Genomic DNA, 49,530 nt, shown 5'->3' with positions numbered 1-49,530 from the left:
GTACACTTATCTATGGAAAAATAAAAAAAATTAATCCTTTGATTTTAGGAGATTATGCAGCAGCTCCTTTCATATTAGGACAGGCTATAGGAAGATTTGGAAATTTAATGAATGGAGAGATACATGGGGTTCCAACTTTCACACCTTTTTCTGTTATTTTTAGTATAAAACCTAAATTTTTTGAATGGTATTCATACTATGAATCTTTGGATATATTTGAAAAAGGGAAATTTTCAGATTTAGTTCCCTGGGGTATAGTTTTTCCTCTGTCATCACCTGCTGGTCAAGAATTTCCTAATCTGGCATTGCACCCAGCTATGCTCTATGAATTGTTTTTAAATTTTATAGGTTTTTGCATAATTTGGTTTATACTTAGAAAAAAGGAAAGTTTAGCAACTGGAGCGCTTTGGTGGTCTTATATAATTTTATACTCCATCAATAGAATTATTGTAAGCTTTTTTAGAGCAGAAGATTTAATGATATGGGGACTTAGAGCTCCTCATTTAGTAAGTTTTATTATGATAATAGTTGCTTTATTATTTTTAAAATTAGGAGAAAAAAATAAAATTTAATCAAAAAATTTTTAAATTAAAAATAATTATTACTTTATCTGCACTTTTTTAAGTGCAGTTTTTTATTAACTATGGTATAATATTTTTTGTATGAAAATTTATAAAGAAATTTTTTCTTATTTATAATTAATGAAAAATTAAGAATAAATATAAAATAGGAGGAATAAAATGATAGCAACAGCTAATCTTGGAATGAGATTTTCAGGTAGAAAATTATTTGAAGATGTTAGTATAAAATTTACTCCAGGAAATTGTTATGGAGTTATAGGAGCAAATGGGGCAGGAAAATCTACATTTGTTAAAATTCTGTCAGGCGATCTAGAACCAACAGAAGGAGAAGTAATTTTTGATAAGAATAAGAGAATGTCTGTATTAAAACAAGAGCATTTTCAATATGAAGAAGAAGAAGTATTAAATGTGGTTTTGATGGGGAATAAAAAACTTTGGGATATAATGGTAGAAAAAAATGCTATCTATGCTAAGTCAGAATTTACTGATGAAGATGGTTTAAGAGCTGCTGAACTAGAAGGTGAATTTGCAGAACTGAATGGATGGGAGGCTGAGACAGAAGCAGAAACTTTGCTTATGGGATTAAAAATTGGTGTAGATCTACATCATAAACTTATGAAAGAACTAACTGAACCAGAGAAGGTAAAAGTTTTACTAGCACAGGCTCTATTTGGAGAACCAGATGTATTACTTCTAGATGAGCCTACAAATGGACTTGATGTAAAAGCAATTTCTTGGCTTGAAGAATTTATTATGAACTTAGAAAATTCAACAGTAATTGTAGTATCGCATGATAGACATTTTTTAAATAAAGTATGTACACATATAACAGATATAGATTATGGAAAAATAAAAATGTATGTTGGAAATTATGATTTCTGGTATGAATCAAATCAGTTGATGATACAATTGATCTCCAATAAAAATAAAAAATTAGAACAAAAAAGACAGGAATTACAAGAGTTTATAGCCAGATTTAGTGCTAATGCTTCAAAGTCAAAGCAGGCGACTTCAAGAAAAAAACAACTAGAAAAATTGCAACTTGAAGATATGCAAGTATCTAATAGAAAATATCCATTTATTGAATTTAAACCAGATAGAGAAGCTGGAAATAATATGTTAAAAGTAGAAAACTTGACAAAGAGTATTGACGGAGTAAAGGTTTTAGATAATGTTTCTTTCACTATTGAAACTGGAGATAAGGTTGTTTTTCTTGCTAAAAATGATTTAGTAAAAACTACTTTACTTAATATATTATCTGGAGAAATGGAAGCTGATTCAGGGACTTATACTTGGGGGGTTACAACCTCTCAAGCTTATATGCCAAGAGATAATTCTTCGTATTTTCAAGACCCTAATGTAAATTTAATTGAATGGTTAAGACCTTACTCACCAGATGATCATGAAGCTTTTATTAGAGGCTTTTTAGGCAGAATGTTATTCAGTGGAGAGGAATCTCTTAAAAAAGCTGTTGTTTTATCAGGAGGAGAAAAGGTAAGATGTATGTTATCTAAACTTATGCTTTCAGGTGCAAATGTTTTAATGTTTGATAATCCTAGTGACCATTTAGATTTGGAATCTATTACTTCTCTTAATAAAGCTCTTATTAAATTTAATGGAACAGTTTTGTTTGGAGCACATGATCATGAGTTTATACAAACTGTTGCAAATAGAATAATTGAAATTACACCTAAGGGTATTATTGATAAGGTTATTACTTATGATGAATATTTAGAAAATGAAGAAATTCAAAATAGATTGGATGAAATGTATAGTTAAATAAGATAAAAAAAGATCATTGCAAAAATTTTTTAAGTTTTAAAATGTAATGGTCTTTTTTAAATTATTTAAAATAAAATTTTAATAAAAATGCTATAATAAATATTAAGAAAGGCTTTATTCTTAGAAAACAAGGTGAAAAAATGTTTAATTTAGATTATATGAAAGATAAAGAAGTTATAAAAGAAGTTTTACGAATTTCTATTCCAGCTGTATTGGATGTTTTAGCTCAAACTCTTTTAGGAGCTTTTGATATGATGATGGTAGGAAGTTTGGGTTCTGCAGCAATAAGCTCTGTTGGAATAGGAAGCGCACCCTTTAATGCTATTTTACCTGCTATTATGTCTGTCGGAATTGGTGCAGCAGCTCTTATAAGTAGAGCTTTTGGTGCACAAAATAAAGAAGAAGCTAAAAGAGCAACTATTCAAAGTTTAATTATATCTGTTCCTTTGGGAATTTTTATAACTCTTATTTTTACTATTTTTTCAAGAGAGGTAATTTCTCTAGTAGCAAGAGATGAGAGTTTTGATTTAAGAAATGCGATAATATATCATAATATAAATGCACTTGGGTTTATTTTTATAGCTTTTAATGCAGTATTTTTTAGTGCTTTTAGAGCAATAAGTAGAACGAAAATTCCTATGATAGGAAATATTATATGTTTATTTATAAATGTAATTTTAAATTACTTTTTTATTTTTGTTTTAAAAATGGGGGTTGCAGGAGCAGCAATAGCAACAACGCTTGCAAGATCTTCTTTGACAATAATATCTTTTTATTTAGTATTTTATAAAAAATCTGAATGGATAAAATTGGGAAAAGTAGATCTTTTTATAGATTTACAAGTTATAAAAAGGGTAGTGAAAGTTGCTATACCAGCAGCAATTGAGCAACTTTCACTGAGAATAGGAATGCTTATATTTGAAATTATGGTAATTTCATTGGGGAGTTTAAGCTATTCGTCCCATAAAATAGCAAGTACAGCAGAAGCTTTTTCTTTTAGTTTGGGATTTGCTTTTTCATTTGCAGCAACGGCTCTTGTGGGACAAGAATTAGGAAGAGAGAACCCACAGAAAGCAATGAGAAATGGCTATATTTGTATGACTATGGGTTTAATTGTTATGTCTGCTATGGGATTAATATTCTTTATAGCACCTAAGCTTATAATAAGTCTATTTACAAAAGAAGTGGATGTTAGAATAGTTGCAAGCTCAGTGCTTAAAATAGTTTCTATATGTCAACCATTTTTAGCTGTGACCATGGTTTTAAGTGGAGCTTTAAGAGGAGCAGGAGCAACAAAATCTGTTTTATTAGTTACATTTTTAGGAATATTTTTGGTTAGAATACCTACAACTTATTTTTTTCTAAACATATTAAAAACAGGACTTATTGGTGCTTGGATAGTAATGACAATAGATTTAGCATTTAGAAGTATAATTATATTTTATATATTTAAAAAAGGAAGTTGGCAATATATAAAAGTTTAAAAATAGAGGTAAATGAAATGAAGATAAATTTTAGATATATAGATTATAACGATGAAAATAACAGACTTATTGCTACTGTTTATGACTATATTAAAGAAAATAATTTAATCATAACAGAAGATGGAATGTCTAAAAATTTTTTGTTTTCCTATGTTAATTCAAAAAAAATTAGAGTTTTTGATAATTTTTTATCTCTAGATGAATTTTTAGAAAAAATTTTTTTAAGTAATAAATATATACTGAAGGATATAAAAAGATTTTTAATTTTTTATGCTTCTTTGACTAAGGAAGTTAAAAATAATTTAAATATAAGAACATATTATGACTGTATTGAAATTGCTGATGATTTTTTTGACTTTTTTACTTATATAAAAGATAGAAAGATATTTAAAAAACTTAATTTATCAAAATGGCAAAAAGAAAAAATAGATATTTTTTATCAAATAAAAGAGGATTTCGATAAAAATTTGAATGAAAATAATTTTTTACCATTAGATTGGCTTTATACTAAGGAAAATCTCAATTTATTTTACTTAAAAAAATTCAAAAAAATAATTTTTTACGATGTTTTAGATTTCCCTCATAATTTTTTTGAAATACTTTTAGAAATTTCAAAATACTTAGAAATAGAAATTGTCTTACAAGTCAAAAAAGAAGATTATGATGAAAAAAAATTGAAATTGAAAGATCTGAATCTTCCAATTAGGAATATAAAATTAGGTTTGGTTGAATATAAGGACGATTTTGACTTATATAATCTTATCGAAAAAAATTTAAAAGAAAATAGTAAAGATGAAATACAAATCTATTCAGCAAATCTAAACACTACAGATAATTATTCTATTTTTTCTGAATCCAATAGGCATATTTTTAATGATACGAAATTATATAAGATCTTAGAAACATATATAAAAATATTAGAAACCATGGATCTGCAAAATAAAATGATTGATACTTTTAAGTTGAAAGATAGTTTATTTAATACAGCTTTTATGGAATTTTATGGTTTAGATATTGAGGATTATAAAAATTTTGAAAAGATTTTAGAAGATGATTACAGATATATTTCATATAACTTATTAGAAAAAGGTTATTTTGATTATTATTTTAAAGAAAATAAGAATCTTTTCAGTAAATTAAAATTAATTTTAAAAAATGCAGAAGAAATAGACAATATAAGCAATATAATAGAATTGAGTGAATATTTCAAAGAAAAGTTCTTTTCAAATGAAGCAGATATAAACTATTTTTTTGAAGGCAAGTATACAAGTATTTATGATAAATTTTATGAAATACTTGGTATTTTAAATTCAAATAAAAACATAGAATACTTTAAAAATTTTTCTAACTTTTTTGAAAAAAATATTGGAAAAAATATCTTTATTCTATTTTTTAATTATCTCAATAAGATAACTTTATATACAAATATAGATTCTATGGAAGAAGAAAGTAAGTTAAATTTAAAAGATCTATATTCAGCTAAATTTTTTTTACAGCAGCAAAGTAAAAAAAATCTCATTATCCATACAGATAATCAAAATTTAGCTAAATCAAAAAAGATAAATGCAATATTCACAGAACAGCAGAAAAATAAACTTGGTATAAAAAATTATGAAGATTTAATTTTAATTGAAAAGTATAGGACATTTCAAAATTTACTAAATTTTTCAGATGTAGAGATTTATTCTATAGTGGATTTAGATAACAATATTGATTTCTCATCTTTTATCTATGAATATGCAAATAGATATAATGCTTTTAAAAAGAGTTATAATGTAGATTTTATACAAAATCTTTTTGAAGAAAAAAATGACCTTTGTAAAAAGGATAAACCTTATTTTAGGGCATATAAAAAAGATGTGAATGACTTTAAAAATGGTATTTTAAAAATAGGAGCTTATGATTATACAGCACTTCTAGATGGAGAAACTTTTTTCTTTTTAGAGAAATTATGTAAACTTGGCTCACAACTTGAAGTTGAAGAGGTGAATGGCATTTCAGCTAAACTTTTGGGTATAATTCTACATAAAACAATGGAAGACTTGTTTAAAAAGAATTGGAAAGATGTGTTGTTATCGCCTGAAAATATTTTAATAAAAAAGGAAAATATATCTGAAACTTTAAGAAAAAATTTAAAAAAAGAAGAATTAAAAATAGAAAGTTTTATGAAAAATTATCTGGAAGAAATTTTAATTTTAAGATTGGAAAAAAATATTGAAAACTTTTTAAATTTTTTATATGAAGAGCTAAAAGATACTAAAATTTTAAGAATAGAGGTTGAAAAAACTGACAAAAAAGAATTAGCTTTTTGTGAAATAAATGGGATTCAAGTATTTTTTTCTGGAAGAGCAGATTTACTTATAGAAACAAGTAAGGCTAACTATATAATAGATTTTAAAACAGGACTAGCCGATAAAAGACAACTTGAATTTTATGCTGTAATGTTTTATGGAGATAGAAATATTTCTGTTCCTATTTATAGTTTTTCATATAATTTTTGGAAAGAAGATGAGCAAGACAATATAGAACTTGAAAAAAATAAAATAGCAGATTTAAATGGATTAAAAAATCAAATAAAAGAAAATATTGAAAAATTTTTAGGCTCTTCTATTTATGAGTTACCTAAAAAAAGTAAATTGAAAGAAAATAAATTTGATTTTAAAAAGTCCTATAATTACAAATATTTATGTCCTCTTGATAAAATACAGGGTGATGAAAATGAGTAAATTAGTTTTAAAAGCAAGTGCTGGGACTGGAAAAACTTATAGATTATCTTTAGAATATTTAGTGGCTCTTTTTAAAGGCATAGAGTATAGAAATATATTAGTTATGACTTTTACTAAAAAAGCTACAGCTGAAATAAAAAAAGAAGTTTTAGAAAAAATATCAAGTTTTATTGAAGTTTATAAGTTAATTCAAGATAAAGATTTTAGTTTAGAAAAAGTTATAGAAAATTCAGCGTGGGAAGATAAGAAAAAAGAAGATTTCTTAATTTTATTGAAAAATGTAGAAAAGATATTAAAAGAAAAAATTACTAAAGATAAACTTTCTAAACTTTATCTTGTTTATGAAGATATTATAAAAAATAAAGAAAATATAAAAATATATACTATAGATTCATTTTTAAATATTATCTTCAAAAATATAGTTATAAATTTCTTAAAGATAAAATCATATACTATGATAGAAGATGAAGAAAATGACTATTACTATAAAAAAATATTGGAAAATATATTTAAAGATAAGAATTTATTTTATGAATTTAAAGAATTTTTTAATGAAAATTCAGAAAAAAATATAGATACTTATATAAACATAATTAGAAGTCTAATTGATGGAAGATGGAAATACCTACTTTCTTTATCTGAATTTCAAAATTTTTATTCTAAAGAAAGATTAAAAATTGATAAAACAAGTTTTGAATTTTTAAAAGATATATTTGACTATATTCAAAATGAATGTCAGAAGGATTTAGAAGAAGTTTTGAAAAAAGACTATAAAAAATATATTGAAAAATCTGATGAGGATTTGAAAAGATTATTTTTTATAAATTTCAAAAAGCTTTTGGATAATGAAACTTTAATTGATGGAAGGAAAATAAAAGGTGAAGCTAAAGAAAATATAGCAGAAATTTATTTAAATTTAAAGGAAAGTTTAGCGAAAGAAATATATAATGAGATTTTAATTCCTTATGAAAAAAAACTTATGGATTTAAGTAAAGAAATTTATAAAATGTATGATGAATTGAAAGTAAGAGATAGGAAGTTCACCTTTAATGATATTTCTATCTATACCTATGTAACAGTTTTCAAAGCCGACAATCTTTTAATTGATGGGCAAGGGCTAACAAGGTTTTTTTTTGAAAATCTTGATATGCAGATAGATACAGTTTTTGTTGATGAGTTTCAAGATACAAGTGTTTTACAATGGAAGATACTATTTGAAATAATTAAACAAGCTAAGGATGTTATCTGTGTTGGAGATGAAAAACAAAGCATATATGGTTGGAGAGGTGGAGAGAAAAAACTTTTTGAAAATCTTGAGAATATAATAGATGCTGAGTGCGAAAATATGAATATTTCATATAGAAGTGATATAAATATTGTGAGTTATACTAACAATATTTTTAAGAAAATTAGTGAAAATAATCCTGATTGGAAGTTCAAAAATAGTACTGCTAACTCTAGGAAAAATGGTTTTGTGAAATGTATATATTTTGAAAAAACAAAGGATGAAGAAATTTCACTTGCACAAAAGTTAGTTGATGAATTAAAAAATACTTCTTTAAAAAATTATTCGGATATAGCTATAATTGCAAGAACTAATAATGAATTAATTGAAATTGCAAGTATATTAGAGGATGAAAAAATTCCATATATTTTAAGTACTAAAAAAGAAATTAAAGATTTGAGTGGAATATTTGAGTACTTAGAATTTTTAAAATATTTGATATATGATAAAGAACTATCATTATTTAATTTTTTAGCATCTGATCTGAGCTCTTTTGGTACTGAAGAAATTGAGTTTTTATTAAAATCAAAGGTTAAAACCTTAAACTACTTAAATGATATTGAGGAATCTGCTTTTGAAAAAACATTATCGAAAAAAATTTTAATAGTATTAAATAAGATAAAAAATTTAAAAAAGACATATAAAACTCTAAATTCCCAAGAGTTGACATATAAAATTTTTGAAGAATTTAATTTTTTAAGAGTTTTTAATAAGGATTTTGAATTAAAAAATTTAGCAGAAGCTTATTTATTAGCAAAAAAATATGAAAATATTTTAGAGCTTCTAAAAGCTTATGACAATAAGGAAATAAATTTTTCTGAAAATATTTTAGAAAATGAAGCGATTCAGCTTATGACTATACATAAATCTAAAGGACTACAGTTTAAAACAGTCTTTATTCTAAATAAACTCGAAAATAGAAAATCTAATGACTTCGACTTTATATTTTCTATGAATACAACATACGATAAAGTCCTTTTTAGTCTTTTTGTAAAAAATGGCTATGGAAAAGTTGTAGAGAATTGTTTCAAAGAAGAGATTGAAGATTTTAAAAGGGCTCAGGAAGAAGAAAAAATAAATAATCTTTATGTTGCTATAACAAGGGCAAAGAATAATCTAATAATAATTACTGAAAATCCTAAATATTTAGATAATTTCGAAAAAGGAAATTTACAGCTTTTTGAAACTGAGGATTCTAAAATTCAAGAAAACACAAAAAATTATAGTTTAAAATATGAGAGACTTTTATTTTTAGAAAAAGAAAAGATGGAAGTTAATGAAACCAAATTTCAGCTTAAAACTGAAGAAAAAAGAATGCTGGGCATACTTATACACTATTTTCTTGAAAACATAAAAAATGGCACCGAGGAAGAAATAGAATATTCAATTCAACTTTGTTATAAAAATTATCTATCATATTTTGGGGAAGAAAAATTAAGAAAAATCTTTTCAAAAGAAAATATAGAACGAATTTTAAATATAGCTGGAGATATTTTTTCTGATAAATGGAATTACATTTATTCTGAATATGAAATATATGACTCCGAGAATAAAAAATCATATAGAATAGATAGGCTTATGATAAAAGATGACGAAGCACATTTAGGAAATGGAGAGATATATATAGTTGACTATAAAACAGGAGCTAAAAACGAAGAGCAGTTAGAAAATTATAAAAGACTTCTTCAAGAAAATTTTGGTGATGAGATAAAAAATTATAAAATTAGAACTAAATTCCTAGAGTTTAGTATTGAATATTAAAATAGGTGATGAAAAGATGTTTAAGATACATTCAAACTATTTACCAATGGGAGATCAACCAACAGCAATTGATGAAATAGTTGAAAATATTAAAAAAGGAGTCAAGGATCAAGTTTTATTGGGAGTAACAGGTTCAGGAAAAACTTTTACTATTGCTAATGTAATAGAGAGATTGCAAAGACCAGCACTCATAATAGCTCCTAATAAAACTCTAGCTGCACAATTGTATTCTGAATATAAAAAATTTTTTCCAGAAAATGCAGTGGAGTACTTTGTATCCTACTATGACTATTATCAACCAGAGGCATATATAAAAACAACAGATACTTATATAGAAAAAGATTCTTCTGTAAATGATGAAATTGATAAGTTGCGTAATGCAGCAACTGCCGCATTAATACATAGAAGAGATGTAATAATTGTTGCTTCTGTTTCATCAATTTATGGTTTAGGTTCTCCTGTAACATATAAAAAGATGACTATTCCTATAGATAGAAAAACAGGAATTAAAAGAAATGAATTGATAAAAAAATTAATTTCTTTGAGATACGAGAGAAATGATATAGCTTTTGAAAGAGGTAAGTTTAGAATAAAGGGCGATGTAATTGATGTTTATCCTTCATATATGAATAATGGTTATAGATTGGAGTTTTGGGGAGATGATTTAGAAGAGATTTCAGAAATAAATACTCTTACAGGGCAAAAATTAAAGAAGTCTTTAGAAAGGATAGTTATTTATCCTGCAACACAATATTTAACAGAAGATGGTGACAATGAGAGAATAGTTAGAGAAATAAAAGAAGATTTAAAAAATGAAGTAAAAGCTTTTGAAAGTGAGAATAAACTTCTGGAAGCACAGAGATTAAAACAAAGAACGGAATATGATATAGAAATGATAACTGAAATAGGTTATTGTAAGGGTATAGAAAATTATTCGAGATACTTATCAAGTAAGAAAGCAGGAGAAACCCCTGACACTCTCTTTGAATACTTTCCAAGAGATTTTTTGCTTTTTATTGATGAGTCACATATTACTATACCACAGATCAGAGGAATGTATAATGGAGATAGATCAAGAAAGGAAGCGCTTGTTGAAAATGGTTTTAGATTAAAAGCTGCCCTTGATAACAGACCTTTAAGATTTGAAGAATTTAGGGAAAAGTCCAATCAAACTGTTTTTATTTCAGCGACTCCTGGAGATTTTGAAATTGATATGTCTAATGGTTTTGTATCAGAGCAACTTATAAGGCCTACAGGAATTATAGATCCAGAGATAGAGATAAGACCAATATCAAATCAAGTTGACGATCTTTTAGAAGAAATTAGAAATAGAGTAATTAAGAAAGAAAGAGTCCTAGTGACAACTCTTACAAAAAAACTAGCTGAAGAGTTGACAGAATATTATATAGAACTTGGAGTAAAAGTTAGATATATGCATTCTGATATAGACACTCTTGAAAGAATAGAAATAATTAGAGCTTTAAGAAAAGGAGAAATAGATGTTCTAATAGGTATAAATTTATTAAGAGAAGGTTTAGATATTCCAGAAGTTTCTTTAGTAGCTATACTTGAAGCAGATAAAGAAGGTTTTTTAAGAAGTAGAAGATCTCTTGTTCAAACTATAGGAAGAGCTGCAAGAAATGTAGAAGGCAGAGTTATTTTATACGCTGATATAATTACAGACTCTATGAAAGAAGCTATGACTGAAACACAGAGAAGAAGAAAAAAACAAATGGAATACAATCAATACAATAATATAAACCCTAAGTCTATTGTAAAAGAAATTTCAGAAGATTTAATAAATCTTGACTATGGAATTGAGCAGAAAAAATTAAATGAAACTAAAAAAATATTTAAAAATAGAAACGATATAGAAAAAGAGATAGCAAAAATTGAAAAGAAAATAAAAAAATTAGTTGAAGAATTAGACTTTGAAACAGCAATAACTCTAAGAGATGAAATGTTAAAATTAAGAGAACTACTTTTGGAATTTTAAAAATATTTTTTGAAAAGAAGCCCCAATTTTTATTTTATTCAGTATAATTAAAAACTGTTATAAAATTCAAGGGCTCTTTTTTTATTACCTTAATAATGTATTGAAAAAAATTATAAAAAGAGTATAATTAGTATACAAAAATATTTGTTTATCGTTATTTTTATATTTTAAAGGAGGTGCATAAAATGAATAGGGATTTTGAAAAATCTAATATTTTGTTTATTTTAAAATATTCTGGTCATCATAAATATAAAATTTTATTTTCAGCTATTTTTAGTATTGTTTCTTCAATTTTAAGACTGTCATTATATATTTTACTCTATTATATTTTAGTGGAATTGACTTCTTTTAAGCCTAATAAAATACTATTAGAAAAAGTTATTAAGTACACTATGTTGGCAGTTGTTCTCTCTGTTTTATTTCAAATATTATGTTTAGCTATGTCCCATATGGCTGCTTTTTCAATATTATATGAAATTAGAAAAAAAGTTGTAAATCATTTAGGAAAAATAAATTTAGGTTTCTTTAGAAAAAATTCCATAGGGCAGATAAAGAAAGCTGTTGATGAGGATATAGAAAAATTGGAACTCTTCATAGCTCACCAAATTCCAGATTTGATGGAAGCTATAGTAGTTCCTATTGCGATTATTATTTATTTGTTTACTATAAATTGGATCTTGGCTTTAGCACTATTTATTCCATTTTTCATTTCATTGTATATACAAGCTTCTATGTTTAAAGGTTATGGTCAACGAATAGAACTTTATAATAAAATGCTAAAAAAATTACATGCAACCATAGTTCAATATATAAATGCTATGAACATATTGAAGACCTTTAACCTAACAGCCAAAAATTTTAAAATATATAAAAATACCGTTAATGAGTATTTAAAAATATGGAAGGAAATGTGTGATTTAACAATTGGAAAATATAGCTTTGGAAGTGCAATTATAGACGCTGGAGGTCTTCTTATCTGCATATCTATAGGAGGTTTGCTTTACTTAAAAGGGCTTTTAGCTTTTCCAGGTTTAGTTATGTTTTTATTGTTAGGTACAGTTTTTTTAATTTCATTTATAAAAATAATGAACCTAGGGACAAATTTAGCTGTACTTTTAGTTGGTGCAGAGAATGTGAGAAAAATATTAGAATATCCTATACAAAAAGATAGTGATGTAGAATTAAAAGAAATAGAAAGTGGAGAAATAGAGTTTAAAAATGTAACTTTTTGCTATGATAAGGTTGAAGTCTTAAAAGACTTTAATTTAAAATTTAAGGCTAAGAAAATGACAGCTTTAGTAGGACATTCAGGTAGTGGAAAAACAACTATAGGAATGTTAATTGGAAGATTTTGGGATGTTGAAGAGGGAGAAATTTTAATAGATGGTATAAATATAAAAGATAAGTCTCTTGAAAATATTATGAAAAATATAGCTTTTGTTTTTCAAGATACTTTTATGCTTAATGATACAGTTTATAAAAATATTTCAATGGGAATGAATGTAACAAAAGAAGAAGTTATAGAAGCATGTAAAAAAGCACAGATACATGATTTTATAATGCAGATGGAAATGGGATATGAAACTCTTCTAGGTGAGGATTCTGGAATAAAACTTTCAGGTGGAGAAAAACAAAGAATTTCAATAGCCAGAGCCATTTTAAAAAATGCAAAGATAATAGTCTTGGATGAAATAACTTCATATTCAGATGTTGAAAATGAAAAACTTATACAGTCATCTATAGATAATTTATTAAAAGGCAAGACATCGATAATTATTGCCCATAGATTGTATACTATAAAAAATGCTGACAATATTGTCGTACTTGACAATGGAAAAGTAATAGAGGAAGGAAGTCATAAAAGGTTACTTGAAAAAGAAGGATTATATAAAAAACTTTGGTCTATGAACTTGGAAGGTGAGCAGTATGTTTAAAAATATTAAAAAGCTAATCGGAGAGAAAGACTATGGTACTTTTATGAAGGCAGTAAAGATTCTAATGTTGGATGCTATATGTCATGCTTTTGTATATAGTACACTTTTTCTTATGCTAACAGATCTAATAAATCAAGCTGTCAGTTTCAAGAAAATAAGTATATATTCTTTACTAATAATAATTATGATATATGTAAGATACAAAATTTTAAGAAAGGGAAATTTTATCGCTTTTGCAGAAGGAGCAGAAATTATAGCAAATCTTAGAATTAAAATGGGAGATCATATAAAAAAATTAAATATGGGATATTTTAGCAAAAATAATGTAGGAGAACTTACTAATATTTTATCAAATGATTTAAACGATTTTGAAATGTTAATTACACACCATATGCCAGAGTTGGTTAAGCATTTTATACTTATGTTATATCTATCTGTTTATCTAATATTTTTCGACACTTATCTTGGAGGGATTCAATCAGGAACTCTTTTTATAATTTTGCCTATAAGTTATTTTTGTTCAAAAAAAATAAAGGAAGTTGGTAAGAGAGCAAAAAAAGTTAGAGCAAAAATGTTGGCTAGAATAATGGAATATTCAGCAGGAATAGAAGTTTTTAAAACTTATAATATGACAGGAGAGCGTTTTAATAAATTGGAAAAAGCTTTAAATGATGTGAAACAAGAATCAATAAATGTTGAGTTAAGTGGTGTTCCATATATTTTACCTATGCATATATTCAGTCTACTTATGTATCCAGTTGTTTTATATATTGCTTCTCAAAGATATTTCAGTGATAATATGAGTATACAAAATTTAATAATGTTTGTAATTATATCCTTAGCTTTTACAAATGTAGAACTTAATTTTTCAACTGTATTTGTTATATCAAGATATTTTATGCTTTCAGTAGATAAATTACTTTCAGTTTTAGATACAGAAGAAATTTCTTATAGAGTTGATGATTATAAGTTTTCTAATTATAATATAGAATTTAAAGATGTTAATTTTTCATATATAAAAGGTAAAGAAGTTCTTAAAAATATAAATTTTATAGCAAAAGAAGGAGAAATGACAGCTTTAATTGGAAAAAGTGGTTTTGGGAAAACTACTATTCTAAATTTAATTACAAGATTTTTTGATATTGATTCTGGTGAAATAAAAATTGGGGATTATAATATAAAAAATATTTATCCAGATAGCTTGTTAAAAAATATAAGTATGGTTTTCCAAGATGTTTATTTGATACAGGATAGCATTTATGAAAATATAAAAATTGGAAAAATTGACGCAACAGAAGAAGAAATTATTCAAGCTGCAAAAATGGCTAATTGTCATGAATTTATTGAAAAACTGGAAGGAGGTTATAATACTTATGTTCATGAAGGAGGAGCTACACTTTCAGGAGGAGAAAAACAAAGAATTTCAATAGCCAGAGCTTTTCTAAAAAATGCCCCTATTATTTTATTGGATGAAGCTACTGCTTCACTTGATGTGGATAATGAGTATATAGTTCAAAAATCTATTAGAAACCTAATAAAAGGAAAAACTGTAATAGTTATTGCACATAGATTAAATACAATAAAAGATGCTGATCAAATTATTGTTTTTGATAAGGGAAGTATAATTGAAAAAGGTAAACATGAAGAATTAGTTTTATTAAATGGTGAGTATAAAAAAATGTATACTACAATGTTGGAAGTTAAGGAAATAGAATTTTTAAAAGATAAGAAAAATTTATAAAGAACATATTAGTTGAATATAAGAAGTTGTCGTAAATTAAATTTTTAAAATATGACAGCTTCTTTTTTATTAAAAATAATTTATTAAATAAAGATATTTTTTAAAAAATCTATATTTTATTGACAGAATATACTATTAAATTAATAAAAAAGCTTATTAGAAATTAATATAAACAATAAAAGTCAATTAAATTCAATAGTAATTTTTATAAATTTAAGGTATCTTAAACTTAAATTAATTTAATAGTTTAATTATAGCTCATTTATAAATACTATACTATAAAATATTTTAAATATATATACTAATATATTCATAAACTATAAAAAGGAGGGAGTTAGATATGATACCAGAATTTGTAACAAAAGAAGAAGCAATTAGTATAATTAAAGATTTGGACACAGTAGTAACAAGTGGATTTGTAGAATGCTCGAATCCTGAAGGGCTAGAGGTAGCTTTAGAAGAGAGATATTTAAAGACTGGTTCACCCAAAAATTTAACACTTTTTTATGTAGCAGGTCAAGGGGCAGGTGATGAAAGATGTGTTAGTAGGTTTGGGTATGAAGGACTTCTAAAAAAAATTGTAGCAGGACATTTTAATAAGGCACCTAAGTTGGGAGAATTAATTGTGAATAATAAGGTTGAGGCATATAATATGCCACAGGGTGTATTATGTCAAATGTTAAGAAATGTTGCTGCCAATAAACCAGGAGTTATTAGTAAAGTAGGTTTAAAAACGTTTGTGGATCCTCGTATAGAAGGTGGAAAATTAAATGAAATAACTAAAGAAGATATAGTTCGTTTAATGGAGATTGATGGAGAAGAATACTTATATTTTAAAGGAATGAAATTTGATATTGCTTTAATTAAAGGAAGTTATGCAGATGAAAGAGGGAACATCTCTATGGAAAATGAATATATATCAACAGAAGTTCTATCTATTGCACAAGCAGTTCATAATTGTGGAGGAAAAGTTATTGTACAAGTGGATAAAATTGTGAAAAGTGGTTCATTAGATCCCAAATTAGTAAAAATCCCTGGAATTTGTGTAGATTATGTTGTAGAAATTCAGGAACCAGAATATAAAGCCCAAGTCTATGATCTACCATATGAAGCTGCTCTAGCAGGAAATGCTAACCTTTCAGAAAAAAGTTCCTTTGTTCCAATGATTTTGGATGAAAAGAAAATTATTGCAAGGAGAGGAACAATGGAAATAACTCAGGGAAGTATTGGAAATTTAGGTATTGGTACTCCAGAATATGTTTCTAGTATTACAACTGAAGAAGGAATAAACGATTATATGGTTTTGACAGTTGAATCAGGACCAGTTGGTGGAATCCCTCAATCTGGAAAACGCTTTGGTTCAGCTATTAATGCAGATGCTATTATAGATCAGCCATATCAGTTTGATTTTTATGATGGAGGAGGTTTAGATATTTGTTTTTTAGGTTTAGCTCAAGTAGATCAATTTGGAAATTTAAATGTTAGTAAATTTGGGACAAGAATTTCTGGATGTGGCGGATTTGTAGATATAAGCCAAAACTCAAAAAAAGTTATATTTTGTGGAACTTTTACAGCAAAAGGATTAAAAGTAAAAGTAGAAAATGGAAAGTTAAATATTTTAGAGGAAGGAAAAACAAAAAAATTTGTTTCTCATGTACAGCAAATAACTTTTTCAGGAGATTTAGCTCGAGAAAATAATAAACCTGTTTTTTATATAACTGAAAGAGCTGTTTTTGAATTAAGAAAAGAAGGACTAACCTTAATAGAAATTGCTCCAGGAGTTGATTTACAGAGAGATATTTTAGAACAAATGGATTTTCAACCTTTAATTTCTAGTAATTTAAAAGAAATGGATTTTAGAATTTTTTTAGATCAACCGATGGGATTGAGGAAAAACTAAGTAATAGTAATTTTAATAAAATATAGAAAGTAGTTACAAATTTAAAATAGTCAAAAAGCAAAAAATACTGATTTGAAATTTAAGTGGATTTTTCATTTCAGTATTTTTACTTTTTTTATTATTATAATTCCGTTAAACGGAGGAACATACTTTCATGTCTTTCAGTTTTTAATTTATCAATAGTATATTCTGTACAATATTCAGAATTTTTCATAGTTTCAAAAAGAAAATTTACTTGGTTAATTATTTTTTTATTGTTTACTATAGTAAAATAAGGCTCTTTTTTCTTTTCTAAACTATAATAATTCTTAAAAAACATTTTTTTGTAGTTTCCAAAAATTCCTATATTATAAGTTAAATTATTTTGAGAAATAAATTCATCATCAATGATATAGAAATGTATTTTTGGGTTTTTTTCTAATAATTTTATAGCATAGTCGAAATGTGATTTCCTTTCTTCTATACTCATCTGATAAGGAATATTCATATATGTTAATTCCCCTTTTTCTAAATATTGAAAAATAGAACTTCTTAACAGAAAAAAGTTTATAGATGCATTCTCAAAAAATTCTTCCCAAATTATTTTTACTCTAAGGATATTTATCAGATCTTGTTCAGAATAATTTTTTTTGGCATATTCGGCAATATTATTAATAATAGCTGGAGGCAATAGAAATTCAAAACCTTGAACTAAGAAAAAATTATAATAATCACTAGTATAAAAGGCAGTTCTATATCCCTCTTTTCTCATTTTTTTTGTGCTAGCTAAACGAAGTAAACAATTTTTTTCTTTAAAATAATTTAAAACAAAGTATGTAATCTTATCGAGATTCATTTTTTCTTGAACTGATGTAAGAGCCACAAGTTTACCACTTGTATCTATAGAATACTGTAAAGCAATATGGTTTTTGACTAAAATAAAATTCATATTATTAAAGTCAGAGATATCATATAATTCGATATTAAGGTTACTATAACAATTTAATAGATGAAATAATTGGGATAATTTTTTTATAGAATTTTCTTCTAATAATTTTAAATTAGTTCCCATATTTACACGAATATTAATTTCCTCTCTTTTTAATTTGGATAATAAAGATAGAATAGGGTGAACATTTGTTATTGTAAAGTCAAGTGTAAAATAAAAGTTTATCTCAGATGATGAAGTTTGTAAAAAAATTGGTTTTAATTTCTCTTCTAGAAAATATAAAGTATCGTCTTTACCAAATATAAAATTAATCTCTTCTCTTTCAGAAAAATCGGAAGTAGGATTTTCAGAATAATAAGTTTTATTCAATAAAGAAAAAATTGTTTCTTTTAAAAAGTCAATATCTTGAGTATTCTCTATTTCTTTTGGAAATTCTAAATTAAATTTTGCTAAAAAAATTTTTCCTTTTTGTCTTAAGTTGATTTCCTGAGCAAAAAGAGCACTCATTTTTTTATGGATTGTATTAATACTTTTTGAAGAAGGCGTTTTAGAACCACTACACCATTTGCTTATGTAGGAAATATCATATCCAAGAGTATTTGCTAAAACAATAAACTTGGTTTCCGAAAAATGTAATAATTTTTTTAGTAACTGAGAATAATTTGACATATCGTTCCACCTCATATCTTTTAATCCCTAATAAACATATAATCAAATGATACTATATTTTTAATAGATTTACAATTGAATTTTTTTGACTTTTAGTCAAAAAAAAAAGAAAAAAATCAATTGATAGCAAGTGAAACAATTTTTTTTTTTTGTAAAAAAATATTAAAATTAAAACATAAATATTGATAAAAATGTCATAAGATAAGTAAAGAGTAATATTATAAATTATTTTGTTTAGTTTAAGTTAAATTATTGCAATACTATAAAAGATATAAATATTAACAAAGAAGGAGGCTATATTTTATGGAAATGGAAAATGTTTTAAGACCTATGCGGATGCATCATGTAGGAATCATAAGTCCAACTATGGAAAAGGCAGAAGAATTTTTAAAGCGTTGGGGATTGGAAATTGATTACAGGGGCTATGTAAAAGCTTATAAAGCAGATTTAATTTTTACAAAGTGTGGTAAAAATAGTAGCCCTATTGAACTTATTATTCCAGATGAGGGTAGTGTTTTAAAGGAATTTAATAATGGAAATGGAGGAATTGCACATATAGCATTTGAAGTAGATGATGTAGAGGCTTGGAGGGTTCATTTTGAGAATAAAGGAATGAAAATGTTAGAGAAGGAAGCTGTCGAAGGTACAGAAGATATTATTGTAAACTTTTTAAGACCTAAATATAATGATGGAATTTTAGTAGAATTAGTACAAACAGTAAGGCCAATTAATCGGGAATTTAAAAAATAAAATAGTTAGTTTTGAAACTCTTTAAAACAATGAGAGGAAATTAGGAGAGATGTATACAGTTGGGATAGATATAGGTTCTTCCTCTTCAAAAGTAGTGATTTTAAAAAATGGAACAAAAATAATAAGTCAATCAGTAGTTCAATCAGGAGTTGGAAGTAATAAGGCAAAAATTCTTTTAGAAGAAAATTTAAAGAAATCCAATTTAACAAGAAAGGATATTGAGTTTATAGTAACAACTGGTTATGGACGCCTAACTTTTGAGGGAGCAGACAAACAAATTAGTGAGATTAGTTGCCATGCTAAAGGAATTCACTTTTTGATGCCTGATGTAAGAACGATTATTGATATAGGTGGTCAAGATGCTAAGGCTATTAGTTTAGATACCAAAGGTCATGTAAAGCAATTTTTTATGAATGACAAATGTGCTGCAGGAACAGGGCGCTTTTTAACAGTTATAGCACGAGCTTTAGAAATTTCTTTGGAAGAAATGGGAGCGTATGATATGTTCTCCAAAAATCCTTGTAAAATTAGTAGTACCTGTGCCGTTTTTGCTGAATCTGAGGTTATATCACAGTTAGCAAAAGGAAATAGCAGAGAAGATGTGATTGCAGGAGTACATAATTCTATAGCGCATAAAATTTCTGGTTTAGTCTATCGTACTTCATTGGAAGAAAAAATTGTCATTTGTGGAGGAGGAGCTAAAAATACGGGAGTTCTACGAGCCTTAGAAGAAACTTTAGAAAAAAAAATTTTAGTTGCTACTGAGCCACAATTAACAGGTGCTCTGGGTGCAGCAATTTTTGCTTATGAGGAATTAATAAAATTAAGGAAAGGTGAAATATGATGTCAGAAACAGTTAATTTAGCTGAAATGTCAGCAAAACAATTATTGGGTTATTATCAAGAAAAATTGGATGAAGAAGCAAGGCAAGCTAAGAAAGAAGGAAAATTAGTCTGTTGGTCTGCTTCAGTTGCTCCGCCAGAATTTTGTGTAGCAATGGATATCGCTATGATTTATCCAGAAACACATGCTGCTGGTATTGGAGCAAGAAAAGGCTCATTGGATTTGCTTGAAGTCGCAGATGAAAAGGGATATTCTCTGGATATTTGTTCATATGCAAGAGTTAACTTAGGATATATGGAACTATTAAAACAACAAGCTTTAACAGGAGAAACTCCTGAAAAACTTCTAAATTCTCCTGCTGCAAAAGTTCCTTTACCTGACTTAGTTATAACATGTAATAACATTTGTAATACTTTATTGAAATGGTATGAAAATTTAGCAAAAGAATTAAATATACCATGTATTGTAATAGATGTTCCTTTTAATCATACTATGCCTATTACGAAGCATTCTAAAGAATATATTACAGAACAATTTAAATATGCAATTCATCAATTAGAAGAAATTACAGGAAAAAAATTTGATTACGATAAATTTTTAGAAGTACAAAAGCAGACTCAAAGATCTGTTGAACAATGGAATCGTTTAGCGGCTTTTACACATTATAAACCATCTCCTTTAAATGGTTTTGACTTATTCAATTTTATGGCCTTGATTGTTTGTGCTAGAAGTAGGGATTATGCAGAGATTACTTTTAAGAAATTTGCTGATGAAATAGAAGAAAATTTAAAAAACGAAATTTATGCTTTTAAAGGAGAAGAAAAAAGAAGAATAACTTGGGAAGGTATTGCAGTTTGGCCTTATCTTGGTCATACATTCAAATCTTTAAAAGCTTTAGGAAGCATAATGACTGGCTCAGCTTATCCTGGGCTTTGGAATTTAACATATACCCCAGGAGATTGGGAATCTATGGCTGAGGCATATACAAGAATTTATATTAATACTTGTCTACAGAACAAAGCAGATGTTCTTTCAAAGATTGTGACAGATGGAAAATGTGATGGAGTTTTATATCATTTAAATAGGAGCTGTAAACTAATGAGTTTTTTAAATGTAGAAACTGCTGAAATAGTAGAAAAAGTTACAGGTACACCTTATGTAAGTTTTGATGGTGACCAAACGGACCCAAGAAATTTTGCACCTGCACAATTTGATACTAGAATACAAGCTTTAAGCGAAATAATGGAATCTAATGAAGAATAAAGTAAGGAGAGGGTTAGAATGAGAGCTAGATTAGAGGAATTGATACAAGCATTTCAAGAGATAGCAAGCAATCCAAAAAAAATGGTAAATGAATATAAAAGTGAAGTAGGAAAAGAAGTTATTGGTGTGATGCCTGTATATGCCCCAGAAGAAATTATTCATGCTGCGGGATGTTTACCCATAGGTTTATGGGGAGGAAAAAAAGAAATTTCAAAAACAAGAGCGTATCTACCAGCATTTGCCTGTTCTATAATGCAAACAGTTATGGAATTACAAATAGAAGGTGCATATGATGTTTTGGATGCTGTAGTATTTTCTGTTCCTTGTGATACTTTGAAATGTTTAAGCCAAAAATGGAAAGGGAGATCTCCAGTAATAGTTTTTACTCATCCACAAAATAGAATTATAGAGGGAGCAAATACTTATTTGGTAAAAGAATATGAATGGGTAAAAGCAGAATTAGAAAGAATTATAGGAAGAAAAATTTCAATAGAAAGTATAAAAGAAAGTGTGAAAATTTATAATGAAAATAGAAAAATTATGAGAGAATTTGTTGAAATTGCAGCACAATACCCACATATTATTGACCCTGTTGTTAGACATAATATAATGAAATCTCGTTGGTTTATTAGAAAGGAAAGACATACTTTATACATGAAAGAATTAATTACAGAATTAAAAAAAGAACCAATAGTTCCTTGGGATGGAAAAAAAATTATTTTAACAGGAATTATGGCAGAACCGCTAGAATTATTAGAAATATTTAAAAATGAAAAATTTGCGGTTGTAGCAGATGACTTAGCACAAGAAAGTCGTCAATTTAGAGGAGATATTCCTGAAGAAACAGAAAATGTTCTATATAATATGGCAAAATGGTGGCAGAATCTTGAAGGATGTTCATTAGCTACAGATGTGAATAAAGCAAGAGGACAGATGTTAATAGAAATGTGCAAAAAAACAAAAGCTGATGCAGTTGTAGTATGTATGATGAAATTTTGTGATCCAGAGGAATTTGATTACCCTGTATATCGTAGAGAATTTACAGAAAATGGTATAAAAAATATTTCAATAGAAATAGATTTAGAGATTTCTTCATTTGAACAAATTAGAACAAGGTTACAAACATTTAAAGATATTTTATAATTTTAATAATTTCTAAATGAAAGGAGTTTAAGTATGTATAATTTAAAATTTTCGGAGGAACAAGCAAGAATTAGACAGATGGTTAAGGAATTTACTGAAAAGGAAATTGCACCTGGAGCAAAAGAGAGAGATTTAAATGAAGATTTTTTAGCAACAAAAAATATTCTAAAAAAATTAGGAAAACTTGGACTTATGGGTCTTCCTTATTCAAAAGAATATGGTGGAGCAGGACTTGGTTATGTTGAATATGCTTTAGCTGGATTTGAGTTAAATAAAGTTGATGCATCAGTTGGAATATCTTATTCAGTTCATGTTTCTCTAGGTTCTGGACCAATATATAATTTTGGGAATGAAGAACAAAAAAGAAAATATATGCCTAAATTATGTTCAGGAGAATATATTGCTGCCTTTGGATTAACTGAACCATGTGCAGGAAGTGATGCAGGAGCAAGTCAATGTACAGCAGTTTTAAATGGTGATAAATATATTTTAAATGGAACTAAATGTTTCACAACAAATGGAGAATTTGCTGATGTTATAGTTATATTTGCAATGACAGATCCATCACAAGGTACAAAAGGAATATCAGCATTTATAGTTGAACCTAAAAATTTCCCAGGAATTAAATTTATAAAAAGGGAAAAGAAAATGGGAATTAGAGCTTCTGTTCAAAATGTAATTGAAATGGAAAATCTTGAAGTACCGAAAGAAAATTTATTGGGAAAAGAAGGACATGGATTTAAAATCGCAATGGCAACTCTAGATTGTGGAAGAATAGGAGTAGCAGCACATGCAACAGGAATAGCAATGGGAGCTTATGAGTATGCATTAAATTATTCTAAAGAAAGAGTTCAATTTGGAAAGCCAATTTCAAAACAGCAAGTCATAGCATTTAAATTGGCAGATATGTATGCAAAAATAGAAGCAGCAGAAGCTGTAACGCTAAAAGCAGCTTTTCTTAAAGATATCCATGAATTTTATAGTATAGCAGCAGCAGTAGCGAAACTAACGGCAACAAATACAGCGATGGAAGTAACTACAGAAGCTGTGCAAGTGCTTGGAGGAACAGGTTTTACAATGGATCATCCAGTAGAGAGAATGATGAGAGATTCAAAAATAACTCAAATATATGAAGGAACTAATGAAATTCAAAAACTAGTAATTTCAGGAGCAATTTTAAGATAATTTCAAAATTTTTAAATACAGAAGATAAGGAGCTTCACTTAAATAGCTCCTTATTTTCAAATAGGGGATAGAAAATGAGAAAAATAATAGTTATTATACGTGAAACATTTCCCACTAATGAAGTATTAACAAAAGAAAATATTAAAGAAAAGTTTATTTTGAATCCCTATGATGAGTATGCTCTATTACAAGCAAGAAAAATAAAAGAAAAAGTTAAAACAGAAATTATTTGCCTTTTTTTATCAAAAAGAAAATCACAATATAATTTAAGAACAGCACTAGCATTAGGAGCAGATCGAGGGATTTTTTTTCTTTGTCAAAATATGAAAATTTCTGAAATAGCAAAAAATATAGCTAATGAAATACAAAAAGAAAAATATGATGATATTTTTATGGGGATAAGAGATGTCAATAATGATAGAGGGGAATTGCCTAGCCATTTAGCATTGCTTTTAAACCAGCCTTTATATTCTCATATTTTATCTGTTGATTACAGTAAAAATTATATTGCCATACAAGAAAAAGATGAAAGTATAGATACTTTAAAAATAGAAAATAGTGGAATTTTTGCATTTAGTCAAAATGTATATGAAGCAGAATACCCTTCTATTATGAATATTCTGTCTATTCAAAATAAGGAAATTAAAACTATAAAGTACATCAATAAAAAAATAGAAAATAATACTAAAGTTATCTATCAAGACAGAAAAAGGAAACAAATTATTTATAAAGATTTAAATTCCCAAGAAGGGACTCTATTATTATTAGAATATTTACAAAAGTGGAAACTAGTTGATTAAGGTGATACAAAATGAATATTTTACTTTACATTAAAGAAAAGAAAAGTTTATCTTCTCGTTCTCAAGAATTATTAAATATTGCAAGTATGTGGAAAAAAGAGCAAGGAGCTAGGCTATTTTTAGCTATTTTAGAAAATAAAAGCTTCCTTGAAGAAGAATTAAAAGAGTGGGCTATAGATAAAGTATTTCTTTTAGAGACCCAAAGAGAAAACAACATATATGAAATAAGCCATCTTTTTCAATATATAGTAAAAAAAGAAAAAATAGATTGTATCATGTTGGGGAATAGTCTTCAAGAAAAAGAAGTAGCTCCATATATTGCAGCCTATTTGAAGTGGAATTTTATTCCGAATGTAATTTCATTTATTCTTAAAGATTCTATATTATGGAGGCGTTTTTTATATGGTTCTCGTGCTATTGAAGAAAGTAATACAAAATATCATGGATTTGTCGTAACTTTTTCAGGAAATATTTATAAAAAAGATGAAAGAAAAAAAGTGGAGTATATAGAAACAGAAAAAATTTTAAGTAAAATTCCTATTTTTATATCATATCTCATTAGTGCTAAGAAAAAAAAGAATATTCAAAAACACCCTTTGGAAACTGCAAAAATAGTTATTGGTGTTGGAAAAGGAATTAAAGGAAAAGAAAATTTTTCTATGATAGAAAAATTGGCTGATTTAATAGGTGCAACTATTGGGGTAACAAGAGCAGTAGTTGATCATGGCTGGAGACCAGAATATGAAAAAATAGGACAAACAGGGAAAATTATAAAACCTGAGTTATATTTAGGTTTTGGTATCTCTGGTGCGATGCAACATATGGCTGGTGTTCAACAAGCAAGACATATTGTGATGGTAAATAACAATCCAAATGCAGAATCATTTCGTTATTCTGATTTTGGGATAGTGGCTGATTTATTTGAAGTTGTACCTCAGTTAATAACTTTATTAAAAAACATATAGGAGTAAAAATTATATAAGGAGGTAAGGATATGCAAAATTGCACTTATAATACAGTCAATCAAGAATTAATAGAAAAATTTAAAGAAATTGTTCCAGATAAGGTTTATGTTGGAGAGGAAATTAATCAAGATTTTTTCCATGATGAAATGCCTATTTATGGTAAAGGTATTCCAGAAGTTTTGATAGATGCAACTACAACAGAGGATATTTCTGCTATTGTCAAGTTATGTTATGAAAATAATATTCCCGTAACTCCAAGAGGTGCAGGAACAGGATTAACAGGTGCTTCAGTTGCTATAAAAGGCGGAGTTATGATTAATATGACTAAAATGAATAAAATTTTAGAATATGATTATGAAAATTTTGTTGTAAGAGTAGAACCAGGAGTACTATTGATTGAGTTAGCAGAAGATGCTTTAAAACAAGGTTTATTATACCCGCCTGACCCAGGTGAAAAATATGCAACTCTTGGAGGAAATGTTTCAACTAATGCTGGAGGAATGAGAGCAGTAAAATATGGTTGTACTAGAGATTATGTAAGAGCTATGACAGTTGTACTTCCAACAGGCGAAATTATAAAATTAGGAGCTACAGTATCTAAAACAAGTACAGGTTACAGTTTATTAAATTTAATGATAGGTTCAGAAGGAACTTTGGGAATTATAACAGAATTAACTTTAAAATTAATTCCTGCACCAAAAGAAACAATAAGTCTAATCATACCTTATGAAAATTTAGATGATTGTATAAGAACAGTACCTAAATTTTTTATGAACCATTTACAACCTCAAGCATTAGAGTTTATGGAAAAAGAAATAGTGTTATCTTCAGAAAGATATATTGGTAAAAGTGTTTTTCCAAAAGAATTAGATGGAACTGAAATAGGAGCTTATTTACTTGTAACTTTTGATGGAGAAAATATGGAGGATTTAGAAGTACTTATTGAAAAGGCAGCAGAAGTGGTTTTAGAAGCGGGTGCTTTGGATGTATTAGTAGCTGATACTCCAGCAAAGAAAAAAGATGCTTGGGCTGCTAGAAGTAGTTTTTTGGAAGCTATTGAAGCAGAAACAAAATTATTAGATGAATGTGATGTTGTTGTTCCTGTGAATCAAATAGCAAATTATTTACACTATGTAAATGAAGTAGGGAAAAAATTTGATTTCACTGTTAAAAGTTTTGGTCATGCTGGAGATGGAAATCTTCATATTTATTCTTGTAGTAATGATATGGAAGAAGGAGAATTTAAAAAGCAAGTGGATGAATTTATGACAGATATTTACAAAAAAGCGGCAGAATTAGGCGGGCAAATTTCAGGAGAACATGGAATAGGATTTGGAAAAATGGACTATCTATCTGAATTTGCAGGACCAGTAAATATGAGACTTATGAAAGGTATTAAAGAAGTTTTTGACCCTAAAATGATTTTAAATCCAAATAAAATTTGCTATAAAATTTAGTCTTATTAAAAAAGAGTGTATTTGTTTAGGAGGTATAAAAATGGCATATATAATTTCAGAAGAAGCTCAAGATTTATTGGAGGATGTAAAAAAATTTTGTGAAAATGAAGTAAAAGAACAATGTAGAGAATATGATGTAACAGGGGATTGGCCAAAAAAAATTTATGATAAGGCAATAGAACAAGGATACCACGCTTTAGAAGTTCCAGAAGAATTTGGAGGACCAGGTTTAAGCAGAATAGATGTAGCTGCTTTATTAGAGCAGATGGCAATTGCTGATGCTGGATTTGCAACTACAATTTCAGCAAGTGGTCTAGCAATGAAGCCAGTTTTAATTGCTGGAAGTGATAAGCAAAAGAAAAAAATGTGTGATTTAGTTTTAGAAGGCGGCTTTGGAGCTTTTTGTTTAACAGAACCAGGAGCTGGTTCAGATGCAAGTGCTGGAAAAACTACAGCAATAAAAGATGGAGATGAGTATATTTTAAATGGTAGAAAGTGCTTTATCACTAATGGAGAGGTTGCTTCTTTTTATTGTATTACTGCTATGACAGATAAAACAAAAGGAGTAAAAGGGATTTCAATGTTTTTTATTGAAAAAGGAACTCCAGGTTTAAGTACTGGAAACCATGAAAATAAAATGGGGATAAGAACATCAAATACTTGTGATGTTGTCCTTGAAGACTGTAGAATACCTGCTTCTGCGTTAGTTGGAAAAGAAGGAGAGGGATTTGCAATTGCAATGAAAACTTTAGACCAAGCAAGAGCATGGATGGGGTGTATTGCAACAGGTATAGCACAAAGAGGTATTCAAGAAGCAGTAAACTATGGAAAAGAAAGAATTCAATTTGGAAAACCTATTATAAAAAATCAAGCTTTACAATTTAAAATAGCTGATATGGAAATAAAAACTGAAACAGCAAGACAAATGGTAGCTCATGCATTAACTAAAATGGATTTAGCTTTACCTTATGCTAAAGAATCAGCAATAGCAAAATGTTATGCTGCAGATATAGCTATGGAGGTTTCATCCGAAGCAATACAAGTATTTGGTGGTTATGGTTATAGCAGAGAATATCCTGTAGAAAAACTGATAAGAGATGCTAAAATATTCCAAATCTTTGAAGGAACAAATGAAATTCAAAGAATAGTAATAGCAAACAATGTAATTGGAAGATAAGGAGGGCATATAAAATGGAGATACTAGTTTGCATCAAGCAAGTCCCAGATGATTCAGTTGAAATTTCAATGAATGCTAATACTGGAAAACCAGCTTTAGAAGGAGTAGCAGAAGTTGTAAATGCCTTTGATACCTATGCTTTAGAAATGGCAACTCGTTTAAAAGAATTAAAGAGAGGAAATATATGTGTTCTTTCTTTAAGTGGAGAAAATGTAACAAATAGTTTAAAAAATTGTTTGGCAGTAGGGGCTGATGAGGCTTTTTACATTAAAAATGAGAATTATCAAAATATAGAAACTATACATGTTGCAAAAATTTTAAAAGAAGGAATAAATAAAATTGAAGAACAAAGAGGAAAGAAGTTTGATATTATTTTTTGTGGGAAAGAAAGTACTGACTTTAGCTCAGGGCAAGTGGGAATTATGCTAGGAAATTATCTAAAATATGGTGTTATTACAAACTTAGTAGACATTAATGTATTAGAAGAAAATAAAGTTATTGCTAAAAGAGAAACAGAAGAAGGATATCAAAAAATAGAAACTGAGTTTCCTTGTTTAGTAACTGTTACTAAACCAAGTTATGAGCCTCGCTATCCTACAATAAAAAGTAAAATGCTTGCAAGAAAAAAAGAAATTTTAGAAATAAAAATTGATTTCAATGAAAAAAATATTATTGAAAATCTAAAAGAATTTGCACCACCTAAAAGACAGGCTGGAGTAAAACTAAAAACAGGAAGTCCTGAAGAACTAGTCAAACAAGCTATTGAAAAAATCTTAGAAGCGAAAATATTATAGGGGGTTATTATTATGGATAATAAAAATATAATGGTATATGTAGAAACAAATGAAAAATCTCCTATCAATGTATCCTTAGAAGCTTTAACACAGGCTACAAAAGTTGCAAAAGAAACGGGAAAACAAGTTATAGCTGTTTTAATAGGCGAAGCATTAGAAGAGGCTGCAAAAGAATGTATAAAATTTGGAGCAGATAAAGTAATCTATACAGAAAATAAAAATAAAAATATAGAATTTTTAGGAAAATCTCTAAGCCAATTGGTTCAAAAATATAAACCAAATATGATTTTTATTGGATCTACTCCAGATGGAAAAGACTTAGGAAGCATTATAGCAAGCCAAATAGAAATTCCTGCTTTAACGGATGTGGTTGAAATGAGGTATGATGATAAAAAATGGATTATAACTCTTCCTATATATAATGGAAACATTTTAAGAGAGGTTGTAGTTCCCGAGGTAAATTCTTCAATCATCATATTACGTTCAGGAGTTTGTAAAAAAGAAACTATTACAGGAAATTTTGGGAATATTCTAAAAGAAACACTAGAAGAGAAAAATCTTTTAACAAAAATTTTGGATGTAGTTAAAGAAATTTCAGAAAATGTTAATTTAGAAGAAGCTGAAGTTATAGTTACAGGTGGTCGTGGAATGGGAAGTAAAGAAAATTTTGAATTGGTTAAACAATTAGCTAAAGTTTGTAATGGAGTTGTTGGAGCAACTAGACCAGTAACAGAAGAGAATTGGGTTTCTCGTACACATCAAATAGGTCAATCAGGGAAGATTGTAGCTCCTAAATTGTATATTGCCTGTGGAGTTTCAGGAGCAACTCAACATATTTCAGGGATAACAAGTTCTAAATATATTGTTGCAATTAATAAAGCTGAAGATGCACCTATTTTTGAGGTAGCAGATGTAGGAATTGTTGGAAATGTGATAGATATATTACCTATTATGATAGAAGAAATTAAAAAAATAAAATCTGAATGAGAAATTAAACTATATATGGAGGTGGTAATTTTGGAATTATTTTTATCTTTAAGCCCTTTATTAGTAATAACAACAGGAGTAATTGGTTTTAAAAAACCTGCAAAATGGGTATCATTATTTGCAATGATTTATACGATGATTATTGCTATTCTCTATTTTGGTACAGAAAAAATGGAAGTTTTTAAACAAACTAAAATAGGAATAATAGAAGGCTCTAAAATGGTATATATGATATGGGCAGCATTTTTAATTTTAAATATGCTTGTACATACGAATGCCATGAATAAAATTAAAGAAAGTATTGCTGAATTAACATTAGATAGGAGAAAACAAATTATTATAATTGCATTTTGTTTTGGTGGATTTTTGGAAGGAGTTGCAGGAGCGGGAACACCAGCTGCTATTTGTGCACCATTTTTAATGGCATTAGGGCTTCCTGTCTTAGAAGCTGTAAGTGCAGCATTAATTTTTAATGGAATTGCTGCATCATTAGGAGCAGCTGGATTAACAACGATAGGAGGATTTAGTCCATATTTATCAACTCAAACTCCTGAAATAGTTTTTGAAATGATGAACACAGTCCCTTGGGTCAGTAATACCCCTGTTCCTACTAATATAAATGTAGAGGCCACTATTATGAACATCTCTATGGCAACTTCTTTTATCCATTTTTTTGGTGCATTATTTTGCCCTATGATAGTTTTATTTATTTTATATAGAAAGAAAGCTTTTGATAAAGAAATAATAATTTTTTCTATTTTTACAGGTTTTGTATATGGAATGACATTGATATTAATGGGAACATTTGTGGGAGCAGAATTTCCTACTATCTGTGCAGGAATTTTTTCTTTAATCGCAGCAGTTATATACATAAAATTATTTAATAAAAAAACAGTAATCCCACCAGAATTTAGCTTAAAGCTGGATGGAAACGAACAAAAGAATGAGATGTCTACGTTAAAAGCGGTTTCAACATATCTAATTCTAATGATTATTTTTCCATTAGTTCGTTTTTTTGCTCCATTATGGTTTATTAAATTAGGTTTTGCTGTTTGGATTGGGACAACAATAGCTGCTGTATGTCTAATAGGTTCTATTATCTTGAAAACGACAAGTTCTATGCCTAAATATATGAAAGAATCATTTATAAGTGTTGTAGGTGCTCTAATAGCGATGTCTGCATTGCTTGCAGTGGCAAATTTAATGAAAGTAACAGGAATGTTGACTATTATCGCAACTGCTCTTGCTAATTTAACAGGGAAAATATATCCTGCTTTTGCAGTAATTATAGGATCATTGGGTTCTTTTGTTGCAGGAACAACAACAGGTTCTAATATAATGTTTTCAGCTTTGCATGCAAAAGCATGTATGATATTAGAGCTAAGTATCCCTGTTATTTTTGCAGCACAAAGCACAGGTGGAGCATTGGGAAATATGATCTGTACAAATAATGTAGTAGCTGTTTGTACCACAGTGGGGTTAAAGGATTCCGAAGGTATTGTTATGAGAAAGGTATTTGAGCCTATTTGTATTTTATGGACTTTATATGCTATTTTAAGTCTAGTTTATGTTTATGTTTTATTTCCTAATTTACCAATGGTTTTAAAATAAAATTTTTACTTCCTTATATATAAATTTTAAATATTAAGAAAGAGGAGGTTAAATAATATGGCGCAATGTATGTTAATTTTAATCATTTCTTTATTAGGAACAACTATAAGTAAGTATATTTCTTTTCCACTTTCTGAGACTGTTATTTCATCTATAATATTATTTCTTTTACTAGAATTTAAAATAATAAAAGTAGATTTTCTAAAAAATATAGTAGCAATTTGTCGTAAGTATTTATCTTTCTTTTTTCTTCCAGTAGGTGTTGGGATTCTCAAAGAATTAGAATTAATAACAATGGAAATTTTCTTAACAGTTTTTACAATAACTATTTTAGCAACTTTCTTGACAATGTTAATTGTGGGAAAAGTTTCGGATATCATTATATATATACATACAAAATTTTTTAAGAAAAAAAATGAGGAGGAAAAATGAAAAACATACTATTTAATCCATTTTTCGGAATAATGCTTTCTTTAATGACTTATCAAATTGGAAGATATCTTTCTCAAAAGATAAAATTTATACTTTTTAATCCTTTATTGATAGGGATTATACTATCAATTTTCTTTTTAATATTTTTTAATATTCCTTATGAAGCATACGATAAAGGGGGAATGTTGATAAAAATACTTATAAACCCTGTTGCAACTGTTGTTATTGGTACTTCGTTACATGAACAGTTTAAAATTTTAAAAAAGAATTGTTTTTCTATATTATTTTCAGTTTTTATTGGGAGTATAGTTGCCATAGTAATTACTTATACTCTAGGAATTTTAGGGAAATTTAGTTCAATTTTTCTTTATGCATCGCTGCCTAAATCTGTAACATTGGCAGTTGCACTAGATATAGGAAATAAATTTGGCTGGGAAACTTCCTTGATTGCTTTTATGACAGTTATAACAGGAGTAACAGGAGCTGTCATGGCACCTTTAGTCGGAAAATTTATAAAATATCCAGTTGCAAGAGGTCTTGCAATAGGGACATCTAGTCATGTTATAGGGACATCTAAAGCTTTAGAATTAGGAGAAATAGAAGGAGCTATGAGTGGACTAGCTGTAGGATTAGCTGCAATTTTTACTTCCTTTCTTATTCCGATTCTATTATCATTTTTTAATTAATATTTCTACTCATTATAAATAAAATTTTTTTAAAAATGGTTATCTAATAATTTATTGTTGGAAAAATTTTCTAACTTGTAATATTATATAACCTTTTTTAGTTGTCTTTTAATTTTTATTAATAGTATTTTTAATGTAGTTAGAAATTTTAATTTTTATATTTTATATATAGTTATGTATATTAAAAAATAGAAAATCTATTAAAAAATATTCTAAAAAAAGAAAAAATATTTTTTTTCATATAAAACTTAATATTAAATTTATAAATTTATTAAAAAATATTGTCTATTGACTTTTTCGTTTTGCTATAGTACTATTATATTTAGAATAAAACAAAATAGGTGCTATAAGCTTAATAGAGGAAGTTGGGTGAGAAGCCCACACAGCGAAAGCTACTGTATGGTGGACGAAATCATAATATACCACTGGGAAACTGGGAAGGGATGAAATTAGAAAGAAGCCGAGTCAGGAGACTTACCATTTAATATAAAAAATTGAACTGTTATATCGTACCGAGTTGAACTCAAAATCTTGGGTAGAAGATTGGAGAAGAAGGTATATAAATTTTAATTTTTAAATGGACTCTTATTAGGATGATTACTAAATAAGAGTTTTTTTGGTAATAAGTTGAAGCCCTAATTTTTAGAATTGAAATTAAAAAACAGATTTTATTAACAAAAATCAATTATAAATTTTGGGAGGTTATATGAAAAAAAGTTTTATTTTAATGACATTTTTTATAGTGTTAAATCAGCAAGGAGTAGCAAAGGAAAATCCTACAGTAAAATTAGAAGAAACTGTTGTAACAGCAGAAAGTTTTGGAAATAGTGTTTTAAAAAGTCCAAAAAATATAACTGTTGTTACAGCAAAAGATATTAAAGAAAGAGGAGCACAGTCAATAGAAGATGCTTTAAAAACCGTCCCTGGACTAATGGCTTACAACAATATGGGAGGCTCAGATGCCAAGATCTCATTTAGAGGTATGATACCTGGAAAAGAAGAGCAAAATATTCTTTTTTTAATGGATGGCTTACCTTATAATAGTGTTGTGGACACTGGGGGAGTAAATTTAAACTTAATTCCCATTGATAATGTGGAAAGAATAGAAGTTTTACCTAATAGTGGAAATATACTATATGGTGAAGGTGCTGTAGCTGGTGTTATCAATATAATTACTAAAAAACCAAGAAAAGATAAGTACTATGGTTCGTTTTCTTATGAAATTGGTTCTTATGATTTAAAGAATTATAAATTAAATTTAGGAACAAACATTACAAAAAATTTATCTTTCGATATTAAATATAATGATAAAAGACAAAATAATTATAGAGATCATCATACTCGTGATGTTGAACACTTTGATATTAATATGAAATATAATATGACTGGACATAGTTTGAACTTAAATTTTCAACATTCAGATACTGAATATAGATTTCCTGGCTATTTATCAAAAAAAGATATTGAAAATAAAAAAATTAAGGAATCTACTTCTAAAATAAAGGGAAAAGAAAATTTAAAGATCTATAAAGTTAAGTATGAAGGAAAATGGGCTGAAAATTTAGATTTTATAATTGCTGGAGATTTTAAAGACAAATTATATAAATCCATTGATGAAAAAAATGGTGAAGTTTCAACTATAAGAGATACAGAAACATTTTATATAAGCCCTCAAATAAAATATACTTATATGCCAAAGTCATATTTTATATTAGGAGGAGATTATTTAGAAGGTAGATCTAAGTACACTTATAAAAAAGAAACAAAGACAGATACTAGCAAAAAATCTTTGGGCTTATTTATAAGCAATACATTCCAGTGGAATGATTTTATATTCACACAGGCATATAGGCATCAGAAAATAAAATATGATGTTAAAGATCTTTTGAATCCTAATCCAAAAAGAGCTAAATCTAAAACTTTAAATAAAGCATTTAATGAAGATGCTTATGAGTTAAGTGCAAATTATTTATTTAATGATACCAGCAGTATTTACTTAACTTATAGTAAGGCATTTCGTGCTCCAACTGCAGGAGAAGCAGGAAGATGGAGAAGTAAATATGAAGTAAAAACTCAAAACTCAGATACTTTTGAATTGGGATTGAAAACAGCAGGAAATTGGTTCTTCCTTTCAGGTTCAATATTTCAAACAAATACAGCTAATGAAATTTTTTATGTAGCTTATGAAAATGGTAAATTAGGTAATAATTATAACTTGCCTGGCAAAAATCAAAGAAGGGGAATAGAACTTTCAATGGAGCAATATTTAGGAAACATTACTTTCAGGGAAAGTTTTAGTTATCTATCACACAAAATAAAAAGTGGTGTTTTTGCAGGAAGTAAAATTCCAGGAGTTCCAGAATATATTTATAGCCTAGGTATGGATTATAAATTAACAGATAATTTAACATGGTCTACTTCTTATAATCATTATGGAGGAACATATATAGTTTATGATTTTCATAATAAGCATCCTAAACAAAAAGGACATGGAGAACTGGATACAAGTTTAAATTATGAAATGGAAAATGGATTAAGCATTTATGGAGGAATTAAAAATTTATTAGATAAAGAATACTTTAATCCAAAATTAGATTCTAAAGGAACTAAGGTTAACTATTATTACGGAACTCGTAGAAATTATTATGTAGGTATAAGATATACTTTCTAAAATAAGAGGAAATTGAGTGGTAGAAATGAAAAGAATTTTAAATCTCTTGATATTATGTTTTTTCATTAGTGTAACGATTTTTGCTAAGGATTTAAATGCTAAAAAATATAATAAAATTATCTCTTTATCTATGGCAGGAGATGAAATACTATATGATATGATAGACAGGGAAAGAGTACTAGCCTTTCGTGGAAAAGCTAGTAATAATGAAATGACTTCGATTTTATACAATAAACTCAACAAGTTTGAAAAAGTAGAAGATAATGTTGAGAGAATGATTGAGCTGGAACCTGATATTGTTATAGCAGCAGATTGGTTAAAAAGTGAAATTAGAGCTCAATTAGAGGATGCAGGAGTAAATGTATATATTTATAAAACACCTCTCACTTATGAAGAAGTTCAAGCTTTAATAAGAGAACTGGCTAAGTTATTAGAAGAAGAAGAACGAGGCGAAAAAATAATAAAAAATATGGACAAAAGATTGGAGTCACTTCAAGAAAAAATAAAAAAACTTAAAAAAAATTCACCAAAGGTATTAGAATATTCTCATTATGAGGGAACTAATGGCAGAGGAAGTATTTTTGATGATATGTTGAAAAAAATTTATGCTGTAAATTTAGCAGCAGAATTAGGTATAGGGCGTTTTGCTAAAATTTCTAAAGAAGTAGTTATTGAAATGAATCCAGATGTTATACTTGTTCCTGTTTGGAATTCTTCTGATAATTCAGAAAATCAAGAATTTATAAAATTTATAAAGAATGACAAGAGTTATGAAAATTTAAATGCTGTTCAAAACAATAAAGTTTATACTATACCTGGAAAATATATCTATATTTATTCTCACTATATAGTAGAAGGAATAGAGGATATGGCTAAATCTATATATCAATTTGAGGATTAATTCATTTTTAAATAGTTCTAGAAAAGCTTCTAGAGCTATTTTTTTTGAAAATTGGAAATAGAAAAAATAAAAAATATTTTTATTAAAACTAAAAAAAGTATAATAACATTATAGAATGTGTAATAGTTAGTTATAAAAGATATAGAAAATAAAACTATTGATAAAGCAAAATAAATAGAGTAAGAAAAACTTATAAGAATATTTAAAGGAAATAATACAGAAGAGAAGTTAAGATTCAAGATAAAAAAAGATTATAAATTTTTAATTATTTAAAAAAAAATATACATGTGTGAGTAATAAATTATTGACAAGTATCCGAATTAAGACTATAATAAAAGTCTTAAAATAGAAACTGGGAGGTTATTGATAATGAGAATAGAAGAACAAATATCAGAAATTAATTTTATATTTAAAGAACTTGATAATATATATCATCAAATGGCAAAGCAGAATGATTTATCTGATTGTGCATTTTGGGTATTGTACATTTTATATGATGAACATAAATTATATTCACAAAGTAGTTTATGTGAAGAACTTTCTTACTCAAAACAAACTATAAATTCTACTATATTCAAATTAAAAAAAGATGGATTGCTGACGTTGCAAGTGGTACCAAAAACAAGAAATAGAAAAAATATTATTTTGACTGAGAAAGGAAATAAGATTGTTAATCAAGTTATAGGTAAAATAAAAGAAGTTGAATACAATGCATTTTCAAGGTTTAAAGAAAAAGATAGGAAACTTTATCTGAAGTTAAGTCGAGTACTTGTAGAGTATTTAAATGAGGAGTTTAAAAGATTAAGAAATACGGAAAGAGATGGGGGAATTTAGAATGGCAAAAAAAATTCAACTTTCTGATCACTTTTCTTACAAGCATTTAATACATTTTACATTACCATCTATCTTGATGATGATACTAACATCATTGTATACTGTGATAGATGGTTTATTCGTATCAAATTTTGTTGGAAAAATAGAATTTGCAGGTGTTAATCTTATATACCCGTTTATTATGATTTTAGGTTCGATTGTTTTTATATTTTCAACTGGTGGTAGTGCATTGGTTTCTATGATGCTTGGAAAAGGTGAAAAAGAAAAGGCAAATCAATATTTTACAATGATAGTAGTATTTGTAGGATTGATTGGGATTTTCATTTCGGTTTTTGGTATAGCATTTGTTAAGTTGATTGCAAATATGCTTGGAGCAAGTGCAGAAATGCTTAAAAGTTGCGTACCATATGGTAGAATTTTAATGGGATTTATACCAATCTTTATGCTACAGAATGTTTTTCAAAGTTTTTTAATCGTAGCTGAAAAGCCTAAAATAGGTCTATTTTCTACAATAATATCAGGTTTAACGAATATTATTTTAGATGCAGTTTTTATTATTTATTTTAAATGGGGAGTTGCTGGAGCAGCTTTAGCCACTGGCATAGGTTTTTTGGTAGGAGCCTTGATACCTGCTATTTATTTTGTAATCCGAAATGGGAATAAATTAAAATTTACAAAAGCAAAATTTGAGCTAAAAACAATTTTTAAGGTCATTATAAATGGATTATCAGAATTTGTAGGAAATGTTTCTAGTTCGGTAGTGAGTGTAATATTCAATTTCGAATTGATGATATATGTAGGAGAAAATGGAGTGGCAGCATATGGAGTTTTGATGTATATACAATTTATTTTCATGGCTATATTTTTAGGATATTCAATTGGAGTGTCACCTGTAATAGGATTTAATCATGGGGCAAATAATATAGATGAACTGAAAAATATATTCAAAAAAAGTGTATGGATTATGTTATTTTCTGGAATAAGTATGACTCTTATTGCAATTGTCTTAAAAACAAGTTTAGCAAAATTATTTGTTGGTTATGATATGGAGCTTATGGAAATTACGAAGCATGCCTTTTTAATATTTTCATTCTCATTTATGTTGCAGGGATTAAATATTTTTACTTCAGCTTTATTTACTGCCTTGAATGATGGAATCACTTCAGTAAAACTATCGTTTATTAGAACCTTTGGATTGCAATTACTATGTGTCTTGATTTTACCTATCTTCTTTGGATTAAATGGAATTTGGTTTTCTGTTGTGATAGCAGAAGTTCTTTCAGTCATTGTATCTATATTTTATATAGTATGCAAACGAAAAAAATATCAATATGTTTAGTGTATTCAGTATATATAGTCTTATAAAAAAACACTAGAAAATATATCTATATTTATTTTCACTATATAGTAGAAGGAATAGAGGATATGGCTAAATCTATATATCAATTAGAGGATTAGAGGATATTATCAATTCTGTGGAAAACGATATTGATGGAAAATTTTTTAGGTAGTTCCAGAATGACAAAATTTGGAGCTACTTTTTTTATTTAAAATATATTAATATATATTAAGGTCATTTTGTAGGAAAATTAAATTTTATTTTATAAATAAGTTTAATAAAAATATTATAGTAAAAGGAGAGTAAAATTTATGAAAAAGATTTTTTATTCTATATTTATTCCTTTTTTTGTCTTATTTTTATTTATATCCTGTGAAAAAAAAGAAGAAGAAAGTGCAGAAAATAAGATTAATAATGAAAAGCTATTGAGTTTTACAAAGAAATATTTAGATTTCTATGATGAGGAAGATAATATCTTTTTAATTCTGTCTTTTGAAAATAAAGATTTTTTAGAAGAAGAATTATGGAAAGAGATTCCTCAATTTGAAATTCAGGAAGCTGAAAAAACAGAAAAAAGGCTGAAAACTATACTCTAATAATCCCTTTAAAAGATGGTTATACCTATGAAATTAGAAAAAATGTGGCAAATAGTGATGAGTTTAAAACTCTCTTCTCAAAGGCATTAAAGAGAGGAGAAAGTCTTATTGTTAAAAATTGGGCTTCCCTTTATGAAAATGAATTGATTGTAAAAAAAGAAAATTCAGAGGAAGAAAGTTATAACTTCAATTACTATTCTTATGATGATATTCCTCTTTTTATTAATGTTTTTTGTAAAAATAGTGAGGAAATAGATGAAGAAATTTCTCAGAATATTCTCTCAAGAGAAGAAAAAAATATGAAAACATATATAAATGGTAAAGTAGATCTAAACCAAGATAATGTAGAAGAAGAAATTTCATTTATAAGTCAAGTCCCTGAAGAAGATATAGGAACGGATTCCAATAGTGAAACTGAAGCAAAACTTGTTATTAATAATAAAACTTTTGAATTTATTGATCTTCTTAGCTTAGCGGGTATAGAAGAAGGCGATCTTTATTGAATGTCACCAATTATTGATATGGAAATTTTAGACATGGATAAAAAAGATAACTATCAGGAACTGGTCTTTGTGATAGAAGGTAGTAGATATGCTCCTTCACTAGGAATTTTCCTTCACTATGATAAAAATAATTTAAAATATTTAGGAGCAATTAATCTACCATGGACAGATAATTTTACAACTTGTGTTGATAAGAAAAGTTCTGCTTTGAAAATTAAAGAATGGAATAATTCTTTAGGTTTTTCTTCTTTTCAAGAAAAATTATATTTTATTCAAGAAGGTAAACTTAAAGAGCAAGAAAATATCTCTGATATAAGAATTTTTGATAGAAAAGTTATAGGTATTGTGAAAAAAAATATTGAAGTATATAAAGGAAAAGATTTTGATGAACTTCTTTTTACTGCAGAAGAAGATAATTTACTTTTTGTATCAAGCAATTTCAAATCATGGTTAAAGGTAAAAAGTTTTAATACAGGAAAAATTGGTTATATTCATTTTCAAATGAAAGAAAGTGATTATGGAGAAGAATTATATTTCTATAAGCAAGAAGATTTAGATGGTATGACTTTCCAAGATATTTTTGATAATTTACCTTTCAATGAATAGGATGGAGGAAAATATACAAGAAAATGCTGGGTTCATAACTCTTGAAAAATCAAAAAAATCATTGCCTAAATATAAAGTAGAAGGTTTGGAAGTAGAAAATCTTGAAATAGAGGAGGAATTTATATCTGCTACAGGAAAAATGGATTTGGATGGAGATGGAAAGGAAGATGTAATTTTATTTAATGAGGATAGTTCCTTCGGATGGCTACGTGAAGTTACAAATTCTCTTGTCTTGAAGCAATCAGGAATCCTTAAAATAAATGATAAGAGCTTTGCTTTAGCATCTTTAAGTCCTTATGATCTAAGTATTGATAAACCTTATAGAATTTTAGATATAAATATTATTGATATAGATCCTAAGGATAAATATAAAGAAATTTTGCTTCAAATTGAAGATGTTGTATCTCCTAATTATAAATATTTAGTTCTTCATTATGAAGATAATGATCTATATCAAATCGGTGAAATAGATATAACCTCGCCTGAATATTTAAAAAATAGTGTAAACCAAGAAAATGCAAGCCTGGATACAAAATATCTTACTACAATAGGCTATATGGAATATGAAAAAGCTGTTTCTTATAAATTAAAAGATGATTTTTTCTTCATGGAAGAACTTGGCTTATCTGAACTTAATAATTATTCTACTAGAATAACAACTGCAGCAAATAAAGCTGTTAATATCTATAAAAAACCTGATTCTGATGAAATTTTATTTGTAGCTAAAGCGGGTCAAGAATTTATATTTTTAAAAACTGACAGCCATTCTTGGATTGAAGTAAAAGAATTTGAAAGTGGTGAAAAAGGGTATCTAAGATTTATAGAAAATGATGAAGGTTTTTCTTTTTACCAACAACAAGAACTTGGAGAAAGTTTTGAAGATGTTTTCTGGCCTATACCAGCACCTGAACCAGTAATGTAAATGAAGTTGAAAAAATTGTTAAAGAAATTAGAAAAGAATTTACAAATACCAATAGTGAAAAGAAATATACTGTAAAAACAATTCAAGGAGAAGGGGATTTTTATACTGAATTTTATATTAAAGATAAAAAAATTAAAAAAATCATATTTTACTATATGAATGTAAGTCAAGATATTGTAGATGAATACTATATAAAAGATTATAAAATTTATTTTCTATATTCAACATTAAAAACTCACTTTCTTGATGATTATGGAAAAGAAATTAAAAAGGCGAAATTGGAAGAAAAAAGATATTACTTTGATAAAAATCAGGAGCTTATCCGTTACATAGGACCTGATAAAAAAGTTTATGATAAAGATTCTATTCCAAAAGATTATATAAATGAAGCTGAAAATTACAAGACTATTCTTAAAGAAGATTTTCTTAAAAATAAAGTAATTTAATAAAAAATTAATTTTAATTAATATTGAAAAAAAGAGTGTAGAAAAATCTGTAAGCTATTAACAATAAAAATGGAGCTGTTGCAATATTTTAATTTTGCCTATATAGCTCCATTTCCTTATTTTTATTCTTTGTTACAAAAATTTAATTATAAAAAGTTAACAATGAAATTCTTTTAAAATGAAATTTTTTTAAATATACACGAGTTTTTATTTCCTTTAATTTTCTATTATTTTAAAAAACTAGTTATCATAAACAGATGGTAAATTAACTTTTAAACTTTTACTAACTCTCTCTACTACGGATTTCATTTCCTTATTTTTATTCTTAGGATAGCTAAATTGCAGTTTCACAAAAGATCCTGATCTTTCATTTAACATTACTTTTTCATAGTAGATAACATCATTTTTCAGATAAGAAATAACACAATAATCTTTTTTAAAGATATGATATGCTAACCCATTTGAATGTTCTTTTATACTATTATTATAATAAGTTTTTAAAGTTTCCAGTGAAGCTCCTATTCCATCAGCAGCATCTTCAGGAGATATAAAAAAGCCTCCAAATACACTTGAAGTGATGTTTTTGTCTGCTATAATTATTATTCCATCACCATTATCAGCCTCACTCTCTTCAAGATTTACTTCAATGTTTTCTACAGGGACATCTAAAGAATAACCAAAACGTGCATTATAATATTCTTTATATAATTTATTTTCCATACTATAACTTAAAAAACTGAAACAAAAAAGAATAAAAAAAGCTATTTTTTTCATATTTCCCCCTTATTTTCATAAAAATTTTACATAATATCATTACCACAAAATTCACACTTAGATGAAAAGCCTTTTCTTTTAAGAACTGTTGCTCCACAGTAAGGACAGTCAACTGATTCAGTTATAGTTTCATTTTTTTCCACTTTTTTCATTAAAATAACCTGTGGTTTTTCTCCAAATTCCAAAGAAATATTTTGAAAAATATGTTTTTCAATTAATTTTTTTATTTCTTTTGATACTTTTTTTTCATTTTTTTCAGTTTTAACTGCAAGTTCATTAAGACTGATATAACCATCAAAGTCTAATATAAATATACCATTATACATCATAGCTGCTCTCATTAAATTAAACTTTACAATATCTCTATAGACTAAAAAGATAAAAAATAAAGCTAAAGATAGATACAACCATAAACCATCTTTAAGCTGTGGTTCATCTGTAAAAGCTCCATAGATAGAAAAAAGAAAAATAAAGGCAAAAAATGAAAATATACCAATTCTTATTTTACTAAATAATAGTATCCTATTTAATTTTTTTTCATTTAAATACATTTCTTCCTCCCAAAATTATTATTTTATAAGATCTCCATCATCAAATACATCTCCACATTCTGGACAAAACTTAGGAGGTTTTGTTCCTAGCTTAGGTTCCCAACCACATTTATCACATTTATATTGTGGAACTCCTGCTGGTTTTGGTTTACCGCATTCCATACAGAATTTGCCTTTGTTTTCTTCTCCACATGAACAAGACCAAGTATTTTGTGCTTCAGGTTTTGCCTTTCCACATTCAATACAAAATTTGCCTTTATTTGTAGTTCCACATGAGCAAAGCCAACTCATTCCAGAAACAACCTCTTTTTTAGTTTCTGTTCTTTGTTCATTTTGATCCATTTGAAATAAATTTCCTATATTCATTCCACCTGCATTTGTTGCCATATTTAAGCCAGCAAACGCCATCATCGCTCCTGTTCCTGTATTTGAAGCTGCTAATTTCATAGCTTCTGATTGTGCTCCTACAAGTTGAGCTGCTGCCATACCTGGATTTCTAAAAATAGCTTTTGATTGAAAATCTTTCATTAACTTTTCATCTTCCTCAGAGGCTTTTATAGAATTGAAACCAAAAGATGTTATTTCAATACCATATCTTTCTCCCCAATTAGGTGCCAAAATTTCATTTAATGCCTCTACAAGCTCTGTAGTATGACCTGGCAAAGTACTGTATCTTATCCCTCGAACAGAAAGTTTACCAAAGGCTGGTTGAAGAGCTGTTAAAAGTTCACTTTTTAATTGTGAATCTATTCTATCTCTTGTGAATTCATTTTCTATATTCCCAGCAATATTTTTATAAAATAAAATAGGATCTACAATTTTATATGCATACTCACCGTGGCAACGAATTGATATGTCAATATCTAAACCTATATTTGTATCTAAAACACGAAAAGGTATAGGATTTGCAGTTCCATATTTATTTCCTAGTAATTCCTTTGTATTAAAATAATATATTCTCTGATCTTTTCCTGTTGAACCAGCCATTGTAAACCTTTTTTTAAAGGTTTTAAAACTTTCAGTGATTCCTTTTTTTAAGCCATCATAAAAAATACTTGATTCTGTAAAATTATCATATATAAATTCTCCAGGAGTAGATGAAAATTCAACAATAGCTCCCTGCTCAACTATCATCATACATTGTCCCTCATTAACTGTAATAATAGAGCCATTAGAAATAATATTTGAACTACCTTTATTATTTTCTTTATTTTTATTTTCACCTTTTTTTATTAAAACATTTTCTTTTAATGAAGGACAGTAAAAATATTCTCTCCATTGATCAGCTAGCACACTTGAAGCAACTTCTATTCCAACTCTTAAGATTCCCATAATAACCTCCTTAAATCTTTTACAAAAATTAATAGGTTCTAGTATTTATTATAAAAATTATTTTTTTCTTGGATAGATTCGAATCTATTATTATAATTAGTATCATATTATAACATATTATAGAAAAAGTTTGAATATTTTATACTTTGTTTTTCGATTTAGTAATATTTTTATTTAAATTTTTTCTAATATAAAAAAGCTAAATAAATTTAATAATTCATTTAGCTCAATAGTCTTATTTTTATGGCTGGGGTGGCTGGATTCGAACCAACGCATAACGGAGTCAAAGTCCGTTGCCTTACCGCTTGGCGACACCCCAAATGGTCGGAATAGCAAGATTCGAACTTGCGACCCCCTGCTCCCAAGGCAGGTGCGCTACCGGACTGCGCTATATTCCGTCTGACAACTTAACTATAATAGCATGCAAAAAAAAATATGTCAATAATAAAATTTTGATTAATATTTATATTTTAAGTTTTCATATTCTTGAATTAAATTAAAAATATATGGTAGAATAAAATAATATTTCAAAATCAAAAAAATCTCTTAAGGAGGAAAAATGGAAAATAAAGAAAAAGCAATTAGTCTTTTTAAATACATAATGGAACTATATGCTCAAAAATATCCAGTTATAAATGATATTGCAAAACAGGAGTGGATAAAATTTATCTCAGATATTCCACTTAAAAGTAAGTATATAAATTTAAATTATATGGATAGAGGTTTAGAAGAGAGCGAAGCGTTTAATTCAGATAGAGCAATTCTATTAGAAGTAAAAAAACCAGACTTTGAAAAAATACCAACATTACCTAAAATTTTAGAGGGATGGATTAATGATGATTGGTACGACTATAATAAAAAATTGGAAAAAGTTGAAAAAAAACCAAAGAATGTTGAAGAAACTATAGAGGATTTAAAAGATTTTGAAAAATTTGAAGATAAAAAGACTAGAATAGAGAGCTTTGAAAAATTTTATTTAGAGAGAGAACAATGGGTAGAAAGACAAAAATTAATAGAAGCAACTCGTAAATTGTTCAATGAACTCTATTTAAAATATACAGATTTGGATAGAGATTCAGAAATTTTAGAACTCATGGTAGGGCAAGGAATAATGGAGTGTGAAAGTCTTGCTAATAAAAAAGTAAGACATCCTATTTTAATGAAAAAAGTTTCAATGGACTTTGATGCATTAAATAATGTAATTAGAATAGTTGACACAGATTCAGAGCCTGAAATTTATACTATGTTATTACAAACTATAAATTTTATAAATCACTCAGCCGTTAAAAATTTAAAAGAGGTACTTTTAGAAAATTTTTATCATCCACTAGATAGAATAGAAAGTCCAAATTTTTTAAAAACTTTAGTACATAGTTTAGATTCTAAAAGTAGTTATATTGAAAATATAGAGGATAAAATCAAAACGGATGACAGACTTATTGTATATAACAATCCAGTATTTTTTATCAGAAAAAGAACTAGTGGAGTTGTAAAATCAATAGAAGAAATAATTAGTCAATTGGAAGAAACAGGAGAATTAACAGGTCCTCTTTTAAATTTGATAGGAGAAAATGTTTCACAATATACAGAAATAAAAGAAATTCAGGATATAAGTGAAAGTTTATCAGCCATAAGTGGAGAAGATAGAAAAATTTTGTTTTCTAAGGAAGCTAATAGAGAACAACTTGAAATTGCTAGAAGAATTGAAAATTATAATGCCGTTCTAGTGCAAGGACCTCCAGGAACTGGAAAAACACATACTATAGCTAATTTGATGGGTCATTTTTTGGCACAGGGGAAAAATATACTTGTTACAAGTCATACTAAAAAGGCTTTATCAGTGGTAAAAGAAAAACTAAGCCCAGAATTACAAAATTTATGTGTTTCAGTTTTAGATGATAATAATAAAGATATGGAGAGATCGATTGATGGAATAACAGAATATATTTCTTCACATTCTGCCTCAGATTTAGAAAAAAATATAGAGGAACTTAAAAAACAAAGAGATAGTATTTTTAATGAATTAGATGAGGCACGTAGGGAAATCTTTTCTATAAAGCATAAAGAATTTGAAAATATAATTTTTGAAGATGAAAGCTATACAGCCTCACAAGCAGGAAAATTTGTGTATGATAATAAGGAGAATTTATCATATATTCCTGGAAAAGTAAATTTAGCTAAAGATTTTCCACTTAGTGAGAATGAACTAGCTTATCTTTATAAAACTAATGAATTTATAAGCCAGAATGAAGAAAAAGAATTGGGGACTTCACTTCCAGAACCAGATTTTATAATTAAGCCAGAAGAATTTGAAATTTTGTTGATGGAACAATCTTCACTTTTAGATGAAAATCGTGAAATATTAAACAATTTAAGAGTTAAGAATTTTGAAGTTGACTATGCTAATAAAATGTTAAAAATAGCTGGAAAAAATTTTTGTAAGAAATACGATGATTTAAGGTTAAAAGAATTAAAAAAATATCTTGAAGAAAATAAAATAGAAACTTCTAAAATAGAAGAATGGCAAATATATTCAATTTTAGATGGGAAAAAAGGAGGAGGCTTTAAAGCTATTTGGTTATCCTTAGCTCAAAAAATAGAAGATTTATATAAATATTCAGGTGATACAGCTCTTCTACTTATAGGAAAGACTATAGAAGCTAAGCTTGTAAAGTCAAAGCAAACTCTCCAAAGCCTTGATGAAATGAGAGAGCATTTATCAAAAGGTAAAAAAATAAATTCTTTTAGCTTTTTTAAACCAAAAGAATGGATGGAAATTTATGAAAAAGCTCGAATCAACGGTAACACAATTGAAACAGTAGCTGATTGTGAAGCCTTGATAGCCTTTTATAATTTGCAAATGAAGCGTGAAGAACTTTCAAAGCTATGGTATGAATTAATTGAAAAAAAAGGAGGGCTAAGTTTTAAAAATTTTGGAGAGGAACCTGAGCATACTGCAATAAACTATGTAGAAAAAATTAAAAATTCTGTAAATTGGTATAACGAAATCTATCCTAAAATACAAAATTTAATTGAAATAGCAAATTTAGATAGTAGTATATTGATAGAGAAAAAAAGTTTTTCAAATCTTATTGAGGAAACAAGCGGGCTTATAGAAAATTTTTATTTCTATTTACCACAGTGCATTGATATATTAATAAATATCAATTCAAATTCTACTAATCTCTCGAGTAAATATGAAAAAACTATTGAATTACTGGAAGAAAAATCTTTTACAAATTCATCATTATGTAAAAATTTAAAAGTTGCATTACTAGATAAGGATATTTTAAAGTATAAAGAATTACACGCAAGACTTGCAGAACTGTACTCAAAGAATTCTTTTATAATTGAAAGAGAAAAGCTGATATCATCTATTATGACTGTAGCACCTGAATGGGCAGAATTAATAAAAAATCGTATAGGTATTCATGGAGAATCGAGACCACCTGAAAATATAAAAAAAGCATGGAAGTGGAAGAAATTTTCCAGTGTACTTAATGAGATAATAGCTATACCTTTTGAAGAGTATCAATATAAAGCTGTAAATTTAAGTAAAGAGTTAAAAAAAGTTACAGGAAAACTAGTTGAAAACTTAGCTTGGTTACAATTATTAAATAGAATAGAAAAAGATATTTCACAAAAACAAGCCTTGCAGGGATGGAAATTAACTGTAAAAAAAATTGGAAAAGGAACAGGAAAAACAGCACCAGCACTTAGAAAAGAAGCAAAAAAATTAATGGCAAAATGTCAAACTGCAGTTCCTGCATGGGTAATGCCTGTAAATAAAGCACTTGAAAGTTTAGATCCTAAGACAAATAAATTTGATATTGTAATTATTGATGAGGCAAGTCAATCTGATATTTCTGCTCTTGCTATTTTATATCTCGCAAAGAAAATAATTATAGTTGGAGATGATGAGCAAGTTAGCCCATCAGCAGTAGGTTTAGATGTAGATAAAATGACTAATTTATCTAATATGTTTATTAAAGGAATAATACCAAATGCACATCTTTATGATATGAAATCTTCATTGTATGATATAGCAAAAACGACTTTCCCATCTCTTATGTTAAGAGAACATTTTAGATGTGTGCCTGACATAATAGGTTATAGCAATAGATTATCATATGAATATAAGATAAAAGCTTTAAGAGATGACAGCTTAGTACCAATAAAACCAGCAACTGTTTCATATTACTTAAAGAACGGTTTGAGAAATGATAAACAAAAAATAAATGAAAAAGAAGCAAAAACAATAGTTGCACTTATGCTCGCATGTATGGAATTTGAAGAATATAAAAATATGACTTTTGGTGCAATATCACTTTTAGGAGATGAACAGGCAAATAGGATAAATCACTTAGCTTTGGAAAAAATAAAACCTCTTGATTTTGAAAAAAGAAAAATTTTATGTGGAAATGCTTCGCATTTTCAAGGAGATGAAAGAGATGTGATTTTTATTTCACTTGTTGATAGTAATGAGGGAGATAGTCCTCTTCGAATTACAGGAGAAGGTGTTGGAAAAGCAATGAAGCAAAGATATAATGTTGCTGCTAGTCGTGCTAAAAATCAATTATGGGTAGTTCATTCTTTAGATATTACAAAAGATTTAAAGATAGGAGATATACGAAAAGACTTGATTGAATATGTAATGAATCCTGAAAGTTTTGGAGAACAGATAGGAAGTCGAGAAAAAAAGATAGAATCTCAACTAGAAGTTGCAATAGCAAAGGAATTAAAAGAGCAAGGTTATAATATAGTTCAAGATTGGCGAGTAGGCTCATATCGTATAGATATGGTTGTTACTTATGGAGCAAAAAAAATTGCTATAGAATGTGATGGAGATCTAAATAATAGCGGTAAAGACAGCATAAAAGAAGATATGGAACGCCAAACTATTTTAGAAAGACTTGGTTGGAGATTTATACGTGTTCGAGGAAGTGAATATTATAGTAATCCTGAAGAGACTATAAAGAAAATTATAAGGGAACTTTCAGAGTTTGATATAAAAGCAGAAAAAATTGATGAAACACATCCAAAAAATCTTTTAAAGGAAAAACTTGTAAAAAGGGCTGAGGAAATTTTAAAAGAATGGGAGATGGAAAAGGAAGTATTATAAGATAAAAAGGGACTATTTCATGTTTAAAGAGAAATAGTCCCATTTTTTTTATT

General features: G+C 27.4%; 37 protein-coding genes, 2 tRNA genes and 1 riboswitch. Of the genes, 33 read left to right on the top strand and 6 right to left on the bottom strand.

Annotation, left to right across the window (positions count from 1 at the left end; translation table 11 throughout):
* The 9 genes from Q4A58_RS02715 to Q4A58_RS02675 all read left to right on the top strand — a co-directional run.
* Window positions 1–572 (top strand): prolipoprotein diacylglyceryl transferase (locus tag Q4A58_RS02715; protein WP_303116406.1); only part of this gene is annotated, 572 nt, incomplete at its 5' end.
* Between the two features lie 168 nt (window positions 573–740).
* Entirely contained in the window at window positions 741–2,360 is a 1,620-nt protein-coding gene (locus tag Q4A58_RS02710; protein WP_303116405.1) for an ABC-F family ATP-binding cassette domain-containing protein, read from the top strand.
* 143 nt (window positions 2,361–2,503) lie between these two features.
* Window positions 2,504–3,847 carry an MATE family efflux transporter gene (locus tag Q4A58_RS02705; RefSeq protein ID WP_303116404.1) on the top strand — a complete coding sequence of 448 codons (1,344 nt, stop codon included), beginning with the start codon at window positions 2,504–2,506 and terminating at the stop codon, window positions 3,845–3,847.
* Between the two features lie 17 nt (window positions 3,848–3,864).
* On the top strand, window positions 3,865–6,573 hold the full coding sequence (locus Q4A58_RS02700) for a PD-(D/E)XK nuclease family protein (RefSeq protein WP_303116402.1): 2,709 nt from the start codon (window positions 3,865–3,867) through the stop codon (window positions 6,571–6,573).
* Window positions 6,557–9,619 carry an exodeoxyribonuclease V subunit beta gene (locus tag Q4A58_RS02695; protein ID WP_303116400.1) on the top strand — a complete coding sequence of 1,021 codons (3,063 nt, stop codon included), beginning with the start codon at window positions 6,557–6,559 and terminating at the stop codon, window positions 9,617–9,619. The genes Q4A58_RS02700 and Q4A58_RS02695 overlap by 17 nt, the downstream gene beginning before the upstream one ends.
* Before the next feature lie 16 nt (window positions 9,620–9,635).
* Entirely contained in the window at window positions 9,636–11,615 is a 1,980-nt protein-coding gene (uvrB, locus tag Q4A58_RS02690; RefSeq protein WP_303116398.1) for an excinuclease ABC subunit UvrB, read from the top strand.
* A 185-nt stretch (window positions 11,616–11,800) separates the two neighbouring features.
* On the top strand, window positions 11,801–13,549 hold the full coding sequence (locus tag Q4A58_RS02685) for an ABC transporter ATP-binding protein (protein ID WP_303116396.1): 1,749 nt from the start codon (window positions 11,801–11,803) through the stop codon (window positions 13,547–13,549).
* Window positions 13,542–15,290: an ABC transporter ATP-binding protein gene (locus tag Q4A58_RS02680; RefSeq protein WP_303116394.1), complete on the top strand. Its 1,749-nt coding sequence runs from the start codon at window positions 13,542–13,544 to the stop codon at window positions 15,288–15,290. The genes Q4A58_RS02685 and Q4A58_RS02680 overlap by 8 nt, the downstream gene beginning before the upstream one ends.
* 340 nt (window positions 15,291–15,630) lie before the next feature.
* Entirely contained in the window at window positions 15,631–17,190 is a 1,560-nt protein-coding gene (locus Q4A58_RS02675; RefSeq protein ID WP_303116392.1) for an acyl CoA:acetate/3-ketoacid CoA transferase, read from the top strand.
* Between the two features lie 121 nt (window positions 17,191–17,311).
* On the opposite strand, the gene Q4A58_RS02670 is transcribed toward Q4A58_RS02675, so the two are convergent.
* Entirely contained in the window at window positions 17,312–18,787 is a 1,476-nt protein-coding gene (locus Q4A58_RS02670; protein WP_303116391.1) for a hypothetical protein, read from the bottom strand.
* 303 nt (window positions 18,788–19,090) lie between these two features.
* Between Q4A58_RS02670 and Q4A58_RS02665 the strand changes: the two genes are divergently transcribed.
* The 23 genes from Q4A58_RS02665 (at window position 19,091) to Q4A58_RS02555 (ending at window position 41,698) form a co-directional block, all read left to right on the top strand.
* Entirely contained in the window at window positions 19,091–19,537 is a 447-nt protein-coding gene (locus tag Q4A58_RS02665) for a VOC family protein (protein WP_303116389.1), read from the top strand.
* Between the two features lie 49 nt (window positions 19,538–19,586).
* Window positions 19,587–20,381 carry an anhydro-N-acetylmuramic acid kinase gene (locus Q4A58_RS02660; protein ID WP_303116388.1) on the top strand — a complete coding sequence of 265 codons (795 nt, stop codon included), beginning with the start codon at window positions 19,587–19,589 and terminating at the stop codon, window positions 20,379–20,381.
* The gene (locus Q4A58_RS02655; RefSeq protein WP_303116387.1) at window positions 20,381–21,643 is read left to right on the top strand and encodes a 2-hydroxyacyl-CoA dehydratase subunit D; all 1,263 of its coding nucleotides are present in this window, start codon (window positions 20,381–20,383) and stop codon (window positions 21,641–21,643) included. Before Q4A58_RS02660 ends, Q4A58_RS02655 begins: the two co-directional genes overlap by 1 nt.
* 18 nt (window positions 21,644–21,661) lie before the next feature.
* A complete protein-coding gene (locus tag Q4A58_RS02650) occupies window positions 21,662–22,786 on the top strand; it encodes a 2-hydroxyacyl-CoA dehydratase subunit D (protein WP_303116385.1) in 1,125 nt (374 codons plus the stop codon).
* A gap of 33 nt (window positions 22,787–22,819) precedes the next feature.
* On the top strand, window positions 22,820–23,971 hold the full coding sequence (locus Q4A58_RS02645; protein WP_303116383.1) for an acyl-CoA dehydrogenase family protein: 1,152 nt from the start codon (window positions 22,820–22,822) through the stop codon (window positions 23,969–23,971).
* 74 nt (window positions 23,972–24,045) lie between these two features.
* On the top strand, window positions 24,046–24,771 hold the full coding sequence (locus Q4A58_RS02640; protein ID WP_303116380.1) for an electron transfer flavoprotein: 726 nt from the start codon (window positions 24,046–24,048) through the stop codon (window positions 24,769–24,771).
* An 11-nt stretch (window positions 24,772–24,782) separates the two neighbouring features.
* Entirely contained in the window at window positions 24,783–25,736 is a 954-nt protein-coding gene (locus Q4A58_RS02635) for an electron transfer flavoprotein subunit alpha/FixB family protein (RefSeq protein ID WP_303116378.1), read from the top strand.
* A 29-nt stretch (window positions 25,737–25,765) separates the two neighbouring features.
* The gene (locus Q4A58_RS02630; RefSeq protein WP_303116376.1) at window positions 25,766–27,193 is read left to right on the top strand and encodes an FAD-binding oxidoreductase; all 1,428 of its coding nucleotides are present in this window, start codon (window positions 25,766–25,768) and stop codon (window positions 27,191–27,193) included.
* A gap of 40 nt (window positions 27,194–27,233) precedes the next feature.
* On the top strand, window positions 27,234–28,370 hold the full coding sequence (locus Q4A58_RS02625; RefSeq protein WP_303116374.1) for an acyl-CoA dehydrogenase family protein: 1,137 nt from the start codon (window positions 27,234–27,236) through the stop codon (window positions 28,368–28,370).
* A gap of 14 nt (window positions 28,371–28,384) precedes the next feature.
* Window positions 28,385–29,164: an electron transfer flavoprotein subunit beta/FixA family protein gene (locus Q4A58_RS02620; RefSeq protein WP_303116372.1), complete on the top strand. Its 780-nt coding sequence runs from the start codon at window positions 28,385–28,387 to the stop codon at window positions 29,162–29,164.
* A gap of 12 nt (window positions 29,165–29,176) precedes the next feature.
* A complete protein-coding gene (locus tag Q4A58_RS02615; protein ID WP_303116369.1) occupies window positions 29,177–30,151 on the top strand; it encodes an electron transfer flavoprotein subunit alpha/FixB family protein in 975 nt (324 codons plus the stop codon).
* Between the two features lie 30 nt (window positions 30,152–30,181).
* Window positions 30,182–31,762: an L-lactate permease gene (locus Q4A58_RS02610; protein ID WP_303116367.1), complete on the top strand. Its 1,581-nt coding sequence runs from the start codon at window positions 30,182–30,184 to the stop codon at window positions 31,760–31,762.
* A gap of 57 nt (window positions 31,763–31,819) precedes the next feature.
* A complete protein-coding gene (locus Q4A58_RS02605) occupies window positions 31,820–32,194 on the top strand; it encodes a CidA/LrgA family protein (RefSeq protein ID WP_303116365.1) in 375 nt (124 codons plus the stop codon).
* Window positions 32,191–32,880 (top strand): LrgB family protein, encoded by a 690-nt coding sequence (locus Q4A58_RS02600; RefSeq protein WP_303116363.1) that lies wholly within the window; start codon window positions 32,191–32,193, stop codon window positions 32,878–32,880. The genes Q4A58_RS02605 and Q4A58_RS02600 overlap by 4 nt, the downstream gene beginning before the upstream one ends.
* A gap of 322 nt (window positions 32,881–33,202) precedes the next feature.
* Window positions 33,203–33,377, top strand: a riboswitch (cobalamin riboswitch).
* 209 nt (window positions 33,378–33,586) lie between these two features.
* The gene (locus Q4A58_RS02595) at window positions 33,587–35,551 is read left to right on the top strand and encodes a TonB-dependent receptor (protein ID WP_303116362.1); all 1,965 of its coding nucleotides are present in this window, start codon (window positions 33,587–33,589) and stop codon (window positions 35,549–35,551) included.
* A gap of 25 nt (window positions 35,552–35,576) precedes the next feature.
* On the top strand, window positions 35,577–36,452 hold the full coding sequence (locus Q4A58_RS02590; RefSeq protein ID WP_303116408.1) for an ABC transporter substrate-binding protein: 876 nt from the start codon (window positions 35,577–35,579) through the stop codon (window positions 36,450–36,452).
* Between the two features lie 369 nt (window positions 36,453–36,821).
* Window positions 36,822–37,286, top strand: coding sequence for a MarR family winged helix-turn-helix transcriptional regulator (locus Q4A58_RS02585; protein ID WP_303116361.1), 465 nt, complete (start codon window positions 36,822–36,824; stop codon window positions 37,284–37,286).
* Window position 37,287: 1 nt separating this feature from the next.
* Window positions 37,288–38,625 carry an MATE family efflux transporter gene (locus Q4A58_RS02580; protein WP_303116359.1) on the top strand — a complete coding sequence of 446 codons (1,338 nt, stop codon included), beginning with the start codon at window positions 37,288–37,290 and terminating at the stop codon, window positions 38,623–38,625.
* Between the two features lie 311 nt (window positions 38,626–38,936).
* Window positions 38,937–39,221 (top strand): hypothetical protein, encoded by a 285-nt coding sequence (locus Q4A58_RS02575; RefSeq protein ID WP_303116356.1) that lies wholly within the window; start codon window positions 38,937–38,939, stop codon window positions 39,219–39,221.
* Window positions 39,222–39,265: 44 nt separating this feature from the next.
* On the top strand, window positions 39,266–39,724 hold the full coding sequence (locus tag Q4A58_RS02570) for a hypothetical protein (RefSeq protein ID WP_303116355.1): 459 nt from the start codon (window positions 39,266–39,268) through the stop codon (window positions 39,722–39,724).
* On the top strand, window positions 39,725–40,330 hold the full coding sequence (locus tag Q4A58_RS02565; protein ID WP_303116352.1) for a hypothetical protein: 606 nt from the start codon (window positions 39,725–39,727) through the stop codon (window positions 40,328–40,330).
* The gene (locus Q4A58_RS02560; protein WP_303116350.1) at window positions 40,323–41,252 is read left to right on the top strand and encodes a hypothetical protein; all 930 of its coding nucleotides are present in this window, start codon (window positions 40,323–40,325) and stop codon (window positions 41,250–41,252) included. Before Q4A58_RS02565 ends, Q4A58_RS02560 begins: the two co-directional genes overlap by 8 nt.
* A gap of 155 nt (window positions 41,253–41,407) precedes the next feature.
* Window positions 41,408–41,698, top strand: a complete 291-nt coding sequence (locus tag Q4A58_RS02555) for a hypothetical protein (RefSeq protein WP_303116348.1) — start codon at window positions 41,408–41,410, stop codon at window positions 41,696–41,698.
* 240 nt (window positions 41,699–41,938) lie between these two features.
* On the opposite strand, the gene Q4A58_RS02550 is transcribed toward Q4A58_RS02555, so the two are convergent.
* From Q4A58_RS02550 to Q4A58_RS02530, 5 genes are all read right to left on the bottom strand, one after another.
* Window positions 41,939–42,472: a hypothetical protein gene (locus tag Q4A58_RS02550; RefSeq protein WP_303116346.1), complete on the bottom strand. Its 534-nt coding sequence runs from the start codon at window positions 42,470–42,472 to the stop codon at window positions 41,939–41,941.
* Window positions 42,473–42,498: 26 nt separating this feature from the next.
* Window positions 42,499–43,023: a hypothetical protein gene (locus Q4A58_RS02545; protein WP_303116344.1), complete on the bottom strand. Its 525-nt coding sequence runs from the start codon at window positions 43,021–43,023 to the stop codon at window positions 42,499–42,501.
* Window positions 43,024–43,041: 18 nt separating this feature from the next.
* Entirely contained in the window at window positions 43,042–44,355 is a 1,314-nt protein-coding gene (locus Q4A58_RS02540) for an SPFH domain-containing protein (protein ID WP_303116342.1), read from the bottom strand.
* Window positions 44,356–44,599: 244 nt separating this feature from the next.
* Window positions 44,600–44,674 (bottom strand) — tRNA-Gln (locus tag Q4A58_RS02535).
* Window positions 44,675–44,676: 2 nt separating this feature from the next.
* Window positions 44,677–44,753, bottom strand: a tRNA-Pro gene (locus Q4A58_RS02530).
* Window positions 44,754–44,914: 161 nt separating this feature from the next.
* On the opposite strand from Q4A58_RS02530, the gene Q4A58_RS02525 reads away from it, so the two are divergent.
* Complete coding sequence (locus Q4A58_RS02525; RefSeq protein ID WP_303116340.1) at window positions 44,915–49,477, top strand: AAA domain-containing protein; 4,563 nt, start codon at window positions 44,915–44,917, stop codon at window positions 49,475–49,477.
* Window positions 49,478–49,530 lie beyond the last annotated feature (53 nt).

This window comes from Fusobacterium sp. (assembly GCF_030528405.1).
Lineage (GTDB): Bacteria > Fusobacteriota > Fusobacteriia > Fusobacteriales > Fusobacteriaceae > Fusobacterium.
This window is presented reverse-complemented; position numbering and strand designations above follow the sequence as displayed.

Coding starts and splice junctions, on each gene's coding strand:
- Q4A58_RS02670 (WP_303116391.1), bottom strand. CDS start 18,787: ATGTCAAATTATTCTCAGTTACTAAAAAAATTATTACATTTTTCGGAA.
- Q4A58_RS02655 (WP_303116387.1), top strand. CDS start 20,381: ATGTCAGAAACAGTTAATTTAGCTGAAATGTCAGCAAAACAATTATTG.
- Q4A58_RS02705 (WP_303116404.1), top strand. CDS start 2,504: ATGTTTAATTTAGATTATATGAAAGATAAAGAAGTTATAAAAGAAGTT.
- Q4A58_RS02650 (WP_303116385.1), top strand. CDS start 21,662: ATGAGAGCTAGATTAGAGGAATTGATACAAGCATTTCAAGAGATAGCA.
- Q4A58_RS02585 (WP_303116361.1), top strand. CDS start 36,822: ATGAGAATAGAAGAACAAATATCAGAAATTAATTTTATATTTAAAGAA.
- Q4A58_RS02550 (WP_303116346.1), bottom strand. CDS start 42,472: ATGAAAAAAATAGCTTTTTTTATTCTTTTTTGTTTCAGTTTTTTAAGT.
- Q4A58_RS02605 (WP_303116365.1), top strand. CDS start 31,820: ATGGCGCAATGTATGTTAATTTTAATCATTTCTTTATTAGGAACAACT.
- Q4A58_RS02645 (WP_303116383.1), top strand. CDS start 22,820: ATGTATAATTTAAAATTTTCGGAGGAACAAGCAAGAATTAGACAGATG.
- Q4A58_RS02590 (WP_303116408.1), top strand. CDS start 35,577: ATGAAAAGAATTTTAAATCTCTTGATATTATGTTTTTTCATTAGTGTA.
- Q4A58_RS02710 (WP_303116405.1), top strand. CDS start 741: ATGATAGCAACAGCTAATCTTGGAATGAGATTTTCAGGTAGAAAATTA.
- Q4A58_RS02630 (WP_303116376.1), top strand. CDS start 25,766: ATGCAAAATTGCACTTATAATACAGTCAATCAAGAATTAATAGAAAAA.
- Q4A58_RS02625 (WP_303116374.1), top strand. CDS start 27,234: ATGGCATATATAATTTCAGAAGAAGCTCAAGATTTATTGGAGGATGTA.
- Q4A58_RS02600 (WP_303116363.1), top strand. CDS start 32,191: ATGAAAAACATACTATTTAATCCATTTTTCGGAATAATGCTTTCTTTA.
- Q4A58_RS02660 (WP_303116388.1), top strand. CDS start 19,587: ATGTATACAGTTGGGATAGATATAGGTTCTTCCTCTTCAAAAGTAGTG.
- Q4A58_RS02560 (WP_303116350.1), top strand. CDS start 40,323: ATGAATAGGATGGAGGAAAATATACAAGAAAATGCTGGGTTCATAACT.
- Q4A58_RS02580 (WP_303116359.1), top strand. CDS start 37,288: ATGGCAAAAAAAATTCAACTTTCTGATCACTTTTCTTACAAGCATTTA.
- Q4A58_RS02555 (WP_303116348.1), top strand. CDS start 41,408: ATGAATGTAAGTCAAGATATTGTAGATGAATACTATATAAAAGATTAT.
- Q4A58_RS02635 (WP_303116378.1), top strand. CDS start 24,783: ATGAATATTTTACTTTACATTAAAGAAAAGAAAAGTTTATCTTCTCGT.
- Q4A58_RS02575 (WP_303116356.1), top strand. CDS start 38,937: ATGAAAAAGATTTTTTATTCTATATTTATTCCTTTTTTTGTCTTATTT.
- Q4A58_RS02680 (WP_303116394.1), top strand. CDS start 13,542: ATGTTTAAAAATATTAAAAAGCTAATCGGAGAGAAAGACTATGGTACT.
- Q4A58_RS02545 (WP_303116344.1), bottom strand. CDS start 43,023: ATGTATTTAAATGAAAAAAAATTAAATAGGATACTATTATTTAGTAAA.
- Q4A58_RS02675 (WP_303116392.1), top strand. CDS start 15,631: ATGATACCAGAATTTGTAACAAAAGAAGAAGCAATTAGTATAATTAAA.
- Q4A58_RS02620 (WP_303116372.1), top strand. CDS start 28,385: ATGGAGATACTAGTTTGCATCAAGCAAGTCCCAGATGATTCAGTTGAA.
- Q4A58_RS02700 (WP_303116402.1), top strand. CDS start 3,865: ATGAAGATAAATTTTAGATATATAGATTATAACGATGAAAATAACAGA.
- Q4A58_RS02640 (WP_303116380.1), top strand. CDS start 24,046: ATGAGAAAAATAATAGTTATTATACGTGAAACATTTCCCACTAATGAA.
- Q4A58_RS02665 (WP_303116389.1), top strand. CDS start 19,091: ATGGAAATGGAAAATGTTTTAAGACCTATGCGGATGCATCATGTAGGA.
- Q4A58_RS02685 (WP_303116396.1), top strand. CDS start 11,801: ATGAATAGGGATTTTGAAAAATCTAATATTTTGTTTATTTTAAAATAT.
- uvrB (WP_303116398.1), top strand. CDS start 9,636: ATGTTTAAGATACATTCAAACTATTTACCAATGGGAGATCAACCAACA.
- Q4A58_RS02595 (WP_303116362.1), top strand. CDS start 33,587: ATGAAAAAAAGTTTTATTTTAATGACATTTTTTATAGTGTTAAATCAG.
- Q4A58_RS02565 (WP_303116352.1), top strand. CDS start 39,725: ATGTCACCAATTATTGATATGGAAATTTTAGACATGGATAAAAAAGAT.
- Q4A58_RS02615 (WP_303116369.1), top strand. CDS start 29,177: ATGGATAATAAAAATATAATGGTATATGTAGAAACAAATGAAAAATCT.
- Q4A58_RS02540 (WP_303116342.1), bottom strand. CDS start 44,355: ATGGGAATCTTAAGAGTTGGAATAGAAGTTGCTTCAAGTGTGCTAGCT.
- Q4A58_RS02525 (WP_303116340.1), top strand. CDS start 44,915: ATGGAAAATAAAGAAAAAGCAATTAGTCTTTTTAAATACATAATGGAA.